The 43879-nt window shown below is 69.6% G+C and carries 31 protein-coding genes and 5 pseudogenes; 12 read left to right on the top strand and 24 right to left on the bottom strand.

Annotated elements, in window-relative coordinates; all coding sequences use genetic code 11:
- From A4R44_RS51210 to A4R44_RS36715, 7 genes and pseudogenes are all read left to right on the top strand, one after another.
- Positions 1–195, top strand: a pseudogene (locus A4R44_RS51210) (hypothetical protein); the annotation flags it as partial.
- Positions 192–1412, top strand: coding sequence for an acyl-CoA dehydrogenase family protein (locus A4R44_RS36740; protein ID WP_067591377.1), 1221 nt, complete (start codon positions 192–194; stop codon positions 1410–1412). The pseudogene A4R44_RS51210 and the gene A4R44_RS36740, both read left to right, overlap by 4 nt.
- Positions 1403–2383, top strand: a complete 981-nt coding sequence (gene sbnA, locus A4R44_RS36735) for a 2,3-diaminopropionate biosynthesis protein SbnA (protein WP_067591374.1) — start codon at positions 1403–1405, stop codon at positions 2381–2383. Before A4R44_RS36740 ends, sbnA (A4R44_RS36735) begins: the two co-directional genes overlap by 10 nt.
- The gene (locus A4R44_RS36730; RefSeq protein WP_067591371.1) at positions 2380–12060 is read left to right on the top strand and encodes a non-ribosomal peptide synthetase; all 9681 of its coding nucleotides are present in this window, start codon (positions 2380–2382) and stop codon (positions 12058–12060) included. The genes sbnA (A4R44_RS36735) and A4R44_RS36730 overlap by 4 nt, the downstream gene beginning before the upstream one ends.
- Positions 12061–12065: 5 nt before the next feature.
- Positions 12066–12872, top strand: coding sequence for an ABC transporter permease (locus A4R44_RS36725; RefSeq protein ID WP_067591368.1), 807 nt, complete (start codon positions 12066–12068; stop codon positions 12870–12872).
- Positions 12873–12889: 17 nt separating this feature from the next.
- A complete protein-coding gene (locus A4R44_RS36720; protein WP_067591365.1) occupies positions 12890–13093 on the top strand; it encodes an MbtH family protein in 204 nt (67 codons plus the stop codon).
- Between the two features lies 1 nt (position 13094).
- Positions 13095–14051 carry an ATP-binding cassette domain-containing protein gene (locus tag A4R44_RS36715; RefSeq protein ID WP_067591362.1) on the top strand — a complete coding sequence of 319 codons (957 nt, stop codon included), beginning with the start codon at positions 13095–13097 and terminating at the stop codon, positions 14049–14051.
- Between the two features lie 9 nt (positions 14052–14060).
- Here A4R44_RS36715 and A4R44_RS36710 read toward each other — a convergent pair whose 3' ends face one another.
- The 9 genes from A4R44_RS36710 to A4R44_RS36670 form a co-directional block, all read right to left on the bottom strand.
- Complete coding sequence (locus A4R44_RS36710) at positions 14061–15347, bottom strand: MMPL family transporter (RefSeq protein WP_067591359.1); 1287 nt, start codon at positions 15345–15347, stop codon at positions 14061–14063.
- 119 nt (positions 15348–15466) lie between these two features.
- Positions 15467–16444 (bottom strand): 2,3-diaminopropionate biosynthesis protein SbnA, encoded by a 978-nt coding sequence (sbnA, locus tag A4R44_RS36705; protein WP_067591356.1) that lies wholly within the window; start codon positions 16442–16444, stop codon positions 15467–15469.
- The gene (gene sbnB / locus A4R44_RS36700; RefSeq protein WP_067591353.1) at positions 16444–17481 is read right to left on the bottom strand and encodes a 2,3-diaminopropionate biosynthesis protein SbnB; all 1038 of its coding nucleotides are present in this window, start codon (positions 17479–17481) and stop codon (positions 16444–16446) included. Before sbnB ends, sbnA (A4R44_RS36705) begins: the two co-directional genes overlap by 1 nt.
- A gap of 36 nt (positions 17482–17517) precedes the next feature.
- Positions 17518–18888: an ATP-grasp domain-containing protein gene (locus A4R44_RS36695; protein ID WP_067591351.1), complete on the bottom strand. Its 1371-nt coding sequence runs from the start codon at positions 18886–18888 to the stop codon at positions 17518–17520.
- A 68-nt stretch (positions 18889–18956) separates the two neighbouring features.
- Entirely contained in the window at positions 18957–19691 is a 735-nt protein-coding gene (fabG, locus tag A4R44_RS36690; RefSeq protein ID WP_067591348.1) for a 3-oxoacyl-[acyl-carrier-protein] reductase, read from the bottom strand.
- On the bottom strand, positions 19688–20764 hold the full coding sequence (locus A4R44_RS36685) for a beta-ketoacyl synthase N-terminal-like domain-containing protein (protein ID WP_067591345.1): 1077 nt from the start codon (positions 20762–20764) through the stop codon (positions 19688–19690). Before A4R44_RS36685 ends, fabG begins: the two co-directional genes overlap by 4 nt.
- The gene (locus A4R44_RS36680) at positions 20761–22014 is read right to left on the bottom strand and encodes a beta-ketoacyl synthase (RefSeq protein WP_067591342.1); all 1254 of its coding nucleotides are present in this window, start codon (positions 22012–22014) and stop codon (positions 20761–20763) included. The genes A4R44_RS36685 and A4R44_RS36680 overlap by 4 nt, the downstream gene beginning before the upstream one ends.
- Positions 22015–22019: 5 nt before the next feature.
- A complete protein-coding gene (locus A4R44_RS36675) occupies positions 22020–22271 on the bottom strand; it encodes an acyl carrier protein (RefSeq protein WP_037812007.1) in 252 nt (83 codons plus the stop codon).
- 171 nt (positions 22272–22442) lie between these two features.
- The gene (locus A4R44_RS36670; protein ID WP_093574084.1) at positions 22443–23195 is read right to left on the bottom strand and encodes an AfsR/SARP family transcriptional regulator; all 753 of its coding nucleotides are present in this window, start codon (positions 23193–23195) and stop codon (positions 22443–22445) included.
- A 1332-nt stretch (positions 23196–24527) separates the two neighbouring features.
- Between A4R44_RS36670 and A4R44_RS51205 the strand changes: the two genes are divergently transcribed.
- Both A4R44_RS51205 and A4R44_RS36660 read left to right on the top strand, forming a co-directional pair.
- A complete protein-coding gene (locus A4R44_RS51205) occupies positions 24528–24854 on the top strand; it encodes a metal-sulfur cluster assembly factor (RefSeq protein ID WP_067591339.1) in 327 nt (108 codons plus the stop codon).
- A 46-nt stretch (positions 24855–24900) separates the two neighbouring features.
- Positions 24901–25191 (top strand): putative quinol monooxygenase, encoded by a 291-nt coding sequence (locus A4R44_RS36660; RefSeq protein WP_067591336.1) that lies wholly within the window; start codon positions 24901–24903, stop codon positions 25189–25191.
- Between the two features lie 206 nt (positions 25192–25397).
- On the opposite strand, the gene A4R44_RS36655 is transcribed toward A4R44_RS36660, so the two are convergent.
- On the bottom strand, positions 25398–26687 hold the full coding sequence (locus A4R44_RS36655; protein WP_157905083.1) for an alpha/beta hydrolase: 1290 nt from the start codon (positions 26685–26687) through the stop codon (positions 25398–25400).
- A 321-nt stretch (positions 26688–27008) separates the two neighbouring features.
- Here A4R44_RS36655 and A4R44_RS36650 point away from each other — a divergent pair, with 321 nt between their 5' ends.
- Entirely contained in the window at positions 27009–27644 is a 636-nt protein-coding gene (locus A4R44_RS36650; RefSeq protein ID WP_067591330.1) for a TetR/AcrR family transcriptional regulator, read from the top strand.
- Between the two features lies 1 nt (position 27645).
- Here A4R44_RS36650 and A4R44_RS36645 read toward each other — a convergent pair whose 3' ends face one another.
- Genes A4R44_RS36645 through A4R44_RS36635 form a run of 3 tightly spaced genes read right to left on the bottom strand, consistent with a single transcriptional unit; the run spans position 27646 to position 32042 of the window.
- Positions 27646–28446 (bottom strand): enoyl-CoA hydratase/isomerase family protein, encoded by an 801-nt coding sequence (locus A4R44_RS36645; RefSeq protein WP_067591328.1) that lies wholly within the window; start codon positions 28444–28446, stop codon positions 27646–27648.
- Positions 28443–30338 (bottom strand): AMP-binding protein, encoded by a 1896-nt coding sequence (locus A4R44_RS36640; RefSeq protein ID WP_067591325.1) that lies wholly within the window; start codon positions 30336–30338, stop codon positions 28443–28445. The genes A4R44_RS36645 and A4R44_RS36640 overlap by 4 nt, the downstream gene beginning before the upstream one ends.
- Positions 30339–30368: 30 nt before the next feature.
- Entirely contained in the window at positions 30369–32042 is a 1674-nt protein-coding gene (locus A4R44_RS36635; protein ID WP_067591322.1) for an AMP-binding protein, read from the bottom strand.
- 142 nt (positions 32043–32184) lie between these two features.
- Here A4R44_RS36635 and A4R44_RS36630 point away from each other — a divergent pair, with 142 nt between their 5' ends.
- On the top strand, positions 32185–33216 hold the full coding sequence (locus A4R44_RS36630) for an LLM class F420-dependent oxidoreductase (protein WP_067591320.1): 1032 nt from the start codon (positions 32185–32187) through the stop codon (positions 33214–33216).
- Between the two features lie 7 nt (positions 33217–33223).
- On the opposite strand, the gene A4R44_RS36625 is transcribed toward A4R44_RS36630, so the two are convergent.
- From A4R44_RS36625 to A4R44_RS49560, 8 genes are all read right to left on the bottom strand, one after another.
- A complete protein-coding gene (locus tag A4R44_RS36625; RefSeq protein WP_093574056.1) occupies positions 33224–33811 on the bottom strand; it encodes a TetR/AcrR family transcriptional regulator in 588 nt (195 codons plus the stop codon).
- A gap of 5 nt (positions 33812–33816) precedes the next feature.
- The gene (locus A4R44_RS36620; protein ID WP_067591492.1) at positions 33817–35586 is read right to left on the bottom strand and encodes an acyclic terpene utilization AtuA family protein; all 1770 of its coding nucleotides are present in this window, start codon (positions 35584–35586) and stop codon (positions 33817–33819) included.
- Positions 35587–35591: 5 nt separating this feature from the next.
- Positions 35592–36407, bottom strand: a complete 816-nt coding sequence (locus A4R44_RS36615) for a TIGR03084 family metal-binding protein (RefSeq protein WP_067591317.1) — start codon at positions 36405–36407, stop codon at positions 35592–35594.
- A gap of 1 nt (position 36408) precedes the next feature.
- The gene (locus A4R44_RS36610) at positions 36409–37170 is read right to left on the bottom strand and encodes an enoyl-CoA hydratase/isomerase family protein (protein WP_067591314.1); all 762 of its coding nucleotides are present in this window, start codon (positions 37168–37170) and stop codon (positions 36409–36411) included.
- Positions 37170–39185 carry a biotin carboxylase N-terminal domain-containing protein gene (locus A4R44_RS36605; RefSeq protein WP_067591311.1) on the bottom strand — a complete coding sequence of 672 codons (2016 nt, stop codon included), beginning with the start codon at positions 39183–39185 and terminating at the stop codon, positions 37170–37172. The genes A4R44_RS36610 and A4R44_RS36605 overlap by 1 nt, the downstream gene beginning before the upstream one ends.
- 11 nt (positions 39186–39196) lie before the next feature.
- Positions 39197–40795, bottom strand: a complete 1599-nt coding sequence (locus tag A4R44_RS36600; protein ID WP_067591308.1) for an acyl-CoA carboxylase subunit beta — start codon at positions 40793–40795, stop codon at positions 39197–39199.
- Positions 40796–40819: 24 nt separating this feature from the next.
- A complete protein-coding gene (locus A4R44_RS36595) occupies positions 40820–41974 on the bottom strand; it encodes an acyl-CoA dehydrogenase family protein (protein ID WP_067591305.1) in 1155 nt (384 codons plus the stop codon).
- 562 nt (positions 41975–42536) lie between these two features.
- Positions 42537–42725 (bottom strand): hypothetical protein, encoded by a 189-nt coding sequence (locus A4R44_RS49560; RefSeq protein ID WP_163069783.1) that lies wholly within the window; start codon positions 42723–42725, stop codon positions 42537–42539.
- Here A4R44_RS49560 and A4R44_RS51200 point away from each other — a divergent pair.
- A pseudogene (locus A4R44_RS51200) lies at positions 42637–42842 on the top strand (hypothetical protein); the annotation flags it as partial. The gene A4R44_RS49560 and the pseudogene A4R44_RS51200 overlap by 89 nt on opposite strands.
- A 188-nt stretch (positions 42843–43030) precedes the next feature.
- On the opposite strand, the pseudogene A4R44_RS51195 reads toward A4R44_RS51200, so the two are convergent.
- From A4R44_RS51195 to A4R44_RS52790, 3 pseudogenes are all read right to left on the bottom strand, one after another.
- Positions 43031–43363: pseudogene (locus A4R44_RS51195) on the bottom strand (GH25 family lysozyme); the annotation flags it as partial.
- A 28-nt stretch (positions 43364–43391) separates the two neighbouring features.
- Positions 43392–43538, bottom strand: a pseudogene (locus tag A4R44_RS47550) (transposase); the annotation flags it as partial.
- Between the two features lie 61 nt (positions 43539–43599).
- Positions 43600–43824: pseudogene (locus A4R44_RS52790) on the bottom strand (transposase); the annotation flags it as partial.
- Positions 43825–43879: the final 55 nt, after the last annotated feature.

Below are 43879 nucleotides of genomic sequence, written 5' to 3'. Positions count from 1 at the left end.
GAAGCCGATCTGCTGGCGGACGGGAGTACGGCTCCCGCGCGGGCGCGGTATCTGCACCAGCTGCTGTCCGATGTGGACCGGAAACTGCTCGGGCTGCTGGGGGCGAAGGGTTTTCTCGCCGGCGGACCGGGTGAGGTCGCCGACGTCTCGGAGCTGCTCGCGAGCGTCCACGAAATGGCCGAGGGGATGACGTGACGGGCACTGTGCTGACCGAATCGTTGCTGGCGCTGCGGGAGCTCGCCGCCGAATGGGCGAGCGGCCTCCGTGCCGCCGGTGCGGTGCTCGACCGCGATCCCGAGGCCATCGCCCAGTTCGCCGATCTGCCCGCGGTGCGCTGCATGGCGCAGCTGCTGGTCCCGGGGGAGTACGGGGCGGAGGGCATCACCGTCGCCGGGCACCGGTTCCACGGGATGACCGCGCTGGAACGGACGGTGCTGCTGGAGGAGTTCGCCCGGGGCGACGCGGGCGCGACGCTCGCCGCACCGGGCGCGTCCATGTCCGGCGTGCTGCTCGACGTGCTCGGCGACGACGAGCAGAAAGCCTGGTTCTACGGCAGGCTCGTCGACCGTCCGACGTGGACTTTCTTCGCGCTCACCGAACCCGACGCCGGTTCCGACGCGAACGCGCTCACCACGAGCCTGACTCCGGGACCGGACGGAGACTTCGTTCTCAACGGCCGGAAACGGTATGTCGGCAACGCTTCCCGCGCGGGCATGGGCGTCGTCTTCGCCCGCGCCGCACCCGGCCCGCTCGGCGTCCGGGCGGTCCTTGTGGACACCGCTTCCCCCGGTTTCCACGCCGAACCGCTGGACATGCTCGGATTGCGCGGCGCACGGTTCTGCGCCCTCGAGTTCGACAACGTGCGAATCCCCGCGAACCGGGTGCTGGGCCGTCAGCTTTCCCCGGCCCGGCGCGGAATGTGGGCCGCCACGCTGACGTTCAACCGTCTCCGCCCCGGCGTCGCGGCGATCGCGGTCGGCATCGCGCGAGCGGCGCACGAGTATGTCCGGGCCGAAGGCGGCCTGCGCACCGGCGGCGTGGCCGCCGAATGGGATCAGCTGGGCTACCGGATCGAGAGCGTCCGGAACCTGGTGCACCTCGCGGCGATGGAGGTGGACGCGGGCGGCAGCCGCGGCGGGCACCTCGCGTCGTCCGCCAAAGCCGAAGCGAGCCGGCTCGCCGAGGACGTGACCAGGGCGGCCTGCCGGTTCTTCGGGCCGAGCGCGCGCTGGAGGCATCCCTTGCTGGACAAGCTTGTTCGCGACGCACGCGGCGTCGAATTCATGGAAGGCGCCGCGAACATCCAGAAACTCATTGTCTTCACCGGGCTGCTCGCAGGCAAAGTCGGCCATGGCGAGTCGTTCCCGGCGCTGAGCGCCCCCTCGGGCACCGGAGGTTTGCCGTGCGGGTGATATCCGCCCCCCAGGAGTTCACCGTCCCGGATCTCTATGTCGACCTGCGCCGGTTCGTCGGCCGGGACTTGTTCGTCAAGTGCGAGGGGTTCAACTTCGCCGGGTCGATCAAGCTCAAGGCCGCGCTGGAGATCGTCGAACGCGCCGAACGGGACGCCGTGCTGCGCCCCGGGCAGACGATCGTCGAGAGCTCGTCCGGGAACATCGGCGTCGCGCTCGCGATGGTCGCGGCCAGCCGGGGGTACCGGTTCATCTGCGTCACCGACGACCACTGCACGCTGTCCGCGCGGCAGCTGATGCAGAACTACGGTGCCGAGGTCCACGTGCTGACCGAACCGCATCCGGTCGACGGACTGGTCGGCGCGCGGCAGCGGCTGGTGGAGAGTCTCTGCGCGGAGCACGAGGATTACGTCTGGCTCGACCAGCACACCAACCCGGGCAACTGGACCGCGCACTACCGGACCACCGGCCCGGAGATCCTGCGCATGTTCCCCGGCCTCGACGTGCTGTTCGTCGGCACCGGCACCGCCGGGACGCTGATGGGCTGCGCCCGGTACCTGCGCGAGGCGCGCCGGTCGATCCGCGTGGTCGCGGTGGACAGCGTCGGCTCGGTGAGCTTCGGCGGTCCGCCCGGGCCGAGGCAGATTCCCGGGCTCGGCTCCGCGATCCGCCCGGCGCTGCTCGACGAGGCCTTAGTGGACGATGTGGTGCACGTCGAGGAAACCGAAACCGTGCAGATGTGCCGGACACTGGTGGGGCACGGGTTCCTGTTCGGCGGCTCGACCGGCACCGTCGTCGCCGGAGCGCTTTCCTGGCTCGCCCGCGAGGATCGCGACCTGACCGCCGTGGCCATCTCGCCGGATCTGGGCGACCACTACCTGGACACCGTCTACCGGGACCACTGGGCCGCCGACGCGCTCGGCCGCGTGCCCGGGCAGACCACCGACCGACTTTCCGAGGTGCCGCGATGACTGCTGTCGAGACCAGTCTGCCCCTGTCCACGGCTCAGACCGACGTCTGGTTCGACGAGCAGCTGTCCGGAGGCGGCCTGGCCTACGCGATGGCCGACTACCTGGACATCTCCGGCGACCTGGACGTGGCCGTGTTCGTCGAGGCGTTCCGCCTGCTCACCGACGAGGCCGAATGCTTCCGCGCGCGCTTTTTCGAGGTCGAGGGCGAACCGCGCCAGGTGGTCGAGCCGCTGACCGAGCTGCCGGTCAGCTTCCTCGATCTTTCCGGCGAGCCGGATCCCGAGGCGGCCGCGCTCGCCTGGATGCACGAGGACCTGGCCCGGCCGTTCTCGGTCAGCGATTTCCCGCTGTTCCGTGCCGCGCTGCTCACGCTCGGACCGCGCCGGCGATTCTGGTATCTCACCACTCACCACCTGGTGGGCGACGGGTTCAGCGCCGCGATCTGCCACCGCCGGATGGGCGAGCTGTACACGGCCGTGCGGACCGGCAAGGCGCCCGAGGGCCGTCCGCTGCCGCCGTTCCGGGACCTGCTGGAATCCGAACTCGCCTACCAAAGCTCGACGCACCTCGGGCGTGACCGCGAGTTCTGGAGCAGCCACTTCAGCACGGTCCCGGACCTGATCAGCCTGTCCGGCAAGGAACCCGCGCCGGCGCGCGGATTCCTTCGCGGCACGCTCGCCCTGCCTGCCGGCGCGGCCGCCGCCGCGCGCGAGGCGGTGGCACAGGCCGGGGTGACCCTGCCGACCTTCCTGCTCGCCGCGATGGCCGCCTACACCGAGCGCCTTTCCGGGATCCAGGACCTGATGCTGACCGTCCCGGTCGCCGCCCGCGCGGGGGTCCGGACGCGGACGATTCCGGGGATGATGGCGAACTACCTGCCGTTGAAAATGCAGGTCACGCCCGCGATGACGCCGCAGCTGCTGCTGAAGCAGGCTTCGCGCGAACTCGCTCGCACGCTCAAGCACCAGCGGTACCACGTCAACCAGATCCGCCGCGACATCGGCGTGCGCAGCGACGAGCGGCGGCCGTTCGGCGGCCCCTTCGTCAACGTGCTGCCCGCGGACCCCGGGCTGCGGCTGGGCGACTGCGTGACCCGGGTGCGGAACCTGTCCACCGGGATCACCAACGACCTGTCGATCACCGTACTCGACGAGCCCGGTGGCGGGATCGAACTGCACCTCAACGGAAACCCGGACCTCTACGACAAGTCCGGAGTGGACACTCATCTGCACCGGTTCGCCGGATTCCTGGACCGCTTCGCGCACGCCGATCCGGAGGCACCGCTCGCACACATCGATGTCGCCGATGCGCAGGAGCGCGAGGAACTGCTCGCGGCCGGGTTGGGTGCCAGTGGTCCGGTGGGCGCGGGCGTGGTGGAGCGGGTGCGCGCGCAGGCTCCGGACGCGGTGGCGGTGGTCGATGCCGCCGGTTCGGTGAGCTATGCGGACCTGGTCGGGATGGCCTCGGCGTTGTCGCGGCGGTTGCCTGCCGGACGCGTGGTCGGCGTGCTCGCTGGCCCGGGGAGCGGCTTCATCTCGGCGGTTCTTGGCGTGCTCGGTGCTGGTGGCGCCTACGTGCCGCTGGATCCGACGCTGCCGTTGGCGCGGTTGCGCGATCTGGTGGCGGACAGCGGCGCGGCCTGTGTGGTCGCGGCGCCGGAGTTTCGGGACGTCGCGGCGGAGCTGCCGGTGGCCGTCGTGGAGCTGGACGGGACGGTTGACCCCGAGCTGGCACCGGTGGCCGGCGCGGACGACGACGTGGCGTACGTGATCTTCACCTCGGGTTCGACCGGCCGTCCGAAGGGCGCGATGGTTTCGCGGCTCGGGATGATGAACCACCTGCTGGCGAAGGTGGAAGACCTCGGGCTGGGCGAGTCGGATGTGGTGGTGCAGAACGCGCCGCTGACGTTCGACGTGTCGGTGTGGCAGATGCTCGCGCCGCTGGTGGCCGGCGGTCAGGTCCGCGTGGTGGACCGGCGGGTCGCGGCGGATCCGGAGACGCTGTTCGGCTTGGGCATGTCGGTGCTGGAAGTCGTGCCGTCGTTGCTGCGGGCCGCGTTGGACTTCTGGGACGCGGGCGGCCCGCCGGAGCTGGCCGGGCTGCGGTGGCTGGTGGTGACCGGCGAAGCGTTGCCGCCGGACCTGTGCGTGCGCTGGTTCGGGTACTTCCCGGAGATCCCTCTGGTGAACGCCTACGGTCCGACGGAGTGTTCGGACGACGTAACCCACGCGGTTCTGTCCAGTGTGGACGATGTGCGTGGGCTGCGGACGCCGATCGGTCTCCCGGTCCGGAACACCCGGCTGTACGTCCTGAGCGACGAGCTGCGGCCGGTCCCGGCGGGCGCGGCCGGCGAGCTGTATGTCGGCGGTCTGGTGGTCGGCCGCGGCTACGTGGGCGACCCGGGCAAGACGGGTTCGGTGTTCGTCGCGGACCCGTTCGGCGAGCCGGGCGTCCGGATGTACCGGACCGGCGACCGCGTCGTGCGCCGCTCCGACGGGGCGCTGGAGTTCATCGAGCGCCGCGACTTCCAGGTCAAGATCCGCGGTCACCGCATCGAACTCGGCGAGATCGAAGCCACCCTGCGCGAGCTGCCCGAGATCGCGGACGCGGTCGTGGTGGTGCGCGACGATTCCGGGGCCAAACGGCTCGCTGCGTACCTGGTCGGCACGGAGCCGGTCGACATCCCGTCCGTGCGCAGCGAACTGCAGCAGCGGCTGCCGGACTATTTGGTGCCGCCCGCGATGGTCGTGCTCGACGCGATGCCGCTGACCGTCCACGGCAAGGTCGACCGGGATGCGCTGCCCGAGCCCGATTTCGCCGCCGAGGCGGTCGGCCGGTCGCCGCGCAACGCCGTCGAGGCGATCCTGTGCGACGTGCTGGCCGAGGTGCTGACGGTGCCGAAGGTCTACATCGACGACAACTTCTTCGCGCTCGGTGGCGACAGCGTCAGCTCGATCCAGGTGGTCAGCCGCGCGCGCAAGGCCGGGCTGGTCATCACCCCGCGCGATCTGCTGGAAGCCCGCACCCCGGCGGCGATCGCGGAGAACGCGGTCCCGATCGGGGACGATGTCGCCGCGGAACCCGCCGCCGCGCTGGTCGAACTCGAACCGGGCGAACTCGACGAGCTGCGGGCGGGGCCGGTCGAGGAAGTGCTTCCGCTCGCGCCGTTGCAGCAGGGCATGCTCTTCCACGCCGAACTGGACGCCGAGGGAGTCGATTTCTATGCCGTGCAAGCGATCGCGGACCTCGAAGGACCGCTGGACACCGCCGCGGTCCGGGACGCCTGCGCCACGCTGCTGACCCGCCACACCGCCTTGCGCGGATACTTCCGGCGTCGCCGCAACGGGGAACCGGTGCAGCTGGTCGCGGAATCGGTCGAGCTGCCCTGGACCGAAATCGACCTGACCGTCCTGCCGGAGGAGGACCGCGAAGCGGAGCTGCGGCGACTGGTCGAACAGGACCGGTTGCGCCGTTTCGACTTGGCGTACCCGCCGCTGGTCCGCTTCACGCTGATCCGGGTCGCCGCCGAGCGCTATCGGTTCCTGTGGAGCGCACACCACATCGCCACCGACGGCTGGTCGGTGCCCATCCTCATCGACGAACTGGCCCAGCTCTACGCAGGCGGCGCGAGGACCGCGCTGCCCGAGGTGCCGCAGATGCGCGACTACCTCGCCTGGCTGTCCCGTCAAGACGAGGAGACTGGACGGAAAGCCTGGCAGGACCTGCTTGACGGGCTGCCCGGACCGACCCGCGTCGCACCAGATCTGCCCGCCGCCGCGGCCCTGCCCGCGACTGTCGAGTTAGCACTGTCCGAAAGCGACACTGCGCACCTCTACGCCTGGGCACGGGAACACGAGGTGACCGTTAGCACGATCGTGCAAGCCTGCTGGGCGATTCTGGTCGGCCGCTTGGCCGGGCAGCAGGACGTGGTCTTCGGCGCAGTGGCCTCCGGACGTCCCGCGGAACTGCCGGGCGTCGAAACGATGGTCGGCATGTTCGTGAACACCGTACCGGTCCGGGCCCGCCTCGACCCGGCTCGCCCGGTCCGCGAACTGCTCGCCGGACTGGGCCATCAGCAAGCCTCGATGGTGTCCTACCAGCACATCGGTCAAGCGCAGTTGAGCGGAGCCATCCCGGACAGCGGCGAACTCTTCGACACCGCAGTGGTGTTCGAGAACGTCCCAGCCGGCGACGGCGGCCCGCTGGTGAAGCTCGGCGAGGACGTCCGCGTAGTCGACGCAGTCACGCTCGACTCCCGGCACTACCCGCTCAGCCTCGTGGTGGAACCGCACGCCTCGCTCGCCTTCCGCTTCGACTACCTCCGCGAGGCCTTCGGCGAGGACCGCGTTCGCGAGCTGGCGCAGCAATTCCGGGCGCTGCTCGACACGGTCCTCGACGACCCGGACCGCCTGCTCGGCCGGATCGACGTGGTGGCCGAACCGGCGCAGACCTTCCTGCTCGGCGCTACTGGCCCGGTCGGCACGGGCGTGGTCGAACGGGTGCGCGCGCAGGCCCCCGACGCGGTCGCAGTGGTCGACGACTCCGGTTCGGTCAGCTATGCGGACCTGGTCGGCTTGGCTTCGGCGCTTTCCCGCCGGTTGCCTCCGGGACGGGTGGCGGGGGTGCTCGCCGGTCCCGGGATCGGCTTCGTCTCCGCGGTTCTCGGCGTTCTGGGCGCAGGCGGTGCTTACGTGCCGCTGGATCCGACCGTGCCGCTCGCCCGGCTGCAAGGCTTGGTGGAGGACAGCGGTGCGGCGTGCGTGATCGCGGCCCCGGAGTTCCGGGAGCTTGCGGCCAGCCTGCCAGTAGCGGTCATCGAGCTGGACCAAACTGTCGACACCGAGTTGGCCCCGGTCGTCGGTGCTGACGACGATGTCGCGTACCTGATCTTCACCTCCGGCTCCACCGGCCGCCCGAAGGGCGCGATGGTGTCGCGCCTCGGGATGGTCAACCACCTGCTGGCCAAGGTGGAAGACCTGGCGTTGAAGCCGTCGGACGTCCTGGTGCAGAACGCCCCGCTGACGTTCGACGTCTCGGTGTGGCAGATGCTGGCCCCGCTGCTGGCCGGCGCTCAAGTCCGAGCAGTCAGCCGCGAGACAGCGGCGGATCCGGACGCGTTGTTCGGTTTGGGCATGTCGGTGCTGGAAGTCGTGCCGTCGTTGCTGCGGGCCGCGTTGGACTTCTGGGACGCGGGCAGCCCGCCGGACCTGACCGGTCTGCGGTGGCTGGTGGTGACCGGCGAAGCGTTGCCGCCCGATCTGTGTGTGCGCTGGTTCGAGTATTTCCCGGCCATCCCGATGGTGAACGCCTACGGCCCGACCGAGTGCTCGGACGACGTCACGCACGCCGTGCTGTCCAGTGTGGACGATGCGCAGGGCCTGCGGGTGCCGATCGGCCTGCCGGTGCGGAACACCCGGCTGTACGTGCTGGGCGACGAGCTGCGCCCGGTCCCGCCAGGTGCCGCAGGCGAACTGTACGTCGGCGGGCTGGTGGTCGGACGCGGTTACGTCGGCGATCCGGTCAAGACGGGCTCGGTGTTCGTGGCAGATCCCTTCGGCGAGCCGGGCGCCCGGATGTACCGCACCGGTGACCGGGTGGTCTGCCGGGCCGATGGCGCGCTGGAATTCGTGGAACGACGCGACTTCCAGGTCAAGATCCGCGGCCATCGCATCGAACTCGGCGAAATCGAAGCCGGTCTGCTCTCGCAGGAATCCGTCACCGACGCGGTAGCGGTCGTGCAAGGCTCCGACGCGGCCAACCGGCACCTGGTCGGCTATGTCGCGGGAACCGCCCGCCCCGAGGACCTGCAGGCCCAGCTGGCCGAACTGCTGCCCGCGTACATGGTGCCGAGCGCGATCGTCGTACTCGACCGGCTCCCGCTCACCGCGCACGGCAAGGTCGACCGCAAAGCCCTGCCTGCCCCGGAAAACCTGACCGGTCCGGAGAAACGCGGCCCACGCACCCCCGTCGAGGAACAGCTGACCCGGCTCTACGCCGAGGTGCTGGGGTTGCCCGAAGCCGGTATCGACGACGACTTCTTCGAGCGCGGCGGCCATTCCCTCCTCGCCACCGCGCTGGTCAGCCGGATCCGGTCGGAACTGAACGTCGAACTGCCGCTGCGGGACCTGTTCGAGGCGCGCACCGTCGCCGCACTGGCCGGACGGCTCGCGTCGGCAGGCCAGGCACGCGCGGCGTTCCGCAAGCTGGACCGTCCCGATCCGCTGCCGTTGTCCTACGCTCAACAACGCATGTGGTTCCTGAACCGGCTCGAAGGCGAACACGGCGGATACACCATCCCCCTCGCCGTGCGGCTTTCCGGAGAGCTGGACCGTTCGGCGCTCGCCGCAGCCGTCGACGATCTGACCGCACGCCACGAAATCCTGCGCACTGTCTTCCCGGACACCGACGGCGTCCCGTTCCAGCGCGTCCTCGACGCGGGGGAGTCCCTGCGCACCGCACCGATGCCCGAGGACCTCGCCGCCGCACTGGCAGAGGAAGTCGCCCGCGGCTTCGATCTGGCCGTCGACCTCCCGTTGCGCAGCAAACTGTTCGGCCCCGGCAGCAACGGCGACCACGTCCTCTTGCTGGTGCTGCACCACATCGCCGGAGACGCTTGGTCCGTCGACGTGCTCGCCCGCGACCTCGCCACCGCTTACGAAGCGCGGTTGTCCGGGGACAGTCCACAGTGGACCGAACTGCCCGCCCAGTACGCGGACTACTCGGTCTGGCAGCACTCCCTGCTGGACGACACCAAGGACGGCGAATCCGCCCGCCTGCTGAAACACTGGCGGGAAGCACTCGACGGAGTCCCCGGCGAGCTGGCGCTGCCGGTCGACCTGCCGCGCCGTTCCTCCGGCGGATACCGCGGCGGAACCATCGAGTTCGAGCTGCCCTCCACCGTGCATCAAGCCCTCGCACGGCTCGCGCACGACCAAGGGGCGAGTCTGTTCATGGTCGTCCAGGCCGCGCTGGCCACGCTGCTCACCCGCCTGGGCGCGGGAACCGACATCCCGCTCGGCAGTCTGGTCGCCGGACGCCCGGACGAAGCCGTGCACGACCTCGTCGGCTTCTTCGTCAACACGCTCGTCCTGCGCACCGACACCAGCGGCGACCCGCGCTTCACCGAACTGGTCGCGCGAGTCCGCGACGCCGACCTCACCACGTACGCCCACCAGGACCTGCCCTTCGAACTGCTGCTGGAGGCGACGCAACCGGCACGGTCGATGTCGCGGCAGCCGTTGTTCGGAGTGCTGCTGTCCTTCTACGACGTCCCGCCGTCCGAAGTCAGCCTCGGCAGCCTCACCGCGCGACCCGAGATGCTCGCCCCGACGCACAAGAAGTTCAAGTTCGACCTGACCTTCCAGCTGGGCCAGCACAAGGGCGAGCGCGGTCTGGAAGGCACGCTCGAATACAACGCCGAAGCGTTCACCGCGGAAGCCGCACAGTTGCTCGTCGACCGGCTGACGCTCCTCCTGACGGCCGCCGCCGAAGACCCCGGGCAGCCGCTGAGCCGGATCGACCTGCGCACTCCTGCCGAACGAGCCACCTCGGCCGTGCCTGCTGCCGAGGTTCCCGACGGTTTGCTGGTGCCGGGGGACATCGGTCTGCGCGAGCAAGCCAACCGGCTGGCCCGGGCTTTGCAGGCGCAAGGCGCGGGGCCGGGGGAGACGGTGACCGTCGACCTGCCGCCGGGTCGCGATCGCTGGGCAGCGATCTTCGCCGTCCTCGCCGTCGGCGCAGCTTGGACGCCGAGCGGGCCGTCTCGCCGCACAGTCCCCGCGGACGTGTCCGGATTCGCCGACACCGACCTGGAGGTGTCGCTGTCCGGGGCGGAGCTGGCCTATCGCGGAGAAGCGGTCTTCAGCCGAGATGCCCTGGCCGCGACGATCGCCGCCCTGCTGACCGAATTGCCGCTCACGGCCAGCGACCGCGTACTGGCACCGGACACCGAGTTCGCGCTGCCGGTCGTGCTGGCCGCGTTGCATGTCGGCGCGGTGGTGACTGTCGCGCCCGCCGCCGAGATCGCGGAACTGGCCTCGTCGGTGGACCCGAGCGTCGTGGTCCTGACTCCGAGCATCGCGAAAATGCTGGCGCTGCGTCCGGGCACCCGGGTGCTGAACTTCGGCGAGAGATTCCTCGACGGAGCACTCAACTGTGACGGCACCGCGGCATCCGGCTGGCTCTCGCTGGTCAACGGACGCCCGTTCGCGCACAGCCGCGCCAACGTCCTCGACCAGAGCCAGCAGCCAGTGCCTCGCGGTGGCCGAGGAGAGCTGTACTTGGCTGGCGCGTCCACCGGCCTCCCCGCCCGCACCCGCTTGGACGGAACCGTCGAAGTGATCCGCGAGGCCCAGGTACGCGGCTTCGCGATCCCGCTCGGGCAGATCGAATCCGCCTTGCACCGGCAGCCCTCGGTCGCCGCGGCCGCCGTAATCGCTGAGGACGATGCGCTGATCGCCTATGTCGTCCCGCAATGGGAGCGCGGCGTCGACCCGCTAGCCCTGCGTGAGGCACTGGCCGCTGACCTGCCCGACTACCTGATCCCGACCGCCTTCGCGGAACTGGACACCATCCCAGTCGCCCCGGACGGCACGCTAGACCGCTCCGCCCTGCCCGCTCCCGCCGCACAAACCAGTCAGGACACCAGCGAAGCCGTCGAGCTGCTGCGTACTGCTTTCGCCGAAACCCTCGGCATCGCCGACGTCGACGCCCAGACCGGTTTCTTCGAACTGGGCGGCAACAGCCTGCAGTCCGTCCGCCTGGTCGCGCTGGCCCGACGAGCCGGACTACGGCTGACGGTCGCCGACGTCCTGACGCACGGCAGCGTCGAACGCCTGGCCGCACTCGCCGAACGAGCCGAACCGGATCTCGCCGGCCCGCCGGACCCGTTCGCACCGGTGCTGCCGATCCGTCCGACCGGGACGAACCCGCCGCTGTTCTGCCTGCACGCCGGACTCGGCCTGAGCCTGCCCTACCTCGGCCTGGCCGCCCACTTGCCGGACCGTCCGATCTACGGCTTGCAATCGCCGGGAATCAGCGGCGCCGAACAGTTCCCGGACTCGGTCGAGCAGGTCGCCGAGGACTACCTGAAACACCTCCGCCGCATCCAACCGCACGGCCCGTACCACCTGCTCGGCTGGTCCTACGGCGGCTTGCTGGCCTTCGAACTGGCCGTACGCCTGGAATCCGAAGGCGAAACGGTCGGCTTGCTGTCCATCTTGGACAGTTACCCGCAGGACGGGACCGAAGCCGCACTGTCCCGGCACGAACTGCTCGTCGACTTCCTGGAGCACGTCGGCTTCCACGACACCGAAGCCGGTGCCGAGCTGACCCCCGCCGACGTCATCGCCGTGCTGCGGCAGGGGGACAGCCGACTGGCCGACATCGGAGAGGAACGCATGGCGCGCGTCCTCGCCGTGATGGACAACAACGCCGCGCTAGCCCACCGGTACCGTCCGGCGCGGTTCACCGGCGCGGTCGAACTGTTCGTCGCCGCCGAGGGCCTGACCGACGCCGAGGTGGCCGAACGAGCAGGCCGCTGGGCGCCGCACGTGTCCGGTCGAGTGCGGGCGCACCGGATCGAGTGCGGTCACGAATACCTGATGGACCCCAGGCCGCAGGCGGAGATCGGTGCCGCGGTGGCCGGAACGCTGGCGAGCAACGAGGAGTCGCAGTGACCACAATGACCACCCCGACGGAGCCCCCACGGGCAATGGCCGCGGCCGTCGAAACACTCGCCCTGGCCGGTCGTCGGCTGACCCACCTGCGCAAAGTCCCCGGCCGGCTTCTCGCGATCACGTTGAATTCGCTGATCACGATGCTGGCCATCGGCTACGTCTTCAAAGGCGCGGTGAGCGTCGAAGGCGGCGGCAGCTATCCGGAGTTCCTCTTCCCGGCCGCGCTCATGCAGGTGGGCCTCGCCGGCATCGCACCGACCGCGATCGCGGTGGCGATGGACCTCAAAGGCGGGCTGACCGACCGGTTCCGTTCCCTGCCGATCTCCCGTCCCGCCGTGCTGTTCGGCCACACCATCGGCGACGCGCTGGTCGGCTTGGTCGCGCTGGCGATCGTCGCCGGGATCGGACTGGCGGTCGGCGGCCGCGTGCACGCCGGATTCCCCGCGCTGCTCGCCGGATTGGCCGTGCTCGCGCTCTTTCTCTACGTGATGATCTGGGTCGGCGTGCTGCTCGGGCTGTCCATGGGCAATCCCGAATCCATCGACGGCGTCGGCGCGGTGCTGACGCTCGGGCTCTCCTTCCTGTCCAACGCGTTCATGGCGGTCAGCCAGCTGCCGTCGTGGGTCCGGCCGATCGCCGAGTGGAACCCGGTCAGCTCCGTCACCACGCTGTGCCGCCAGCTGTGGGGCGTACCGGTGCCCGCGGACAGTTCGTTCCCCGCCCAGCATCCCGGCGTCGTCGTCGCGGTGACGCTGGTCGTGCTCTTCGCCGCGGCGACCCTGCTGAGCTTCCGCCGTTACCGCCTCGCCTAACCGATCCGGAGTACGCAATGACAAACCCGTTTGACGACCAGAACGGCGCTTTCCTCGTCCTGGTCAACGACGCCAAGCAGTACAGCCTTTGGCCGTCCTTCGCGGAAATCCCGTCCGGCTGGCGGGTTTCGCTCGGGGAGAGCAGCCGTGAAGAAGCCCTCGCGCACATTTCGGGCCACTGGACCGATCTGTCGCCCGAGAACATCCGGGAAGCAGGCTGACATGACACCGCACGGAGAACTCGCGATCGAAGCCGAAGGGCTGCGCAAACGCTACGGCGACCACGAAGCGCTCGCCGGCGTCGACCTCGCCGTTCCGCCCGGCACCGTGCTGGGCTTGCTCGGCCCCAACGGCGCGGGCAAGACCACGACCGTCCGGATGCTCGCGACCCTGCTCCCGCCGGACGGCGGGAGCGCGCTGGTCGCCGGACACGACATCGTGCGGGAACGCAAACAGGTCCAGCGGCACATCGCCCTCGCGGGCCAGTACGCCGCCGTCGACGAACTGTTGACTGGCAGACAGAACCTGGTGCTGCTGGGCCGTCTTCTGCACCTTGGCCGTCGAGGAGCACGCGCCCGCGCCGGCGAACTGCTGGAGCGGTTCAACCTCGTCGAGGCGGCAGATCGGGCGGTCGGGACGTACTCCGGCGGAATGCGTCGCCGGCTGGACCTCGCGACCTGTCTCGTGGCGCGTCCCTCGGTGCTCTTCCTGGACGAACCGACCACGGGACTCGACCCGGCGAGCCGCATGGGCTTGTGGACGATGGTCCGCGAGTTGGTCAGCGAAGGCGTGACGGTCCTGCTCACCACGCAGTACCTCGAAGAAGCCGACTACCTCGCCGACCGGATCGTGGTCATCGACAAGGGCCGGAGCGTCGCGGAAGGAACCGCGGACGAACTCAAGCGCAAGGTCGGCCGGGAACGGCTGGAAGTCGCTGTCGCCCACCCCGAAGGGCTCGCGGATGCAGTGGCGGCGCTGACGCCGGTCGCGGTCGGTGTCCCGGTCGTCGACGAACGCCGGTGCAGCATCTCGCTCGAACTGCTCGACGAGAGCGGCGGAATCGCCGCGGCGGCGAGCGCGTTGCACGAACGCGGCGTCGCGCTGGCGGACTTCGCGCTCCGCAGGCCGACCCTCGACGAAGCCTTCCTCGACCTCACCGGGCACCCGACCACGGGGTGAGGCCCCGGCTCACTTTCGCGCAGCCCCCGGCCCGGTCCGCCGCCACCAGCGGACCGGGCCGGCTAGCGAGAGCAGCAAGGGAAGCAGCACCAACCGGATCACCAGCACGTCCATCGCCAGCGCCGCGGCGGCGGCCCAGCCGAACTCGCTCAGCTCGCCGGGGCCGGCGATCCCGAGCGCGCTGAAGATCCCGATCGACACCACGCTCGCGCTGGAGATCGCCACGGCGCCGCGCCGCAGTCCCTCCGCGAGCACGTGCTGCGGGGACATCCCGGTCAGCGCCTCGACACGGAAGTGGTGCAGCAGGCAGACATGCATGTCAGTCGTGGGCGCGGCGAGCACCGCCACCAGCGCCACTGGCAGCCAGGTCGGGGTCGGCGGATCCATGCAGGTGAGCATGGTCAGCGCGAAAAGCGCGGACAGTACGGAAAGCACCGCGGTCGTCAGTGCGACCACGACCGGCCGGAAAGCTGTGATCACTGCCAACGAGGTCAGCCCGATCAGCATCGCCAGCGGCAACGGCGGCAGCGCCGGCGATTCGAGGTAGCGGTAGACGACGTAGCCGAGCGCAGCGGCAGTGCAGGCCAGCGCGCCGATGAGCCCCGCCGCGTTGCGGTAACGCCAGGTCGCGGGCAGGCGGGCGACGAACCGGGGCAGCCAGTGCCACTGGAACGACCTCTTCACCGGAAGCGCGATCCGGGTCAGCAGCACCGGGAGCAACGTCAGCGCCGCGGCGGCCTCCACCAGAACGACCAGGACCACGGCAGCCGCCAATCGCATGACGTGCGGCTCCCCGGTCAGACACAACCCGGTCATCGCGGAAAGCATCGCGAGTCCGGTGACGAGCGCGGTCCGCCCGGCGGTCGAGGCGACGATCTGCGCGGTGTCGGACGCGTCGTGCTTGCCCGGCGGCATCTCCTGCCGCCTGCGGACCGCGAACAGCAGATGGTTGGCCGCGCTCGTGATGCCGGGCAGGAGAACGAGGTTCCAGCTGCCGAACGAACCCGCTCGTTCGGCGACCGCCATCAGCGCGCCGAGCGCGCCGACCCCGACGGTCGCGAGATATCCGAACGCGATCGCGGCCAGCCGCAGCGAACCCAGCACCAGCAACAACAGCAGTGCGGTGAGCAGGCAGCCGACCGTGAGGACGGAACCGGCGGGTGCCGCGGAGCTGCCGGTCGTGGCGGCGAGCCCTTCGCTCGCCGCCACGGCCAGGAACAGCAGCCACGCGCACAGGACCGGACCGGGGTGTCCGGCACACCAGCGCGCGAGACGGAGCAGAGGTAGCGTTCGCAATGCCGCACTCCTTGGGCCGCTTCAGGCCTCCCGCCGCGCAGGCGGCAAGCCGGACGGTCTAAGGATGGCTCCTCGTGATCGTGCGCACACTGGGCGTGGCACCTCGATTTCGAGTGGTACTAGCTCCCGAGCGCGGCGGGCGGGGCGAGCGCCGCGTCTCCGTAGAGGTCGGCCACCCACTGGTCGTGGTAAACCGTGTCCAGGTAGCGGTCGCCGAGATCGGGGGAGACCGCCACCGCGGTGAGGCTTTCGCCGTGCTCGTGCCGGTCGAGCCAGTTCAGCGCCCCGGCCACCACGGTGCCGGTCGAGCCGCCGAACAGGAACCCCGCCCGGACGAGCCTGCGGCACATGCGCACGGTGTCGAGTTCCGGCACGTGCACCACATCGTCCACATAGGACTCGTCGAGCAGCGCGGGCCGGACGCCGGTGCCGAGACCGGGGATCATCCGCGGGGCGGCCGGGGTTCCGAAGGTCACCGAACCCACGGTGTCGATGGCCACCACGCGCATTCCGGGGCAGTGCTCGCGCAGATACCGCGCGCAGCCCATCAGCGTGCCGGTCGTGCCCGCTCCGATGAACGCCACGTCGGCGCCTGGGAACGAGTTCGCGATCTGCGGTCCGGTGGTGCGGTAGTGCGCCTGCCAGTTTCCCGCGTTCGCGTACTGATTGAGCCACACCCGGTCGTCGCCCTCGGCGCACAGCCGCCGCACGTGCGCGATCCGCGCGCCGAGCAGCCCGTCTTCCGGATGCGGCTCGGTGATCACGTGCACCTCGGCGCCGAGCGTTTGCATCAGCTGCCGGGCACCGAGGGTGCAGCGTGAATCGGTGACGCAGATGAACCGGTAACCCCGGCTGGTGGCGACGAGGCTCAGCGCCACCCCGAGGTTGCCGGACGAACTCTCCACCAGGGTCGCGCCCGGTCTCAGCGTGCCGTCCAGTTCGGCCGCGTCGATCATCTCGGTCGCGGCCTTGATCTTGATCGAACCGGCGAAGTTGAAGCCCTCGCATTTGAGGTAGAGCGATCGCCCTGTACACCCGTTCAGATCGACGAACAGGTCCTCGACGTTGAACTCGTGCGGACTGGTGATGATCGGCATCAGCGCTGGCCGTAGCGGTCGAGTTCGAAGAAGAAGTCGCCGACCTCGTGCAGTTCGCCCCGGCGGCGCAGTTCGTCCAGGACGTGTTTGCCGACCGCGAGGTCCAGCACGCCGAGGCCGAACGGCGAGAACACCAGCGGCCGGTCAGCGTCCAGGGCGAGTGCCCCGGTCAGCACGTCGAAGAGGGTGCCGTCGAGGAAGTCGCGTCCGCCGGTGGCCTGTTCGGCCAGGTGCACCGAGGTGTTGGCCTTGAGGCAGTGCTCGACGTCGTCGACCACGTTGGCCGAGGCCAGGATGACCTCGGTGGACAGATCGCGCAGGGAGACGTTCAGCACGAGCGGGTTGTGGCTGAACCAGGCCGGATCGTGCACGTGCGGCTCCCCGGCCACGGTGGCGAACACGATCAGGTCGCTGCCGCGGATCAGTTCCTCGGCGCTTTCGCGCACCGCGATCCCGCTCGCGCCGGTGCTCTCCAGGTAGCCCCGGAAGCCGGCGGCGTGCTCGGCGGAGAGGTCGAACACCGCGGTCTCGTCGAAGTCCCAGCCGGTGCCGAGCAGGAACCGGTGCACGTAACGCGCGATGAGCCCGGTGCCGACGAACCCGAGCCGCCGCGGCCGTTCGCCGCGCCTGCTGAGCCAGTCGGCCGCCAGCGCCGCCGACGCCGCGGTCCGGCTGGCGCTGATGATCGAGCTTTCCATGCAGGCCAGCGGGTAACCGGTCGCCTGGTCGTTGAGGATCAGCACGGCCGAGGCGCGCGGCAGCCCCGTGCGGACGTTCTCCGGGAAACTGGAGATCCACTTGACCCCGTCCACCGCGACCTCCCCGCCGACCGAGGCGGGCAGCGCGATGATCCGCGCGGACGGCCGGTCCGGGAACCGGAGGAAGTAGGAGGGCGGGTTGACGGTCGCCTGCTGCCCGTGCAGCCGGTAGGCCGCCTCGATCAGTTCGGCCAGCTGCTTCTCGGCGCCGTCGAGCACCTGGTGCACCTGTGCTCCGGACACGACGGCGAACTCCGGAACGGTAGCGGTTTCGGTCACAGCACTTCCTTATTCTTCGGCTGGGCGGAAATGGGGCTAGTCCTGCTGCAGGACGGCCAGCGCGCGTTCGACCCGCGCGTCGATCCGGTCGACCTCGGCGACCGAATCCCCGATGAGCACGCCGTAGAGGCGGCCGGCGAACGGGGCCCCGTCCGCGGTCTGCGCGCCGGCGTTGACGGTGGCGAAGTTGTTCACCAGCAGGCCGCTGCCCGCGCCGTCGAAAAGCAGGTCGCCGAGCACCTCGCGGAACCGGTCGAAGCCGACGCTGGTGCCGAGCCGCAGCGAGTAGTGCCGGGCCATCGCGGTCTCGCCCGCGGTGACGAAGCGTTCCTGGATCGGCACCTGATAGGTGGACATGTTGTTGCGGGCGTTGATTTCCAGCACCGGGAAGATGCCACCGTCCGGTTCGACGATCGCGTCCACTCCGACGACGCCGTAGTAGCCGTCGGCGGCGAGCTGCCCGCCGAGCGCCTGCGCCGCGGACCGGATGGTCTCCAGCTGCGCCTCGTCCAGCCGCGGCGGGATCCGGTGCCCCTTGTGGACGCCGTTCTCGGTGATCAGCTCCTTGACGAAGTCGAAATGCACCGAACCGTCGCGGCTCACGGTGAACTGGTAGTTGAGGTCGGCGCGCTTGTCGACCCACTCCTCGACGACGAACGCGATCCGGTCCCGGCCCTTCCGGCGGGCGGTCGCGGAGATCATCCGGCGCAACCGGTCGAGACGGCGTTCGTCGGAGACCACCGAGATCCCCTTGCCGGAAACCCCGAACGCCTCCTTGACGACGACCTTTCGCCCGGTGGCGAGCACGGCGGCGGCCTCGGTGACGGCCTCGTCGAGCAGGTCGAGCGTGTCGCACGCCCAGCCGTTCGGCTGCCGCAACCCGAGCTTCGTCGCGATGCGGCGGCTGTAGATCTTGCTGTTCACCGCCTTGCACCGAGCCGCGTCCGGAGCGGCCAACGGCAACCCAGTCGCAGTAGACAGTTCTTCTTCCACCGCGGAGACACCGTGCGCGAGCAGACACGCTTCATCGGTGCGCAACGCGGACAGCGCGGCGATCAACCACGGATCGTGCAGCGCGTCCTGGCTGACCGTGCGCGCCGGATCCGGGTCCGCGATCACGTGGATCTGCGGCAGGTCGAGACCGAGCCCTTCCAGATAGCCGCGGTAACCGGGGTCGGGCGCGTGCTTGAGCACCACGTGGTCCCGCTTCCCGCCCAGCAGCAACGTGAACTCGTCCATGCTGTTGACGACCGCCATGCCGCCCGGGGCGGACACCCGGGGCAGCCCCTGCTCGTCGACCGCCCACTGCTCTTCGACCTCGAAGTTGCCGACGAACACCAGCGGGCGGTCGGCCGTGCCCAGAACCGCGGTCTTGAGCCGCGGGATGAAACCGTTGTCGGCGCTCATGACGTCCTTTCGCCAGCGCACGGATAGGACGCGGCACGCGCTGCCAGCGCTGCCGCGGGAGAGAGCAGCTAGACGACGAAGCCGCCGTCGACCTCGAAGACGCTGCCGGTGATGTAGGAAGCGCGGTCGGAAACCAGGAACGACACCAGGTCCGCGACCTCTTCCGGCTTGCCGAACCGGCGCAGCGGGACAGCCCGCAGCATCTTCTCGCGAGTCGCTTCGCTGAGCTTGCCGAGCATGTCGGTCTCGATCAGGCCCGGCGCGACGGAGTTGACCCGCACCCCGTACCGGCCGACTTCCTTGGCCAGCGCCTTGGTGAAGCCGAGCACGCCGCTCTTGGCCGCCGAGTAGTTGGTCTGCGTCGGATTGCCGTGCACACCGGACACCGAGGACAGCGTCACGACGCTTCCGGCGCGGCGTTTGATCATCCGGAACACCGCGGGGCGGCACGCGTGGAAGACGCCGTCGAGATTGGTGCGCAGGACACTCGACCAGTCCGGTTCGGCCATCAGCGCGAGCGAACCGTCCCGGGTGATCCCGGCCGAGGTGACCAGCGCGTCCGGCGGCCCGAACTCGTCGGCCGTGCGCTCCACCCATGCCGTGACCGCCTCGCCGTCGGCGACGTCGACCTGAGTCGCCTCGACGCGCACGCCCAGGTCGAGGACTTCCTTGACGAGAACGTCCGCTGCGGTCTGGTTGCTGTGGTAGCAGAAAGCGACGTCGAACCCGTCCTGTGCCAGGCGGAGCACGACCGCCCGGCCGATCCCGCGGGAGCCGCCGGTCACGAGCGCGGTTCTGCTCATCGCGCACCGCCGAGCTGCAGCAGCGCACAGGCCACCGAACCGTCGTCATCGCAAGCGGTCACGACGATGTGGTCCTGGTCGCCGTGGTCGGCGCCGTCGGCGATGCTGAGCACCGACGCCAGACCGAACAACGCGGTCGCCGCCGAGGTGTCGCCGATGAGATCCACCGGCGGCACGCGATCCGTCACTTCGTCTCCGAACAGCTGCCGCAGCGTGGCGTCCTCGGGACGGTCCGATCCCGCCGGGAAGCCACTGCCGACCGCCGCCCACACTTGGTCCGCGTCGACGCCAGACCGTTTCAGCAGCGAGGACACGGTGGCGTGCAAGGTTCCGGCGAGGTCACCGTCGAGGCAGATCCGCGAGTCGATGCCGGTCAGTGTCGCCAGCACGGTGCGCGGATCGGCCGAGTCCGCCGGTTCGAGCAGGAACATCGCACAGCCTTCGCCGAGCGTCGCCGCTCCGCCGCGCCGGTGGTGTTCAAGCCAGGACCGCGCGTCGGAATGCTCCTCGGCCGCACCGCACAACACCTGAGCCGCACGTTCGGTCATCAGCAGCCGGCGCGCGTAGTTCAACGCCTGCAACCCAGTGGTGCGCCCCGCGGCGATCGTCGCGTTGGGCCCCTTGAGCCCGTGCCAGATCGCGGCCTGCCCCGCCGCGCAGTTCATCACGGTGCCGGGGACCGCGGCGGGTTCGACGTGGTCGGGCTGTTCGCCGGTGATCGACGCGCGGGTCAGGTCCATCATGCTCTGCGCACTGCCGGTCGTGGTGCCGAGCACGAAACCGATGTGCTCGCGGTCGCCGTCCGGGGCCAGTTCCATGTCGGCGAGCAACTGCTGCGCGGCCGCGACGGTCAGCCCGCTGACCCGGTTCATCGCCCGGGTCTTCTTGCGGCCGAACCTCTCGCGCACGTCGAAGCTGGGCACGACGGCCGCCGGGTCGTTCGGCCCGCCCGGTTCGACGGTGGGCTCGCGCCGGGAGCGAACGCCCTCGGCGAACGCTTCCCGGCCGTAGCCGAAGGGGGAGATGGCGGTCCAGGCCGAGATGACCGGACGGCGCCGAGCCGGTGCGGTCACCGTACGGCCTCCTCTCGGGGTTGCCGCTCGTACCGGCCGAGCAGGACCACGGCGTTGTTGCCGCCGAAGGCCCAGCCGTTGTTCTGCACGATGTCGAGGTCGGCGTCGACGGATTCGTTGGGCACGCAGTCCACCGGGCAGTCCGGGTCGGTGTCGCGGTGGTTGATGGTGGGCGGGATGAACTGCTCGGTGAGCGCGATCGAACAGCCGATCGCGGCCAGCGCGCTCGCCGCGCCCATCGAGTGCCCCAGCATGGATTTCATCGACACGGTGCGCGGCGGCTTCGGCCCGAAGAGGTCGCGGATCGCCGCGGACTCGGTCATGTCGTTGGCTTTGGTCCCGGTGCCGTGCGCCGAGATCAGGTCGATTTCGGCGGGTTTGACCCCGGCGTCGGCCAGCGCCAGCTCCATGCAGCGGGCGATCCCGGCCTGATGCGGCGCCACCGGATGGTGCGCGTCGCAGGACATGCCGTACCCCAGCACTTCCGCGTAGATCCGGGCGCCGCGGGCGAGCGCGGAGTCGAGGCTCTCCAGCAGAAGAATGCCCGCGCCCTCGCCGGTGAGGATGCCCATCCGGTTGCGGTCGAAGGGACGGCAGCAGTCCGGGGCGATGCTGCGCAACCGGTAGAACGAGGTGAACGTCTTGCGGCACAGCGCATCGGCGCCGCCGCAGAGGGCGAACTCGGCGTCCCCGCACCGGATCGCGTCGAGCGAGTTGCCGATGGCGTAGTTCCCCGCCGAGCACGCCGTCGCGATGGTCCCGGTCTCGACGTCGGTCAGTTCGAGTTCGCGCGCGATCGACGTGGCCAGCCGTCCCGCGGAGGTGCGGCGCACCAGCTTCGGGTCGAGACCGGCCAGCCCGGCGGAGAGTTCCCGCGCCACGAGACCGTCGAGTTCGTGCGCCTCGCCGTCGGTGCTGCCCACTGAGACCAGCGTGCGCGCGGCGCGAAGGGTTTCCAGCGGCAGCCCTGAATCCTCGACGGCGAGGCGGGCGGCCGCGGTGGAGAACCGGCTCGCCCGGCCGAGATCGCCGGGGTCGAGCGTGCGGATCCACCGGGCGGGCTCGAAGTCGGCGACCTCGCAGCCGTTGTCGTGGGCGAACCCGGTGGTGTCGAACACCGAGATCGGCCGGACGTTGCTGCGCCCGGCGCGCAGTGCCGAGGTGAACTCCCGGACCCCGATGCCGATGCTCGACACGACACCGCATCCGGTGATGACCACCCGTCGTCCGATACTGGTCGGCTGCGACATGTCCGCTACCAGCTCGCGGATTCCGAGACGACCTCGTACACCGCGCGCAGGTTGGTCATCCGGGCGAACTGGGCCTGGTCGATCGTGACGCCGAACTTCTTCTCCAGCGCGGCCAGCACGTCCATCAGCGACAGCGAATCGGCCTCGTGGTCGTCGGCGAAATCGCTGGTTTCGGTGAGCTCCGCGTCGTCGAGTTCGAGGTGCGTGCAGACGATCTCGCGGATCTGCTGCATGCGTTCGGAGACGGCTGTCGTCATGGGGGTCACTTCCGATCGTCTGGGACCGTTGCAAGGGATCGGCCCGAAAACTAGCGGCGAGCGGTGACACCCTTCTGACAGCGCCCTGACGCGGCGGGCCCCGTAGGCGCGGTGTCAGCAGGCGGTCATCGGGGACTGCCATGCTGACGCCGTGGAAGAGAAAACGACGGTTCAGTCGAGAACCTGGTCCTGCATCAGGATGGACTGGTACAGCCGGCGCAGCCCCGGTCCGGGCTCCAGCCCGAGTTCGGCGCTCAGCCACTTCCGGGTGCTGTGGAAAACGGAGACCGCCTCACCCTGCCTGCCGTCGCGGTAAAGCGAGATCATCAGGTACTCGCTGAGCCGCTCGCGGGCCGGGTTCTCCGCGACGAGTTGTTTCAGATCGTGGGAAAGCCCATGATGTTCCCCGACCTGAAGACGTGCGGAGATCAGGTCCTCCTGCACAGTGAGCCGATGCTCGTTGAGCTGCCCGGCGGCCATCCGGCAGCGAGTGCAATCGGCCACGTCGAGCAATGCGGGCCCGCGCCAGAGCCGCAGTGCTTGTTCGAAGGCCGTGATGGCACCACGCGGATCCTGCCCGAGCAGCGTGGCACCACGCTGTGCCAAGGCGGAAAACCGATGCGCGTCGACGGCCTCGGCAGGCACGGTCATCAGATACCCGCTGCTGACCGTGCGCACCACCTCGCGCTCGCCGGTCACGTTGAACACGAGCTTCCGCAACCGCGCGATGTTGGCCTGCAAAGCATTGCGCACGTTGGAGACCGGTTTGTCGGCCCACAGCTCGTCCGCGAGCGTGTCCAGGGACAACGGAACCCCCGGCGACAACGCCAGCAACGCCAGCACAGTCCGCACCTTTCGCGACGCGACTCCGTGTCCGCGGCCGGCTTGCCTGAGCGTGACCGATCCCAATAGCTCAATTTCCATATCTACCCCTGAGGAAAAATAGCCCGTCTCAAGTGACCCCACGCACCGAGCTGTCGGCCGAGCCGAGCATGTCAGACATTGAAAAGACGGTCTACCTCCGATCGGGGTAATGCGTTGGCGTCATGCGCGACAGTTTCTCGTCGGCAATAGGCAGGCCGTTCCCATTTGTCGCCTCCGACCTCCCGATGGTGGTGCTGGCACCAGGTGCGACAGTGGTGCTACCTCCACCAGAAGGGCCTTCTTCGGCGAATACCTTGTCGTACTCGCCGGTACGGTGTTGGATCAATTATCGCGGCCGGGGTGGAGCTGCGTTTTTCGGAATGGGGTGAGTTCTATTTGCAGTTCCGGGCAACATTTCTGCCCGTTGCTGCCGAGTTGACGAAAGGTTATTTATTAGCGAGCTGGCGACGCAGAGTGTTTCTGTTGTTCCCCAGCGTCGCTCCACGGCATTCGGCATCATGAACGCCGCCGCCCGACTGCTGGGACACAATCCCGCTTTTGCGCCAGTGTGCAATCCGCGGCATCGACTGGCCGGGTCGTGACCGGGGAATTTTGCGAACTTCCGCACTTTCGACGGAGTCACCTCTGCGCGCGGCCGATCCCCGCCTTCCCCCGAGACGCATCCGGCCCCAGTCCACGTCTCGTCCCCCGGAGAAGTCGCGAACCACCGCACCGATCTTCGCGCTGGAGCGACCCAGCCCGGTGCGAGCCCAACCGGACGAGCCGGAACGGGATCCCGCGACGACCAACGCCGCGCCCATCTTCTCCCTGCCCCCGTCTGCCCCGATCTCCAGCACTAACTGCCATGCGCCTTCCATCGCCCGCCGGAGACAATCCGGAAGCCGGTCTCCGCGCGAAAAGCCCCCCGCCTATCAGCTCCACGCCGTCACTACCGGATCACGCCCAGCTGGCGATGCTCCGCACCACGCCCCAGCGCCGCCAGCTAGCTCCGCGCGTTAGCCACCAAACGGCACGAATCGGCGTTTCCCCAACCGCGCTTCCTCGATGACCGTGGTCGAGTCCATGAACCGGCTGCCAGCCAACGCCATCCACATGCCGCCACCTAACCCAAGACGACCCTCCGGCCAGCAGACGCGCGAGTTCCGTACCCCCGCTCGCGCGGGGAGAACGACTGCAAGGTTCTGCCCGCCGCGAACCACCGGGGACCACTCCCGCTCGTGCGGGGAGAACCAGCTGGTTCTCCCGGCCCACCGCCACCGTTTCGCTGACCCTCCAGCCAGCGGCACGCGTCCCGCGGCACCCCGGGCGTTCCAGCCCGCGGCCGAGCCGTCAGCAGCGGCACCGGCCGAGACCGCGGCCGGAACGCGCACCGTGGAACCGGAACCCGGCAGCGCGGCCGAGGCCGTTCGCGAGGCGCTCTGCGACGTCCTCGACCCCGATCTCGGCGTCAACATCGTCGATCTCGGATTTATCCGGGGAATCGGCCTCGACGAGGCGGGAATCGTGAGCCTGACCATGACGCTGACGTCCGCGGCCTGTCCACTGACCGGGATCATGACCGACCAGATCAACCGGGTGCTCGTCGACGAGCCGGAAGCTCCGGCGAAGGGCGTTCACATCGAGTGGGCGTGGACACCCGGCGACAGCAGCGCCGAGGGCCGCGAGCAGTTGCGCGCCATCGGTTTCACCCGCTTCTGATCCCCTCGTTTCCGTATTCGCCGACTCATGAGCAGAAGAACACGTCATGGCGTTCGTGGTGATCGCGACCTGGAAGGCCAAGCCCGGCCAGGCCGAGCGCATCCGCGACATCCTCCGCACCGTCGCCCCGTTGAACCGGCGGGAGGAGAAGTCGCTCGAATTCCAGGCCCACGTCAGCGCGGAAGACCCGGATACCTTCGTGCTGTACGAGAAGTACGTCGACGCGTCGGGCTACGACGACCACAAGGCAGGCGAGCCCTTTCGCAAGTACGTTCTCGGCGAGGCCATCCCGAACCTCGCCGACCGCAGCGTCACGACACTGGAAACTCTTGACTGAGCGAGTTTTCCCGTTGTCGGCAACGGCTTGACCCGGCACAGCACTTCACGGCCGGGCCGTGGTGAGCCGCGGCGGACGGATCCGACGAGAACCGGCGCCGGCGGAGCTGCGTCCGGCAGCGGCCTCCCGCTGTGCTTTGTCCAGCACTGCTGACCACGACCGACGAGCCGCGCGCCGGAGCATGCCGGCGCGCGGCCCCGGTCGCGTCAGGTCCCGGCGATGACTCCCTCGGGGAAGGTCCCCACCAGCGAGTCGGTCAGATTGCCGATCGTGGACAGTGCCTGTGCCATGCCCGGAATCGGATCCTTGTTGTCGCCGATCCCAGGGACGACGTTGCTCGCCCGCTGCAGAAGCGCGACAGCCGGCACGACGGCTTGGACGACCGTCGCGTTGACCGCCTTCGCGGCGAGGCTGGGCGCCGGGGCTTGCGGAACGGCCGTCGCGGCCGCCGCGCCGGGGGCGGTGTTCCGCACGGCGTTGCCCGCCCCGACATACTTGTCGGCGAAGTCGAGCATGCGTGCGTTGCTCTCCGGTGCGCTCTTCTCCAGCTGCAGATCGTGGGCGGTGTTCGGCACGACGTCCGCGACGACCGTCGCCTGCGGACCGTAGAACGGGCGTTCGAAGTCGGCCAGCGCCTTGGAGTCCGAGCAGCTCGGTCCCAGCAGCCCGCAGATGAACGGGTCGTGCTGCCCGACGACGGTGTAGACCGGGATGTTCAGCGTGCGGTCGACGTTCAGGACGTTGTAGCCCGCCAGAGTGGCCAGCTCCACGAGATTGCCGGTGTCCTTGAGCTGCTCGTCCTTCGCGACCACGCCGGGATCGGTCGAGGAGGGGGAGCCGAGATAGAACCCGCCGCGAGTGCCCGGATAACTGGTCAGGTAGGCGGGATCGAGCCCGGCCGCGGCGAACTTCGGATCGAGCGCCGCCGGGTAGTCGTCGGCGATGATCTTGCTGACGACGTTGACGTAGTTGAGGGAATGGGCGATCGCCGTCGGCATGATGGCGTCGACGTCTTTGTACAGGCCCGCTTCGGTCATCGTGACGATGCCGCCAAGGCTGTGCCCGACCTCGATCACCTTGCTGAACGGGGTGCCGAGCCTGCCGTCCCGCAAGGCCGTGATGACCTGGTGGACGGTACTGACATCGGCGTAGAAGTTGTCGAAGGCGCTCAACGGCCGGGTGGACTGGCCGTCACCGAGCCGGTCGATGTTCAGGGTGGCGTAGCCGCGCTTGTTCGCCGCACGCACGTAGGAGTAAGTGTCGGGCTCGTAGGGCGCGTCCCAGTAGTACCGCGCGTACGACCAGCCGTGAACGAGTATCTGCACCGTCGTGGCACCAGGCGGAGTGCACAGCGTGCCGGCGATCGTGGCCGCCTGCCCGGCCGCGGTGACCGGCACCGCGACGTTCTGGCAAGTGGTGGCGGCAGGTTCCGCCGCGCCGGCCGGAGCTACGGCGGCGCTCGCGCCGAGCAGCAGTCCGCCGGCCAGCGTCACCACGCGCCGGAACACATTTTGTGAACGAAGATTCTTTAAAGCAGCCAAGGTTGACCTCATTGTCGTCCCGAAATGTGGGCAGCTTGAAAGAAACTCGCCCGCCAGGGCGGGTATCTATGCTCGGCAGCCCAGTCGAGTTAGTGATTAGACGTTCACTAGCCAGCTGAAGCTACCACGTGGAACCCGACGTGTCCTCACATGAACGGGTTATTTTGCGTCCGGAAAGCGCGGAACCCGCTCGCCGCGGGGCTTGCCCGGCCGCGCACGGCGTCTTCGCGGGGCGTCAGCGGTAGCATCGAGGGCAACGACCGTCAGGAGGTACCGGTGAAGGAAGCGCGGCGGCGCGATCCCGCGAGGAAGGCGCTGATCTTGACCGCGGCGGCCGAGCTGATCTCGCGAAACGGCTATCACACCGTGGGCATGGCCGATATCGGCCGGGCCGCGGGCATCGTGGGATCCGGGATATACCGGCACTTCGACAGCAAGTCCGCGATTCTCGCGGACCTGCTTGAGCAGGTCATGGACCAGCTCTCGCACGCGGCTTCGACCATCGTGGACAAAGCGGGCGACGATCGGCTCGCGGTGAGCGAGCTGATCGCCAACCACGCGAGAGTGGCCATTCACGACCGTCGGATCCTGCAGGTGTACCACCGGGAAGCCCGCAACCTGCCGGAGAACGACCTGCGCCGCCTGCGCCGTGCGCAGCGCCACTACATCGAGGAATGGGTCGCCGCGGTGGCGCCGTTGCGCCCAGGCCTGGCCGACGGCGAGATCCGGGTGCTGGTCCACGCGGCGATCGGCAGCATCCAGTCCATCCTGTTCTACAACTCCGGACTGCCGGAGCCACAGCTGACGGAGTTGCTGACCGGCACCGCCCACGCGTGCCTCGGAGTCGACGCGGCCCCCGCGGCGCACCTCGTCGAGCCCGCCGAGGAATGGCACGACGAGCAGGGAGCCTGACTCACCGGCCCGCGAAGCGAGGTGCGCGCCGCTCGTGGAACGCCGTCAGCCCTTCCCTGAGGTCGTGGGAGCGGCTGTAGCGCGCGAAGGTGTCGAACTCGAACTCGAGCGCCTCGGCCGTGGGCAGGTCCCTGGCCGCGTTCGCCACGCGTTTGCACTCGGCCAGTCCCAGCGAACTCCGTCGGGCGCATCGCCGCGCGAGGGCCAGCGCGGTGTCCAGAAGCCGCTCGGCGGGCACGATCTCGTCGATCAGCCCCCAGTCGCGAAAGCGTTCCGCCGGTTCGAGATCACCGGTGAGCAGCAGGCGGCGGGCGACGTTCGCGGGAACCTTGCGTTCCAGCCGGACCGTGCCCCCGCCGCCCGGGAGAACGCCGTAGCGGAGGTGCCCGTCACCGAGCAGCGCTCCCTCGGCCGCGATCACGACATCGGCGGCCAGCGCCAGCTCGAACCCGCCCGCGACGGCGTGCCCGTGCACCGCGGCGACCACCGGCAGCGGTGAGTTTTCGAGACGACTGAACACTTTCCCGGCCCGCCGCACGAACGAAAGGATCTTCTCCGCGTCGCCGTCCAGCCGGCCGAGCAACTGCCGCAGATCCGCGCCGGCGCAGAAAGCCCGTCCGTTGCCGGTGATGACGATCGCGCGGCAGGAGACGTGGGTGTCGATGCGGTCGAGTGTGGTTTCGAGGTCACCGAGCAACTCGTCGGACAACGCGTTGAGGCTGTCCGGCCGGTTCAGTGTCACGACGGCGATCGAGTCCTGGACGGTCAGTTCCACCAGGCGGTGTGTCGTGTCGGGGATCATCGGGTATCCCCGCGGAGAACGGCTCGCAGCGCGTCGAGCACGCTCCGGTCTTCGATCGTGGACGGCACCGGCTCGTCGAGGCCGTCGGCGATGCCGCGCATCGTCTTGCGCAGGATCTTGCCGGAGCGCGTCTTGGGCAGGGCCGGCACGATGTCGATCTCCTTGAGCGACGCCACCGCGCCGAGCCGGTCCCGCACCAGTGCCACCAGTTCCTTTCGCAGACCGGCGCCGTAGCCCTCGGCGGAGTCGTCGACCCCGGCCTTGAGCACCACGAACCCGCGCGGGAGCTGTCCCTTCAGCGCGTCGGCCACGCCGATCACCGCGCATTCGGCGACGTCGGGATGCATGGCGAGGATCTCTTCCATGCCCCCGGTGGACAGGCGGTGCCCGGCGACGTTGATGACGTCGTCGGTGCGTCCCATGACGAACACGTAGCCGTCCTCGTCGATCCGCCCGCCGTCGCCGGTGAGGTAATAGCCCTCGAACGCCGCCAGGTACGAGTCGACGAACCGTCCGTCGTCGTTCCACAGCGTCGAAAAAGCACCAGGGGGCAAGGGCAGCTTGGCGACGATGGCCCCGTCCTGGCCGGCCGGGACCTGCGCGCCGTTGGCGTCCAGCACCCGGATGTCCCATCCTGGCAAGGGTTTTGTCGGCGAACCGGGCTTGACCGGCAGCAGCTCGATGCCCGCCGGGTCGGCCACGATCGGCCAGCCCGTCTCGGTCTGCCACCAGTGGTCGATGACGGGGATCTCCAGCAGCTCCGAAGCCCAGTGGTAGGTCTCCGGGTCGAGTCTTTCCCCGGCGAGGAACAGATAGCGCAGCCCGGACAGATCGTGCTGGCGGGCGTACTCGCCCTCCGGGTCCTCCTTCCGGAGCGCACGGAAGGCGGTCGGCGCGGTGAACAGGGACCGCACCCCGTTTTCGGCGCATACCCGCCAGAACTGGCCCGCGTCCGGCGTGCCGACCGGCTTGCCCTCGTAGAGGACCGTCGTCGCACCGGCCAGCAGCGGCGCGTAGACGATGTAGGAGTGCCCGACCACCCAGCCGACGTCGGACGCGGTGAAGATCGTCTGCCCGGGTCCGACGTCGTAGACGTTGGGCATCGACCACGCCAGCGCGGTGGCATAGCCGCCGGAGTCCCGGACCACGCCCTTGGGCTTGCCGGTCGTGCCCGAGGTGTAGAGCACGTAGAGCGGGTCGGTGCTCTTCACCGGCACCGGGTCCGCCGGTGCCGCGCTCGCCACGGCCTCGGCCCAGTCGAGGTCTCCGGGCCCCAGTGTGGCTTTCGCTTGCGGCCGTTGAAGAATCACGCAGTTGCCGGGCCGGTGCGTGGCGAGTTCGAGCGCGCGATCCAGCAACGGTTTGTACTCGATGACCCGCTTGCCTTCAATGCCGCAGGACGCGGAGACGACGACTTTCGGGGTGGCGTCGTCGATCCGGACCGCGAGCTCGTTGGCCGCGAACCCGCCGAACACGACGGAATGCACCGCGCCGATCCTCGCGCACGCGAGCATGGCGATCACCGCCTCCGGGACCATCGGCAGGTACACCACGACCCGATCGCCGGCGACCACGCCGAGACCGCGCAATACTCCGGCGAAAGCCGCCACCTCCTGGGTCAGCCTCGCGTAGGTATAAGTGAGCCGGGTGCCCGTCACGGGGGAGTCGTAGACCAGCGCCGCCTGCTCGCCCCGGCCGGCCGCGACGTGCCGGTCGAGCGCGTTGTGCGCGACGTTCAGCTCACCGTCGGGGAACCAGCGGTAGAACGGCGGGCGCCCGTCGTCGAGCGCCCTGGTGGGGGTGCGGTGCCAGTCCAGCGCTTCGGCGGCGGCGAGCCAGAACCCCTCCCGGTCCGCCACGCTCGCCGCATAGACCTCGTCGTAGCCACCCACGTCAGCATCGCTCCTTGTCGTCGCGGTCGGTCAGGCCTGGCCGCGGAAGAGGTCCGCGTGGTGCCTGCGGAGCTTGTACTTGAGGATCTTGCCGCCAACCGTTTCGGGCAGTGCGTCGGTGAAGACGACCGCCTTCGGCGTCTCGTAGCCGCCGAGCGACGCCCGGCAGTGCGCGATGATCGCCGCTTCGTCCGCATCGGCCCCAGGCCGGAGCACTACGACGGCCGTCACCGCCTCACCCCAGTGCTCGTGCGGAAGACCGATCACCGCCGCCTTCTCGACTGCGGGATGGCCCAGCAGCACCGACTCCACCCGCAGACTGGACACGTTTTCCCCGCCCGACTTCACGATGTCCTTGAACCGGTCGACCATGACGCGCAGACCGTCGGCGTCCACCGCGGCACTGTCGCCGGAGTGGAACCAGCCGCCGCGGAACGCCTCTCGCGTCGCCTCCTCGTTGAGGTAGTAGCCGGCCGTGACGATCGGGCTTCGGTAGACGGCTTCGCCAGGGGTGTCCGGCTTGTCGCGCAACGACTCGCCGGCCTCGTCGACGACATCCGAGGCGAGCAGCGGGCTCGGCACGCCGACGTAGTTCACGGCGGGCGCGGTGCGTTCGTAGACCTCCGGCCACTTCGCGGGCCAGAACCGGTGACAGGCGATCGCCTCGGTCTGCCCGAAGATGCCCAGTACCACCAGCCCTGGCGCTTTGCCTCGCAGGTACTCGTACACCGCCGGGGCGAGCGCGCCCCAGCCGTAGACGAGGACGGTCAGGCTCGACAGGTCGCGACCGGATTTCTCCGCTTCGGCCGTCAACGCGGCGACGAACTGCGGGGAGCCAGCCCACACCGCGGTCGGCCGTTCTTCTTCGATCGCGAGGGCGATCTGGTCCGGAGCCGGACGGCGGCCCAGCACCAGCGAACCGCCGGCGAGGAACGCAGACAGGGAGAAGATCTGGTCGCCGACGTGGTAGATCATCGGCAGCGAGGTCAGCACCTTCAGTTCCGTCTCCACCCGCAGCCCGCGGGTGAGGGAGACCGCGAAGTTCAGCGCCGCGAAATGGCTGGCGCTGTGGGAGGTCATGACGCCCTTGGGCATGGCGGTCGTGCCCGAGGTGTAGAGCAGCTGCCAGATGTCGTCCCCGTGGATCTCGACGACCGGCTCGGTGCTCGGCTGTCCCTCGATGAAGTCGTCGAAGCTCGGGCTCGCGGCGACCGGGCCGCCGCCGACGGTGACGGTCGCCGCGACCGCCAGACCAGTCGCGGCGAAGGCGCTTTCCGCGCGGGGCCACAGTTCGGCGTCGACGATCGCCGCCGCCGGCTCCGCCTGCCGAACCAGGTACTCCAGTACGTCCGCGGCCAACGCGGGGTTGACGGGCATCGCGACCATCCCGGCTTTCGCGATGCCGATCTTGGCGAGATAGGCCTCGACCGAGTTCTCGCAGAACAGCACGACCCGGGCGCCGGGGCGGAGGCCGCGGGCCGCCAGCGCGTGCGCGAGCTGGTTCGCGATTTCGTCGGCCTGCCGGTAGGTGACCGAGGCGAACCTCTCCTCGCCGTAGGCCCCTTGGCGACCGGTGATCGCGACCTTGTCCGGGTAGCTCCACGTCAGCCGCTCGAACACGTCGCCGACCGAGGTCCGCTCCCAGCGGTTCACGGCACGACGGCCCCGCAACGTCGTGACATCGATCTTCCCGTTCAGGTCCACGTCAGCCTCCTTGCTGCCTGCCCGATGACCGACAGCATCCAACTCCGCGGGCACAACCGCAAGTCCTAAGTAACTACCAGTTCACATATTTTCCCCATAGTGGCAGGTTGATCCCGTGTAAAAAGTGAATGACAATGCACTAATGACCTTTCCGGTAGGCATCAACGTCGGCCAGTTCTTCAGCGGTCCGCCGCCCCGCTGGGGTGAGCGGGTCAGGCGGATCGAGGACCTCGGCTTCGACGGCATCTGGTTCGCCGAGGCCTACGGGTCGGACGTGTTCACCCCGCTCGCGTGGTGCGCGGCCCGCACCACGCGCGTGCGGCTGGGCACCGCGGTCGCGCAGATTCCCGCGCGCACCCCCGCCGCGACCGCGATGGCCGCGGCGACTCTCGACCACCTTTCCGGCGGACGGGTGGTGCTCGGGCTCGGCGCCTCCGGGCCCCAGGTGTCCGAGGGCTGGCACGGTGTCGCCTTTCCCCGGCCGCTGGCACGGACCCGGGAGTACGTCGGTGTGGTCCAGCAGGTGCTCGCCCGGGAACGGCCGCTCACCTACGACGGAGAGTTCCAGCAGCTCCCGTCCCCCGGCGGCACCGGGCTCGGCAAGCCGTTGCGTTCGTCCCTGCACCCGCTCCGGCCCAGCCTGCCGATCCAGCTGGGTGCCGAAGGCCCGCGCAATGTCGCGCTCGCCGCCGAAATCGCCGACGGCTGGCACGCGATGTTCTTCAGCCCCCACGACGACGAGCGCTACCGGCAGGCGCTGGCGGCCGGGTTCGCGCGCCGGCCCGGCGGTCGCCCCGAGAACTTCGAGGTTGTCGCCACCGTGCCCGTCGTCGTGGACGGGGACGTCGAACGTGCCGCCGACCGGGTCCGGCCGGACCTTGCGCGGTATCTCGGCGGCATGGGCGCGCGTGGCGCGAACTTCCACCACGACGTCTTCGCCCGCCGGGGCCACGCCGAACTCGCTGCCCGGGTACAGGATCTGTACCTGCGCGGGGAAAAGCGCGCGGCGGCCTCCGCGATCCCCACCGCCGTCGTCGAGGACGTCGCGCTCATCGGCCCCGCGCGCAAGATCCGCGAAGACCTGGGGCGGTGGGAATCCACCGTGATCGACTCGATCGCGGTGCAGGGACTGCCCGACGACCTCGACGCGGTCGCACAAGCGCTGCTGGCGTGACCCGGCGTCAGTTCGGCACGACCCCGAGACACGCGTGTGCGGTATGGCTGAGCAGGCAGGTCAGCTGCTGTTCGGTCAGTCCGGAATCGTGGAACAGGATCGACTGGACGCTGCCGATCGCCGCGTGGACCAGCACCCGTGCCTCGCCGTCGGCGAGACCGGGCCGCAGCGGCATCACCACGGCGACCCAGTCCTCGAGGTAATGGCGCTGCGCCCGGCGAAGCCTGCGCAGGTTCTCGGCCGGGAGGCTTCGCGCCTCCAGATGGTAGACCTGCAGGACGCGCCGATCGTGGATCGCGACTTGGACGTGGTGGCTGATGAGCCGGGCGAGCGCGGTCCGGTCGTCGGGTGCGGTCGCGACGATCTCGCTGGCCGTCGCGCCCAGCAGCTGCATCACCTGCTCCAGCAGCGCGGCCAGGATCGCCGACTTGCTCGGGAAGTGCCGGTAGATCCCGGTACTCACGATGCCTGCCGCGGTGCCGATCTCGGCCAGCCCGACAGCGTGGTACCCGTGTCGCGAGATCAGCTCGGCCGACGCGGCCAGTATCCGCGCCTTGCGCTCGGGATCCCGTCGTGGCGTCCGTGCCTGTGCCACGGCGATCAGCCCCGCAGCAGGCTTTCCGGGATATCGGCCGACCTGCTGCGCAGGTATTCGCCGAGCCCCTTGGCCTGGGGATCGGGCCGGGTCGCCGAAGCGACACCCGCGCCGAGGATGCCCACGATCACGAAGTTGACCGCACTGAGGTTCGGCAGATCGAACCGCCGGATTTCCAGTTCGGCCGCCTCCGGGATCAGCTCCCGCATCCGCTCGGCGGTGAGATACCCGCGCAGCCACGTGTATGCGTCGGCCGTCCTGGCCCATACGCCGATGTTGGCGTTACCGCCCTTGTCCCCGGACCGCGCTCCGGCGATGGTACCCAGCGGCACTCGACGGGTCGGCCCGTCGAGTGCCGCCGGAAGGGTGGGAGCCGCCGGGGCGGGCACGGATGCGGTCACGGTGCTGTGCGGGATGGCGCGGACGGAGCCGTCGGGCAGGGTGACCCGGTGCGCCACCTCCGAGGCCGGGACCAGCGCCGGCCAGTAGACGCCGTAAGCGCTTTCCGCCGACGGCGGCGTGGTGGTGTGGAAGCCCGGGTAGCCGCCGAGCGCCAGCTCCATGACCGTGTTGGAGAACGCCCGCCCGACCTTGCGCCGGTCGGCGTCCTTCACCGTGACTCGCAGATGGGCGGTGGCCTCGGCGTTGGTCTCGGCGTCGGGGTGGTCGAACCGCAGCAACTGCGCGTCGAACTCCGCGAACCGGTCCCGTCCGCCGAGCAGCTCGCTCAGTTGCTGCTGTGCCCACGCGGCCTTCTCTTCGATGCGGGTTCCGGTCAGCACGAGCGTCATGGTGTTGCGGTAGCCGCCCTCGTAGTTGAGCGCGACCTTGAGCTGGTCGGTGGGGGCGCTGCCGCGCGTGCCGCTGATGCGAACGCGGTGCGGGCCCTGTTCAGTCAGCTCGATGGTGTCGAAGTGGGCGACCGCGTCGGGGCCGAGGTACGCCGGCTCGCCGATCTCGTACAGCAGTTGCGCGGTCACCGTCCCGGCCGAGACGAGACCGCCGGTGTCGTCGTGCTTGGTGATCACGCTGGAACCGTCGGCGTCGACCTCGGCGATCGGGAAGCCGGGGTAGCGGCGGTCGGTCACCTCCTCGAAGAAGGCGTAGTTTCCGCCGGTGGCCTGCGGACCGCATTCGATCACGTGCCCCGCGGCCATCGCGCCGGCGATCTTGTCGTGGATCTGGTCGTCTTCCCGCGTCCAGCCGTGCCACCAAGCCGCGGGGCCGACCACCACCGAGGCGTCGGTGACCCGGCCGGTGACCACGACGTCGGCGTCCGCCCGCAGCGCTTCGGTGATTCCCCACGCGCCGAGATAAGCGTTGGCCGACACCGGGCTCACGCCGGCGTCGGCAAGCTTGCGGCCGGTGTCCAGATGCGCCAGCGAATGCCCGGCCGCCTGCAGGTCGTCGAGGCGGCCGACGAGGTCGTCACCGTCGACATAGGCGATTCGCGGGTGCAGGCCGAGCCGCTCGGCCAGTGTCCCCAGCTCCGCGGCGAGTCCCGCCGGGTTGAGGCCGCCGGCGTTGGACACGATCCGGATGCCGCGGTCCAAGCACGTGCCCAGCACGTGTTCCATCTGGGTGAGAAAGGTCTTCGCGTAGCCGGTGGCGGGGTCCTTCTGCCTGGCCTTCCACAGGATCAGCATCGTCAGCTCGGCCAGGTAGTCGCCGGTGAGCACGTCGATCGGGCCGCCCTCGACCATTTCCCGGGCCGCCTGCAGCCGGTCGCCGTAGAAACCCGAGCAGTTGCCGATCCGGACTGCCCGGCCGCCGATGGTGGTCACGATGGTCCTCCTGGTTGCGTAGTCGCGGACAACGGCGCGCGGCCCGTGCCGGGGGCGCCGGCGAAGGTCTGGGCGATGGACAGCCATTCGGCCGCCACCGGCCCGGTCACCCGGAGCGCGGTGTCGTCGAGGTGACGGCGCTGGGTCACGGCGAGGCAGAAGTCGAGCGCGGTCCCGGCGACCCGGTCGGCGGCGTCGTCCGGTCCCCACGCCCAACGATCGCCGGACGGCGCGTCGAGCTCGACCCTGATCGGCACCGAGGGTGCCGGTTTGCCGTTGAGGGCAAAGGAAAACGCGGTGGTCCGCACACCGAGGTGGGCGATGTGGCGCAGCCGGTCGGTCGGCTCCCGGTCCCGGCCCAGCGTGTCGGCGACGTCTTGCCCGTGTGCCCAGGTTTCCATCAACCGGGCGGTGGCCGAGGACAGCGCGCTCATGTCCGGTCCGTACCACGGCAGCCGCGCCTTCGGCTCCAGCCCGCGGAAAACCGCGACCAGTTCAGTACGCGCCCGCGCGAACCACGCACGGACGTCGGCCGCGGGCAGCTTCGCGTGCTCGGCCGCGACGCGATCGGGGAAGTCCATGCCGCCCGCCAGCAACGCCTCGGCGTCGCGCCGGAACGCCGCGGGATCGACGGCGGCCTGGGTCGCGGTCTCGTCGAAGTAGGCGAGATGGGTCAGCTGGTCGCGCACGGTCCACCCGGCGGCGGGGGTGGAAGCGGAGATTCCCGTGTCGTCGAGGTCCGCGATCAACTCCCGCAGTACCTCGGTTTCGGCCATGAGATCGTCGAGGACCTGGTCCATCGAGACGCCCACGTCAGCGGCCCTGCCAGACCGGAGCGCGCTTTTCCCGGAACGACAGCGGCCCTTCCTGCGCGTCCGCCGACCGGTAGACCGGCTCCCAGATCTCCTCGGCCCGGTCGTAGGCCTCGGCCCGGTCGTGACTGGCGGAGAGGTACGCGGTGCGTTTGGCGGCGAGCACGGACAGCGGGGCGTTCGCGGCGATCCGTTCCGCGAGCTGCTGCGCGCGCTCGGCCAGTCCCGCTGCCGGCACGACGTCGTTGACCAGCCCGTACTGCTGGGCGCGTCCGGCGCTGATCGGGTCACCGGTCAGCAGGATCTCCATCGCGATCCGCGGCGGTACGAGCCACGACAGCGGCGCGGCCCATGGCGAACCCCGGCCGATCTTGACCTCGGAGACGGCGAACCGGGCGTGCTCGGCGGCGACGACGAGGTCGCACTGCTGGGCGAGCAGGAACCCGCCGCCGTAGGCGATGCCGTTGACCGCGGCGATCGTCGGCTTCGGCACGTCGATGTTGCGGCCCAGCTGGGGCAGGAAGTCCGGTGGCGGAACGGTCAGCGCGTTCTCGTTCATCTCCTTGAGATCGCCGCCGGCGCAGAACGCCTTCTCCCCGGTGCCGGTGAGGACGAGAACCTTGGCCGCGTCATCGGCGTTGAACCGGCGCACCCCCTCGAACAGTCCTTTTCGGACGGACTCGCTCAGCGCGTTGCGTGCCTCCGGGCGGTCGATGATGAGCCAGGCGACTCCGTTGGTCAGCTCGTAGCGCACGGGCGACATCACGCCTCCTCCTCGGTGAGCACGGCGACGATCTCGCCGGATTCGACGGTCTGTCCCAGCTGGACGGAAAGTTCGGCGACGACGCCGGCGACCGGCGCGCGCACCGAGTGCTCCATCTTCATGGCCTCGAACACGAGGATCACCGCACCCGCGTCCACCCGCTGCCCCGGTTCCGCGACGACGCGGACAACCGTGCCGGGCATCGGGGCCAGCAAGGAACCGGGCGTGGCGTCGATCCCGGGTTCGGGCAGCCGGGGCCGTTCGACGAGTGCGGTGCTGCCGAGCACGCTGTCGCAGTAGACGGTGTCGCCGACCTGATGCGTGTGGACCCTGCGCCGCACCCCTTCGACCCGGAGATCGACCTGGTCCGGGGCGGCGTCGAGGACGGCCGGACCGGCCAGCGGTGTCCCGTCGACGCTGGCCTCCACCCCGTCGCGGGTGAAGCGGTAGGTCAGCTCCACCTCGGCCTCGCCGACGCGGTATCCGGCAAGCTGGGGCGCGCTGGGGACGTTGCGCCAGCCCGTGGGGACGGCCCGCTGCACGCGGGTCCGCGCCCGGCGGTCGGCCTGGCCCGAGACAGCTGCGGCCAACGCGTGCACGGCCACGGTGGTCTTGTCGGGGACACCGATCAACGCGGCGGGTTCGTGCCGCGTGAGGTATCCGGTGTCGGTGGCTCCCGCGATGAATTCCGGCTCGCGCAAGATCGCGACGAGCAGGTCGCGGTTCGTCACCAGACCGTGGATCCTGGTTTCCGCCAGCGCTCTGGCCAGCTTGCGCACGGCCTCGGAACGGGTCTTCCCGTGCGCGATGACTTTGGCGAGCATCGGGTCGTAGTTCGTGCCCACGACCGAGCCGTCGCGGACCCCGGTGTCGACGCGCACGCCCGGCAGCTTCGGAACGCGGAAGCGGTGCAGCGTTCCGCTGCCCGGCAGGTAGTCCGCGGCGGGGTCTTCCGCGTAGAGGCGGGCCTCGACGGCGTGCCCGGTGATCGTCGCCTCGCGGACCTCGCGCGGGAGCGGTTCGCCCTCGGCGACCTGGATCTGCAGGGCGACGAGATCGAGTCCGGTGATCGCCTCGGTGACCGGGTGCTCGACCTGCAGGCGGGTGTTCACCTCGAGGAAGAAGAACTCGCCGTCGGCGGCCATGACGAACTCGACCGTGCCCGCACCGGTGTAACCGATCGCGGCACCCGCGGCCACCGCCGCGGCGCCGAGCTGCTCGCGCAGCGCCTCGTCCACGGCGGGAGAGGGCGCCTCCTCGATGATCTTCTGGTAGCGCCGCTGGATGGAGCATTCGCGTTCGAAGAGGTGCACGACGGTGCCGTGGGCGTCGCCGAAGATCTGCACCTCGACGTGGCGGGGGTTCTCCACGAACCGTTCGAGGAACACGGTCCCGTTGCCGAACGCCGACGCCGCTTCGCGCCGCGCGCCGGTCACGGCCTCGACGACCGCACCGGATTCCCGGACGATCCGCATCCCCCGGCCTCCGCCGCCGAAAGCGGCCTTGACCAGCAGCGGGTAGCCGATCTCGGCGGCCATCGCGGTGACGGCCGCGGCGTCGACGTCCTCGGCGTCGTCGACTGTGGCGCCCGGCAGCACCGGCACGCCTGCCTTGGCCATCAGCTCTTTCGCGGCGATCTTCGAGCCCATCGCCTCGATCGCCTCGACCGGCGGGCCGACGAAGAGCAGGCCGGCCTCGGCGCAGGCACGGGCGAAACCGGCGTTCTCGGACAGGAATCCGTACCCGGGGTGGATCGCGTCCGCCCCGGTGGCCAGCGCCGCCTCGATGATGCGGTCGGCGCGCAGGTAGGTGTCCGACGAGGCCGCGCCCGGCAGCAGGACCGCCTCGTCGGCGGCCTCGACGAACAAGGCGTCGGCGTCGGGGTCGGAGTGCACCGCGACGGTGGCGATGTCCATGGCGCGCGCGGAGCGGATGACCCGTTCGGCGATCTCGCCGCGGTTGGCCACGAGCAGTTTCCGGATCGGGCGGCGGGTCGCCGCGGTTCGGGTGGTCATCAGGTTGGTCCTCACATCCGGAATACGCCGTAGCCACGCTGGCCGGCGACGATGTTGGAGTGCGCGGCGGACAGCGCGATGCCGAGCACGGTGCGGGTGTCCCGGGGGTCGATGAGCCCGTCGTCGTAGAGCCGCGCGGTGACGAAGAAGGCGTGCGACTCCTGCTCGATCTGCGCCTCGATCGCCGCGCGGTTGCGCTCGTCGGCCTCGGTGTCGAACTCGCGCCCGGCGGCCGCCGCCGACGACTTGGCCACGATGGACATCACGCCGGCCAGCTGGGTCGCTCCCATCACCGCGAGCCGAGACCCGGCCCACGCGAACATCAGCCGCGGGTCGTAGGCACGGCCCGACATGCCGTAGTTGCCCGCGCCGAAGGACGCCGCGAGGTTCACGGTGAGGTGCGGGACCTTGCTGTTCGCGACGGAATTGATCATCTTGGACCCGTCCTTGATGATCCCGCCCTGCTCGTACTGCTTGCCGACCATGTAGCCGGTGGTGTTCTGCAGGAACAGCAACGGCGTGTCGGTCTGGTTCGCGAGCTGGATGAACTCGCTGGCCTTCTTGGCCTCCTCGTTGAACAGCACGCCCCTGGCGTTGGCGAGGATGCCGACCGGGTAGCCGTGTACCGACGCCCAGCCGGTGACAAGACTGGTGCCCCACAAGGCTTTGTACTCCCCGAACCGGGAGCCGTCGACCACCCGGGCGATCACCTCGCGCGGGTCGAAGGGAACCTTGATGTCCGACGGCGCGATGCCCAGCAGCTCGTCGGGGTCGTAGAGCGGCTCGTCGGCAGGCATCGTCGGGCCGGGGCCGAGCTTGTGCCAGTTGAGTTCGGACACGATCTGCCGCCCGATGCGGATGCAGTCGCGCTCGTCGACGGCGAAGTGGTCGCACAGCCCGGAAACCTTGGCGTGCATGGACGCGCCGCCGAGTTCCTCGTCGTCCGCGTCCTCCCCGGTCGCCATCTTCACCAGCGGCGGACCGCCGAGGAAGACCTTCGCCTGCCGGTCGACCATGACCGCGTAGTCACACATCCCCGGCACATACGCGCCACCCGCCGTGGAGTTGCCGAACACCAGCGCGATCGTGGGAATCGCGAGTGCCGACAGCTCGGTCAGATCGTGGAAGATCTTGCCCGCGTGCACGAACAGCTCGGACTGGGTCGGCAGATCCGCACCGCCGGACTCCACCAGGTTGATCACCGGCAACCGGTTGATCCGCGCGATCTCCAGTGCCCGCAGGGTCTTCTTCAGCGAGTACGGGTTCATCGCGCCGCCGCGCACCGTCGGATCGTGCGCGATCAGCATGCACTCGACACCCGAAACGACTCCGATGCCGGTCACCACCGAGGCGCCGACGGCGAACTGTGTTCCCCAGGCCGCCAGCGACGACAGTTCGAGGAACGACGCGTCCCGGTCGAGCAGCAGCTCGATACGTTCCCGCACGAGCAGGCGGCCGCGGTCGCGGTGTCGTTTCTGGTAACGCTGCCCGCCGCCTTCGATGGCGGCCTGGACCTGCTCTTCGAGCTCGGCCAGTACCTGCTTCTGGTGCCGGTAGTTGGTTCGGAAGGTGTCGTCCGCGGTATTGAGCGCGGAACGCAGGACAGTCATTGCGGGAGGGTCCGTTCTGTCGGATCAGTAGGAGCGGGGCAGCCCCAGGCTGTGCTGGGCGACGAAGTTGAGGACCATCTCCCGGCTCACCGGCGCGATCCTCAGTAGCCGTGCGATGCCCCAGTACGGCAGCAGTCCGTATTCCGTGGCGAGCCCGTTGCCGCCGTGGGTCTGGATGGCTGCTTCGACCGCCGCGCCCGCCGCCTCGGCCGCCGCGTACTTGGCGACGTTGGCCGCCTCGCCCGCGGGCAGGTCGTTGTCGTGCGACCACGCCGCCTTGGCTGTCATCAGCGCCGCGAGGTCGGTCTCCATCCGGGCCTTCGCCAGCGGATGCGCGACCCCCTGATGCGCGCCGATCGGCGTGCCCCAGACTTCGCGCGTCGTGGCGTAGGCCGCAGCCTGCGCCAGTACGTGCCGAGCGATGCCGACGCACACGGCCGCGCCGGTGATCCGTTCCGGGTTCAGCCCGTGGAACACCTGCTGGAAGCCGTTGCCCTCTTCTCCCAGCAGCGCACTGGCAGGCAGCCGCATATCGTCGAAATGCAGGACGAACTGCTTCTCCGGCAGCTTCGCCGAAACCGGCAACGGGGTCGAGACCAGGCCGGGAGTGTCCGTGGGGACGAGGAACAGCGACAACTTGCCGCGACCGGTGGCGTCGTCCCGCCCGGACCGGGTGACGAGCAGGATCGCCTCGGCCTCGTCCACGCCGGAGATGTAGTGCTTGGTGCCGGTGACGACGAAGTCGTCACCGTCGCGCCGGGCGACGGTCGAGAGCTGGTGGGTGTTCGACCCCGCTTCCGGTTCGGTGATCCCGAAGACCACCTTCGCCTCGCCCGAAGCCATCCGCGGCAACCAGTACCGCTTCTGCTCGTCGGTGCCGAAGCCCGAGATCATCTCGCCCGAGATCGCCGCCGACACCAGCAGCAACAGGAGCGGACACCCCGCGGCGGCGGTCTCCTCGCACACGATGGCCAGCTCGGTCAGCCCCGCGCCGCCTCCGCCGTACTCCTCGGGCAGGTTGATCCCCAGGAAACCGTTCCGTCCCAGCTCGGCCCACAGCTCGGCGGTCGGCTCGCCGGCCTCGGCCAGCGGCACGTAGTACTCCGGCCCGAACTTCGCGGTGATCGCCCGCACCGTAGCGCGGAGATCCCGGTGTTCCGCGCGCTCACCAAAGTCCACACCGGCTCCTTTGCCCATCGCATCCCTGCGCCGCACCCCGCGACCTTAGTGCATCATCATTCACTATATGACGGTTTGGCAAGCCGGTAGCGGTTGTCAACTTCGGGGATTTGGTCTGCATGGTGACGACGTTGCACGGCCACGACGTGGATGGCGGACGGAAGCTCCAGTGAAGTGAATAATAGATAACTACCTAGCTGGCCGAGACGCTTGCCCGGAGATCTGTCGGCAGCGAGCTGCGCAAGCCCGCAGCACAGCGAACATCTACGACCGCAAGCGCGTCAGCGCCTTCGTGTGGAGTGGGATCTGCGCGAAGGGTGTTGGCCCGTGCGTGTCTGAACATGCGAGCCCGGTGCGCGGCATCAGGCCTGAGCGTGGGGTGCGCCTGCCGGGCCTGGCGACCACTTGCTGCGTGGCCCCCGCGAACCCTCGCAAGGCACCTGCCTCGGCCCGCCGCCGCGACCACGCCCAACTGGCCAGAAAATCGCTCTGACCTGCGCAACTTGGGTGGAACTACCGTGTCAGCAGGCGAACCGGGAAGTGCTGGTCGAGTGTCGTGAGATCACGGTTCGTCCGGTCGGCACGCGGTGGGTAGCGGCGGACGGTGGTACCCGATGAGCGCGACGACGGAGCCCGGCAGGTCCTCGGGGCGGGCGTTGTGGGTGCAGTGCGGCTGTACGGCTCCGGTCGCGCTCGGCGCGGACGCGACGGCGGCGGCTATCTGGCCGCTGATCGTGGACGGGCTGCTCACGATGGCCACGGTGGAGTTGTGGAAGACGACCGGGCGCGCTCGGCGGGTGGCCGGTGGGCGGCGCGGCCGGCGTTCGGGCTGAGTATTTGCCTGTCGCTGTGCGCGAACATCACCGCGCCGTATTGGTAGTTCTGTGCCCAGCCGCCGACAGCGGGGTATCGGTTGCCGGTGGCGGTGCCGAGGTAGGAGGCCGGGCCACCAAGGGCGTTGTAGTGCTCGGTGATCTTGTCCGGTTCGGTGCCGGTTGCCAGGGCTTGCAGGTCGGTGAGGGTGCCGTTGAAGACGTCTTGGTCGCCGGGGAAGGTGCCGGAGGTCGCGGTTTGGGCGAAGGTGTAGTCGGTCCAGCTGGCGTGCATGGTGATGGTGCTGGCGATCCACAGTGGATCGTTGGTGAAGTTGGGGTTGTTGCCGGTGCAGTGGTGCCACCAGCCGTTGGTGGTGTAGATGACTGGCCACCGGTTCGTGTGGTCGTTGATGGTGGCGGTGAAGTCGGTGATCCAGGCGGTGATCTGGGCGGGGGTCATGTTGTAGCACCAGCCTGCCCAGTCCGCGGTGCTGTAGGGGTTGTACTCGATGTCGAGCACGGGCGGGAGGGTTTTGCCGTCGGCGACCCAGCCGCCGCCGTGGCTGATGAAGAACTGCGCCTGCGCCTAACCGCACGATCGCCGGATACCGGCTGCCCCAGGTCTCGGCGAACTCGGCGCACCGCTCGCGCGCGGCGGCCTCGGCTGGCGCGGTGCAGACCGGTTTGAGGGTCTTGGCGATCGCGTCCCAGTGCTGACGGCCCGCGTAGCGGAAGCTGTTGCGCAGCAANCTCGGGCCAGGTGTTGTCCCGTAACCGCACGGTCGCCGGATACCGGCTGGCCGAGGTCTCGGCGAACTCGGCGCACCGCTCGCGCGCGGCGGCCTCGGCCGGCGCGGTGCAGACCGGTTTGAGGGCCTTGGCGATCGCGGCCCAGTGCTGACGGCCGGCGTAGCGGAAGCTGTTGCGCAGCAAGTGCACCACGCAGGTCTGAGTGGTCGTGGCCGGTCAGACGGTGTTGATCGCGTCGGGCAGGCCGGTCAGGCCGTCGCAGACGACCATGAGCACGTCGGCCACGCCGCGGTTCTTCGACTCGGTGAGCACATGCAGCCAGTACTCGGCTCCCTCGCCG

Origin of the sequence: Amycolatopsis sp. M39 (genome assembly GCF_001651785.1) — a bacterium.
Taxonomy (GTDB): domain Bacteria; phylum Actinomycetota; class Actinomycetes; order Mycobacteriales; family Pseudonocardiaceae; genus Amycolatopsis; species Amycolatopsis rubida.
The sequence above is the reverse complement of the archived record's forward strand: the minus strand, read 5'-3'. Positions and strand labels throughout refer to the sequence as shown.

Excerpts from the sequence above, each read along its gene's own strand:
- A4R44_RS36730 (WP_067591371.1), top strand. The coding sequence starts at position 2,380 with ATGACTGCTGTCGAGACCAGTCTGCCCCTGTCCACGGCTCAGACCGAC.
- A4R44_RS36725 (WP_067591368.1), top strand. The coding sequence starts at position 12,066 with ATGACCACCCCGACGGAGCCCCCACGGGCAATGGCCGCGGCCGTCGAA.
- A4R44_RS36720 (WP_067591365.1), top strand. The coding sequence starts at position 12,890 with ATGACAAACCCGTTTGACGACCAGAACGGCGCTTTCCTCGTCCTGGTC.
- A4R44_RS36715 (WP_067591362.1), top strand. The coding sequence starts at position 13,095 with ATGACACCGCACGGAGAACTCGCGATCGAAGCCGAAGGGCTGCGCAAA.
- sbnA (WP_067591356.1), bottom strand. The coding sequence starts at position 16,444 with ATGCCGATCATCACCAGTCCGCACGAGTTCAACGTCGAGGACCTGTTC.
- A4R44_RS36695 (WP_067591351.1), bottom strand. The coding sequence starts at position 18,888 with ATGAGCGCCGACAACGGTTTCATCCCGCGGCTCAAGACCGCGGTTCTG.
- fabG (WP_067591348.1), bottom strand. The coding sequence starts at position 19,691 with ATGAGCAGAACCGCGCTCGTGACCGGCGGCTCCCGCGGGATCGGCCGG.
- A4R44_RS36680 (WP_067591342.1), bottom strand. The coding sequence starts at position 22,014 with ATGTCGCAGCCGACCAGTATCGGACGACGGGTGGTCATCACCGGATGC.
- A4R44_RS36675 (WP_037812007.1), bottom strand. The coding sequence starts at position 22,271 with ATGACGACAGCCGTCTCCGAACGCATGCAGCAGATCCGCGAGATCGTC.
- A4R44_RS36670 (WP_093574084.1), bottom strand. The coding sequence starts at position 23,195 with ATGGAAATTGAGCTATTGGGATCGGTCACGCTCAGGCAAGCCGGCCGC.
- A4R44_RS36660 (WP_067591336.1), top strand. The coding sequence starts at position 24,901 with ATGGCGTTCGTGGTGATCGCGACCTGGAAGGCCAAGCCCGGCCAGGCC.
- A4R44_RS36645 (WP_067591328.1), bottom strand. The coding sequence starts at position 28,446 with ATGATCCCCGACACGACACACCGCCTGGTGGAACTGACCGTCCAGGAC.
- A4R44_RS36630 (WP_067591320.1), top strand. The coding sequence starts at position 32,185 with ATGACCTTTCCGGTAGGCATCAACGTCGGCCAGTTCTTCAGCGGTCCG.
- A4R44_RS36610 (WP_067591314.1), bottom strand. The coding sequence starts at position 37,170 with ATGTCGCCCGTGCGCTACGAGCTGACCAACGGAGTCGCCTGGCTCATC.
- A4R44_RS36605 (WP_067591311.1), bottom strand. The coding sequence starts at position 39,185 with ATGACCACCCGAACCGCGGCGACCCGCCGCCCGATCCGGAAACTGCTC.
- A4R44_RS36600 (WP_067591308.1), bottom strand. The coding sequence starts at position 40,795 with ATGACTGTCCTGCGTTCCGCGCTCAATACCGCGGACGACACCTTCCGA.